50 protein-coding genes (2 of these 50 cut by a window edge) are annotated in these 57,671 nt (G+C 55.3%); 33 read left to right on the top strand and 17 right to left on the bottom strand.

All coding sequences use genetic code 11. From position 1 onward, the window contains the following. From iscR to sseB, 4 genes are all read left to right on the top strand, one after another. Positions 1-209 carry the 3' portion of a Fe-S cluster assembly transcriptional regulator IscR gene (gene iscR / locus ACXI0A_RS16445; protein ID WP_224930540.1) on the top strand. 289 nt of this gene lie to the left of the window's left edge, so only the last 209 of its 498 coding nucleotides appear in the window; its start codon lies beyond the left edge, outside the window; the stop codon is at positions 207-209. An 89-nt stretch (positions 210-298) separates the two neighbouring features. Continuing rightward, a complete protein-coding gene (locus ACXI0A_RS16440) occupies positions 299-1,468 on the top strand; it encodes an IscS subfamily cysteine desulfurase (protein ID WP_476147662.1) in 1,170 nt (389 codons plus the stop codon). 62 nt (positions 1,469-1,530) lie between these two features. Continuing rightward, a complete protein-coding gene (pepB, locus tag ACXI0A_RS16435; RefSeq protein WP_476147663.1) occupies positions 1,531-2,817 on the top strand; it encodes an aminopeptidase PepB in 1,287 nt (428 codons plus the stop codon). Between the two features lie 210 nt (positions 2,818-3,027). Next, positions 3,028-3,795: an enhanced serine sensitivity protein SseB gene (gene sseB, locus ACXI0A_RS16430; protein ID WP_476147664.1), complete on the top strand. Its 768-nt coding sequence runs from the start codon at positions 3,028-3,030 to the stop codon at positions 3,793-3,795. A 298-nt stretch (positions 3,796-4,093) separates the two neighbouring features. Here the strand turns inward: sseB and sseA are convergent, their stop codons facing one another. After that, on the bottom strand, positions 4,094-4,936 hold the full coding sequence (gene sseA, locus ACXI0A_RS16425) for a 3-mercaptopyruvate sulfurtransferase (protein WP_224930549.1): 843 nt from the start codon (positions 4,934-4,936) through the stop codon (positions 4,094-4,096). A gap of 153 nt (positions 4,937-5,089) precedes the next feature. Here sseA and ACXI0A_RS16420 point away from each other — a divergent pair, with 153 nt between their 5' ends. The 12 genes from ACXI0A_RS16420 (at position 5,090) to ACXI0A_RS16365 (ending at position 25,000) form a co-directional block, all read left to right on the top strand. Next, positions 5,090-9,976 carry an alpha-2-macroglobulin family protein gene (locus tag ACXI0A_RS16420; RefSeq protein WP_476147666.1) on the top strand — a complete coding sequence of 1,629 codons (4,887 nt, stop codon included), beginning with the start codon at positions 5,090-5,092 and terminating at the stop codon, positions 9,974-9,976. Between the two features lie 6 nt (positions 9,977-9,982). Further along, positions 9,983-12,301 carry a peptidoglycan glycosyltransferase PbpC gene (gene pbpC, locus ACXI0A_RS16415; RefSeq protein ID WP_476147668.1) on the top strand — a complete coding sequence of 773 codons (2,319 nt, stop codon included), beginning with the start codon at positions 9,983-9,985 and terminating at the stop codon, positions 12,299-12,301. 169 nt (positions 12,302-12,470) lie between these two features. After that, positions 12,471-12,902, top strand: coding sequence for a nucleoside-diphosphate kinase (ndk, locus tag ACXI0A_RS16410; RefSeq protein WP_007884899.1), 432 nt, complete (start codon positions 12,471-12,473; stop codon positions 12,900-12,902). 188 nt (positions 12,903-13,090) lie between these two features. Then, entirely contained in the window at positions 13,091-14,260 is a 1,170-nt protein-coding gene (rlmN, locus tag ACXI0A_RS16405) for a dual-specificity RNA methyltransferase RlmN (RefSeq protein ID WP_479485266.1), read from the top strand. Between the two features lie 76 nt (positions 14,261-14,336). Continuing rightward, positions 14,337-15,071 (top strand): type IV pilus biogenesis/stability protein PilW, encoded by a 735-nt coding sequence (gene pilW, locus ACXI0A_RS16400; protein WP_476147671.1) that lies wholly within the window; start codon positions 14,337-14,339, stop codon positions 15,069-15,071. Continuing rightward, entirely contained in the window at positions 15,061-16,071 is a 1,011-nt protein-coding gene (rodZ, locus tag ACXI0A_RS16395; RefSeq protein ID WP_224930564.1) for a cytoskeleton protein RodZ, read from the top strand. The genes pilW and rodZ overlap by 11 nt, the downstream gene beginning before the upstream one ends. Positions 16,072-16,109: 38 nt before the next feature. Next, positions 16,110-17,231 (top strand): flavodoxin-dependent (E)-4-hydroxy-3-methylbut-2-enyl-diphosphate synthase, encoded by a 1,122-nt coding sequence (gene ispG, locus ACXI0A_RS16390; RefSeq protein ID WP_224930567.1) that lies wholly within the window; start codon positions 16,110-16,112, stop codon positions 17,229-17,231. A 106-nt stretch (positions 17,232-17,337) separates the two neighbouring features. Further along, positions 17,338-18,612 carry a histidine--tRNA ligase gene (gene hisS, locus ACXI0A_RS16385; RefSeq protein ID WP_476147674.1) on the top strand — a complete coding sequence of 425 codons (1,275 nt, stop codon included), beginning with the start codon at positions 17,338-17,340 and terminating at the stop codon, positions 18,610-18,612. 39 nt (positions 18,613-18,651) lie between these two features. Further along, a complete protein-coding gene (locus ACXI0A_RS16380; protein ID WP_476147676.1) occupies positions 18,652-19,269 on the top strand; it encodes a tetratricopeptide repeat protein in 618 nt (205 codons plus the stop codon). 19 nt (positions 19,270-19,288) lie between these two features. After that, positions 19,289-20,470: an outer membrane protein assembly factor BamB gene (bamB, locus tag ACXI0A_RS16375; protein ID WP_038645419.1), complete on the top strand. Its 1,182-nt coding sequence runs from the start codon at positions 19,289-19,291 to the stop codon at positions 20,468-20,470. 177 nt (positions 20,471-20,647) lie between these two features. After that, entirely contained in the window at positions 20,648-22,141 is a 1,494-nt protein-coding gene (der, locus tag ACXI0A_RS16370) for a ribosome biogenesis GTPase Der (protein WP_224930572.1), read from the top strand. Positions 22,142-22,561: 420 nt separating this feature from the next. Further along, positions 22,562-25,000 carry a glucose/quinate/shikimate family membrane-bound PQQ-dependent dehydrogenase gene (locus tag ACXI0A_RS16365; RefSeq protein WP_224930575.1) on the top strand — a complete coding sequence of 813 codons (2,439 nt, stop codon included), beginning with the start codon at positions 22,562-22,564 and terminating at the stop codon, positions 24,998-25,000. An 89-nt stretch (positions 25,001-25,089) separates the two neighbouring features. Here the strand turns inward: ACXI0A_RS16365 and ACXI0A_RS16360 are convergent, their stop codons facing one another. The 4 genes from ACXI0A_RS16360 to xseA form a co-directional block, all read right to left on the bottom strand. Then, complete coding sequence (locus ACXI0A_RS16360) at positions 25,090-25,272, bottom strand: con-10 family general stress protein (RefSeq protein ID WP_045814915.1); 183 nt, start codon at positions 25,270-25,272, stop codon at positions 25,090-25,092. A 105-nt stretch (positions 25,273-25,377) separates the two neighbouring features. Beyond that, positions 25,378-25,704, bottom strand: coding sequence for a protealysin inhibitor emfourin (locus ACXI0A_RS16355; RefSeq protein ID WP_045831618.1), 327 nt, complete (start codon positions 25,702-25,704; stop codon positions 25,378-25,380). Continuing rightward, complete coding sequence (locus ACXI0A_RS16350; protein WP_476147680.1) at positions 25,701-26,714, bottom strand: M4 family metallopeptidase; 1,014 nt, start codon at positions 26,712-26,714, stop codon at positions 25,701-25,703. The genes ACXI0A_RS16355 and ACXI0A_RS16350 overlap by 4 nt, the downstream gene beginning before the upstream one ends. Positions 26,715-26,761: 47 nt before the next feature. Then, on the bottom strand, positions 26,762-28,135 hold the full coding sequence (xseA, locus tag ACXI0A_RS16345; protein WP_476147681.1) for an exodeoxyribonuclease VII large subunit: 1,374 nt from the start codon (positions 28,133-28,135) through the stop codon (positions 26,762-26,764). Positions 28,136-28,304: 169 nt separating this feature from the next. On the opposite strand from xseA, the gene guaB reads away from it, so the two are divergent. Continuing rightward, entirely contained in the window at positions 28,305-29,771 is a 1,467-nt protein-coding gene (guaB, locus tag ACXI0A_RS16340; RefSeq protein WP_224930584.1) for an IMP dehydrogenase, read from the top strand. A gap of 72 nt (positions 29,772-29,843) precedes the next feature. Further along, positions 29,844-31,424, top strand: a complete 1,581-nt coding sequence (gene guaA, locus ACXI0A_RS16335) for a glutamine-hydrolyzing GMP synthase (protein ID WP_476147684.1) — start codon at positions 29,844-29,846, stop codon at positions 31,422-31,424. A 51-nt stretch (positions 31,425-31,475) separates the two neighbouring features. On the opposite strand, the gene ACXI0A_RS16330 is transcribed toward guaA, so the two are convergent. Beyond that, positions 31,476-31,805, bottom strand: coding sequence for an addiction module antidote protein (locus ACXI0A_RS16330; protein ID WP_476147686.1), 330 nt, complete (start codon positions 31,803-31,805; stop codon positions 31,476-31,478). A gap of 4 nt (positions 31,806-31,809) precedes the next feature. Further along, on the bottom strand, positions 31,810-32,136 hold the full coding sequence (locus ACXI0A_RS16325; protein ID WP_476147688.1) for a type II toxin-antitoxin system RelE/ParE family toxin: 327 nt from the start codon (positions 32,134-32,136) through the stop codon (positions 31,810-31,812). A gap of 227 nt (positions 32,137-32,363) precedes the next feature. On the opposite strand from ACXI0A_RS16325, the gene ACXI0A_RS16320 reads away from it, so the two are divergent. Beyond that, positions 32,364-33,140, top strand: a complete 777-nt coding sequence (locus tag ACXI0A_RS16320; protein ID WP_476147690.1) for a DUF3750 domain-containing protein — start codon at positions 32,364-32,366, stop codon at positions 33,138-33,140. Positions 33,141-33,347: 207 nt separating this feature from the next. Here the strand turns inward: ACXI0A_RS16320 and ACXI0A_RS16315 are convergent, their stop codons facing one another. Then, positions 33,348-33,527: a DUF2158 domain-containing protein gene (locus ACXI0A_RS16315; RefSeq protein WP_476147692.1), complete on the bottom strand. Its 180-nt coding sequence runs from the start codon at positions 33,525-33,527 to the stop codon at positions 33,348-33,350. 272 nt (positions 33,528-33,799) lie between these two features. On the opposite strand from ACXI0A_RS16315, the gene ACXI0A_RS16310 reads away from it, so the two are divergent. Beyond that, a complete protein-coding gene (locus ACXI0A_RS16310) occupies positions 33,800-34,294 on the top strand; it encodes a helix-turn-helix transcriptional regulator (RefSeq protein WP_476147693.1) in 495 nt (164 codons plus the stop codon). 1 nt (position 34,295) lies between these two features. Here ACXI0A_RS16310 and mgtE read toward each other — a convergent pair whose 3' ends face one another. The 5 genes from mgtE to ppk1 form a co-directional block, all read right to left on the bottom strand. Further along, entirely contained in the window at positions 34,296-35,729 is a 1,434-nt protein-coding gene (gene mgtE, locus ACXI0A_RS16305; RefSeq protein ID WP_476147695.1) for a magnesium transporter, read from the bottom strand. A 126-nt stretch (positions 35,730-35,855) separates the two neighbouring features. Next, positions 35,856-36,044 carry a YfgG family protein gene (locus ACXI0A_RS16300; RefSeq protein WP_034825717.1) on the bottom strand — a complete coding sequence of 63 codons (189 nt, stop codon included), beginning with the start codon at positions 36,042-36,044 and terminating at the stop codon, positions 35,856-35,858. Positions 36,045-36,194: 150 nt separating this feature from the next. Further along, positions 36,195-36,794, bottom strand: a complete 600-nt coding sequence (gene tehB, locus ACXI0A_RS16295; RefSeq protein WP_476147697.1) for a tellurite resistance methyltransferase TehB — start codon at positions 36,792-36,794, stop codon at positions 36,195-36,197. Positions 36,795-36,821: 27 nt separating this feature from the next. Then, positions 36,822-38,345: an exopolyphosphatase gene (gene ppx / locus ACXI0A_RS16290; protein WP_476147699.1), complete on the bottom strand. Its 1,524-nt coding sequence runs from the start codon at positions 38,343-38,345 to the stop codon at positions 36,822-36,824. A gap of 5 nt (positions 38,346-38,350) precedes the next feature. Further along, a complete protein-coding gene (gene ppk1, locus ACXI0A_RS16285) occupies positions 38,351-40,411 on the bottom strand; it encodes a polyphosphate kinase 1 (RefSeq protein WP_224930608.1) in 2,061 nt (686 codons plus the stop codon). A 182-nt stretch (positions 40,412-40,593) separates the two neighbouring features. Between ppk1 and ACXI0A_RS16280 the strand changes: the two genes are divergently transcribed. From ACXI0A_RS16280 to pstB, 3 genes are read left to right on the top strand one after another with little or no spacing between them, the layout of a single operon-like run. Next, a complete protein-coding gene (locus tag ACXI0A_RS16280) occupies positions 40,594-42,687 on the top strand; it encodes an ABC transporter permease subunit (RefSeq protein WP_476147702.1) in 2,094 nt (697 codons plus the stop codon). Next, the gene (gene pstA, locus ACXI0A_RS16275; protein WP_224930614.1) at positions 42,684-44,282 is read left to right on the top strand and encodes a phosphate ABC transporter permease PstA; all 1,599 of its coding nucleotides are present in this window, start codon (positions 42,684-42,686) and stop codon (positions 44,280-44,282) included. Before ACXI0A_RS16280 ends, pstA begins: the two co-directional genes overlap by 4 nt. Before the next feature lie 11 nt (positions 44,283-44,293). Beyond that, a complete protein-coding gene (gene pstB / locus ACXI0A_RS16270; protein WP_200578183.1) occupies positions 44,294-45,061 on the top strand; it encodes a phosphate ABC transporter ATP-binding protein PstB in 768 nt (255 codons plus the stop codon). A gap of 135 nt (positions 45,062-45,196) precedes the next feature. Here the strand turns inward: pstB and purN are convergent, their stop codons facing one another. Both purN and purM read right to left on the bottom strand, forming a co-directional pair. Then, positions 45,197-45,835: a phosphoribosylglycinamide formyltransferase gene (gene purN, locus ACXI0A_RS16265; RefSeq protein WP_224930620.1), complete on the bottom strand. Its 639-nt coding sequence runs from the start codon at positions 45,833-45,835 to the stop codon at positions 45,197-45,199. Further along, positions 45,832-46,872: a phosphoribosylformylglycinamidine cyclo-ligase gene (gene purM, locus ACXI0A_RS16260; RefSeq protein WP_224930623.1), complete on the bottom strand. Its 1,041-nt coding sequence runs from the start codon at positions 46,870-46,872 to the stop codon at positions 45,832-45,834. Before purM ends, purN begins: the two co-directional genes overlap by 4 nt. 240 nt (positions 46,873-47,112) lie before the next feature. Here purM and upp point away from each other — a divergent pair, with 240 nt between their 5' ends. The 3 genes from upp (at position 47,113) to hda (ending at position 50,009) form a co-directional block, all read left to right on the top strand. Continuing rightward, entirely contained in the window at positions 47,113-47,739 is a 627-nt protein-coding gene (gene upp / locus ACXI0A_RS16255) for a uracil phosphoribosyltransferase (protein WP_100701256.1), read from the top strand. 191 nt (positions 47,740-47,930) lie between these two features. Beyond that, positions 47,931-49,214: a uracil permease gene (uraA, locus tag ACXI0A_RS16250; RefSeq protein ID WP_476151020.1), complete on the top strand. Its 1,284-nt coding sequence runs from the start codon at positions 47,931-47,933 to the stop codon at positions 49,212-49,214. Positions 49,215-49,307: 93 nt separating this feature from the next. Next, entirely contained in the window at positions 49,308-50,009 is a 702-nt protein-coding gene (gene hda / locus ACXI0A_RS16245; protein ID WP_034825971.1) for a DnaA inactivator Hda, read from the top strand. Here hda and arsC read toward each other — a convergent pair. Beyond that, a complete protein-coding gene (gene arsC, locus ACXI0A_RS16240; protein ID WP_476147706.1) occupies positions 50,006-50,353 on the bottom strand; it encodes an arsenate reductase (glutaredoxin) in 348 nt (115 codons plus the stop codon). The two genes, hda and arsC, sit on opposite strands and share 4 nt — an antisense overlap. A 7-nt stretch (positions 50,354-50,360) precedes the next feature. Further along, positions 50,361-51,824 (bottom strand): beta-barrel assembly-enhancing protease, encoded by a 1,464-nt coding sequence (bepA, locus tag ACXI0A_RS16235; protein WP_476147708.1) that lies wholly within the window; start codon positions 51,822-51,824, stop codon positions 50,361-50,363. Between the two features lie 639 nt (positions 51,825-52,463). On the opposite strand from bepA, the gene ACXI0A_RS16230 reads away from it, so the two are divergent. The 7 genes from ACXI0A_RS16230 to ACXI0A_RS16200 form a co-directional block, all read left to right on the top strand. Then, entirely contained in the window at positions 52,464-53,069 is a 606-nt protein-coding gene (locus ACXI0A_RS16230) for a DsrE family protein (protein ID WP_476147710.1), read from the top strand. A gap of 33 nt (positions 53,070-53,102) precedes the next feature. Next, positions 53,103-53,711: a DsrE family protein gene (locus ACXI0A_RS16225; protein ID WP_224930634.1), complete on the top strand. Its 609-nt coding sequence runs from the start codon at positions 53,103-53,105 to the stop codon at positions 53,709-53,711. A gap of 126 nt (positions 53,712-53,837) precedes the next feature. Beyond that, positions 53,838-54,854 (top strand): substrate-binding domain-containing protein, encoded by a 1,017-nt coding sequence (locus ACXI0A_RS16220; RefSeq protein ID WP_476147713.1) that lies wholly within the window; start codon positions 53,838-53,840, stop codon positions 54,852-54,854. A gap of 23 nt (positions 54,855-54,877) precedes the next feature. Beyond that, on the top strand, positions 54,878-55,882 hold the full coding sequence (locus ACXI0A_RS16215) for an ABC transporter substrate-binding protein (RefSeq protein ID WP_414004078.1): 1,005 nt from the start codon (positions 54,878-54,880) through the stop codon (positions 55,880-55,882). 2 nt (positions 55,883-55,884) lie between these two features. Beyond that, on the top strand, positions 55,885-56,742 hold the full coding sequence (locus tag ACXI0A_RS16210) for an ABC transporter permease subunit (protein WP_476147715.1): 858 nt from the start codon (positions 55,885-55,887) through the stop codon (positions 56,740-56,742). Beyond that, positions 56,739-57,551, top strand: a complete 813-nt coding sequence (locus tag ACXI0A_RS16205) for an ABC transporter permease (protein WP_224930645.1) — start codon at positions 56,739-56,741, stop codon at positions 57,549-57,551. The genes ACXI0A_RS16210 and ACXI0A_RS16205 overlap by 4 nt, the downstream gene beginning before the upstream one ends. Next, positions 57,548-57,671, top strand: the beginning of a protein-coding gene (locus ACXI0A_RS16200; protein ID WP_476147717.1) for an ATP-binding cassette domain-containing protein. 866 nt of this gene lie beyond the right edge of the window; the window shows 124 of its 990 coding nt (coding positions 1-124); it begins with the start codon at positions 57,548-57,550; the stop codon falls past the right edge of the window. Before ACXI0A_RS16205 ends, ACXI0A_RS16200 begins: the two co-directional genes overlap by 4 nt.

Below are 57,671 nucleotides of genomic sequence, written 5' to 3'. Positions count from 1 at the left end.
GCTGCCAGGGCGGCGAACGCTGCCTGACTCACGTCCTGTGGCGTGACCTGAGCGAACGCATCAGCGAATTCCTCAACAACATCACGCTGGCTGAACTGGTGAACAACCAGGAAATCCTTGATGTGGCAGATCGTCAGAACATGAACGATACTCGCCGCTTCCAGCAGCATCGTATGCAGGAAACCATCAACGTTAATCTGCGTGCTTAATCCGCTCTCCTTCAGCCCTTGCTGTTCACACAGCCGGGGCTGAATCGTGCTATAAAGACGTATGATTTTTTATACGGAGTTTTAGCGCAATGAAATTACCGATCTACCTGGATTACGCAGCGACAACGCCTGCCGATCCGCGTGTTGCCACCAAAATGATGCAGTTCCTGACTTTGGATGGCACCTTCGGTAACCCCGCTTCCCGTTCTCACCGTTTTGGCTGGCAGGCTGAAGAAGCCGTTGATGTGGCGCGCAATCAGATTGCAGAGCTGGTCAATGCCGATCCGCGTGAAATCGTTTTTACTTCCGGTGCCACCGAAGCTGATAACCTCGCCATTAAAGGCGCGGCACAGTTCCATCAGGCGCGCGGCAAACACGTTATTACCAGCCAAACTGAGCACAAAGCGGTGCTGGATAGCTGCCAGCAACTGGAGCGTGAAGGCTTCGACGTCACCTATCTGCAACCCGGCAGCGATGGCATTGTCACGCCTGCGATGCTGGAAGCCGCACTGCGCGACGATACCGTTCTGGTTTCCCTGATGCATGTGAACAACGAAACCGGCGTGATTCAGGATATCGCCGCGCTGGGTGCCTTGTGCCGCGCGCGTGACATCCTGTTCCATGTTGATGCCACCCAAAGCGTCGGCAAATTGCCGATTGATGTCGCGGTACTGCCGGTGGATCTGATGTCGTTTTCAGCGCATAAGATCTACGGTCCAAAAGGCATTGGTGCGCTGTGGGTGCGTCGTAAACCTAAATTACAGATCGACGCGCAGATGCACGGCGGCGGTCATGAACGCGGTATGCGCTCCGGGACCTTGCCAGTACATCAAATCGTGGGTATGGGCGAAGCGTATCGCGTTGCACGTGAAGAGATGAGCAGTGAAATGGCGCGTCTGGCGGCTATGCGCGCTCGTCTGTGGCACGGCATCAGCCAGTTAGAGAATGTGAATATCAACGGTTCGCTTGAGCAGGGCGCACCGAATATCCTCAACCTCAGTTTTGCTCAGGTTGATGGCGAATCGCTGATTATGGCGCTGAAAGATCTGGCGCTGTCGTCCGGTTCCGCCTGTACCTCGGCCAGTCTCGAACCCTCTTATGTATTGCGCGCCATGGGCGTTGAGCAGGAGCTGGCACACAGCTCGTTGCGCTTCTCGCTGGGACGCTTTACTACCGAAGAGGAAATTGACTACGCCATTGAGCTGGTCAATAAAGCGGTAAGCCGTTTACGGGCATTAACGCCCGCCACGTCCCGCTAATTCATGCACCCCTTGCGCCGGTTCTGGCGCAAGGTGACACCTAACGCAAACGGAGCCACGCGATGACAACACAACCGATGACAATTACGCTCAGCTCCCAGGCCGCCGATGCGCGCTGGGGTGAAAAAGCACTGCTGAGCAGCACTGAAAGTGGCATGACAATCCACCTGACTGGCGCCGATGCGCTGATGAGCATCCAGCGCGCGGGGCGTAAGCTGGACGGTCAGGGGATCCGCCATGTTGCTCTGAGCGGTGAAGAGTGGGATTTGGAGAAGTGCTGGGCATTCTGGCAAGGCTATCGCAGCCCGAAAGGCAAGCGCCAGGTAGAGTGGCCAGCATTGAGCGAAAACGATCAGACTGAATTTGATCGTCGTCTGAAGATCGTTGACTGGGTCCGCGACACCATCAACCTGCCAGCGGAAGATCTGAGTCCGGAGCAGTTGGCGCACAGTGCCATCGATCTGATCAATGAAGTGGGCGGCAATGCCGTCAGCTATCGCATTACCAAAGGCGAAGATCTGCGTGAGCAGGGTTACGCCGGCATTCACACCGTAGGCCGTGGTTCAACCCGCGCGCCGGTGCTGCTGGCGCTCGACTTCAACCCCACCGGCGACGAAAATGCCCCGGTTTACGCTTGTCTGGTTGGCAAAGGCATCACCTTTGACACCGGCGGCTATAGCCTGAAGCAGAGCGGCTTTATGGATTCGATGAAGTCCGACATGGGCGGCGCGGCCACCGTCACTGGCGCCTTAGCGCTGGCGATTTCACGCGGTCTGAACAAACGCGTGAAGCTGTACTTGTGCTGCGCAGACAACATGGTGAGCGGTAACGCATTCCGTCTCGGCGACATTATCCGTTACCGTAACGGTAAAACCGTGGAAGTGATGAACACCGATGCCGAAGGACGTCTGGTGCTGGCCGATGGCCTGATTGATGCCAGCGAGCAAAATCCTGAGTTGCTGATTGATGCAGCAACCCTGACCGGTGCAGCGAAAACGGCGCTGGGCAACGATTATCACGCCCTGTTTACCTTTGATGATGTGCTGGCGGAATCACTGCTGGGCAGCGCAACCGGTGAAAACGAAGCCTTCTGGCGTCTGCCGCTAGCGGAGTTTCACCGCAGCCATCTGCCGTCAAACTTTGCCGATTTGAACAATATTGCCAGCCCGGCGCATGCCGCAGGTGCCAGCAGCGCGGCGGCGTTCCTTTCTCACTTTGTGAGCAAGTATCAGCAAGGATGGCTGCACATCGACTGTTCTGCGACCTACCGCAAAAGTGCGGTGGATCAATGGTCAGCTGGTGCCACCGGTCTTGGCGTGCGCACCATCGCCAATCTGCTACTGAAATAAAACCGGTGCGCATGAATGCGCACCCTACGTCAGGTCGCACGTAGATGTTCACCTTTCGTCGGATCGCACATTGATGTGTACCCTACGTCAGGTCGCACGTAGATGTGCACCCTTCATCAGTATTGTGTAGGGTCGTCATTTATGGCGACCGAACAGCGCTTAAGCGGCAAACCTCATACATGAGCTTGCCGTTTTTTTGGAACTTGATAAATGAGCAATCGTCTTGAAGAGGTGCTGAAGCTGGCCGCCACTGAGCCTGCGCACCGTCCGGAGTTCTTTCAACTGCTGCTGGAATCTGACATTTGGGTGCCAGGGGAAAGTTCTGCAGAGCAGTTTGATGCCACCTCGCCTGTGGAGTTGCAGCATTGGGAAAAAGAGGGCGGCGGCAGTGTTATCCCGTTCTTCACCTCAGAAGAGGCGATGGCTGAAGCGATAAAAGAGCAGCAGCCTTACCTGCGCCTGCCAGCCCGTACACTGTTCGAAATGACCATGGGTGAGAGCTTGTTCCTCAATCCCAAATTACCGGCGGGTAAAGAGTTTTCGCCAGGTGAAATCGCCCATCTGATCGGTGAAGAGGGCAGTGCGCTCAGTCAGCAAACGGTGCTGGAGGGCGGTCAGGCGCTGCTGTTATCAGAAGTGGCTGAGCCACCAGCGCAGATGATTGATTCACTGACGCAACTGTTTGCCAAGTATAAGCAGGTGCGCCGTGCTTACATCGCCAGCATTCGTGAGAGTGCCATGGAAGAGCCGAATCTGCTGATCGGTATCGAAGCCGATAGCAATATCGATGAGATTATTCAGGCGGCAGGCAGCGTGGCAACCGATACGCTGGCGGATGACGCACCGATTGATATCTGCGAAGTGGTGGTCGATGAGAAAGGCGTCAGCCACTTCTTCACCGCGCATATTACGCCGTTTTATGAGCGTCGCTGGGGGAGTTTCCTGCGCGACTTCAAAGGCAGTCAGCGGATTATCTAAACATCGCTAGTAGCGGTGCAATTTATTGCGCATCTGACAGCCATCGTTCGGCTTAAGATACGCGCGATAAGTCGCGCCGCTACGAATCGCACTTAACTGATTGCGCCGCTACGGATCGCACTTAACTGGTTGCGCCGCTACGGATCGCACTTATCTGATCGCGCCGCTACAGATCGCACTTATCTGGTAGCGGCGCAATTTATTGCGCGGTAGTCAAATCATCATTGGCAGGCTCAGAAGTTTGTTCTGCAACCCCCCTTTATTGCCATGCTCAGCAGTTTAATCGGCTAGCTAAACTTTATTTCTCAATTGGTAAGTCGTCGCGGCTGCCCCATTCGCCCCAGGAGCCGTCATACAGCGTGACGTCACGCACGCCCAGCGACGTCAGCGCCAGAATCACCACCACCGCTGTGACACCCGAACCGCAGCTGGCAATAATCGGCTGATCCAGTTTGATACCGGCCTTCTCAAATAGATCGCGCAACTCTGCTGCCGGCTTCAGTTCGCCGTTCGCCACCAGATTGTTCCACGGCATATTCAGGCTATTTGGGATGTGCCCGCGCAGCAGGCCCGGACGCGGTTCATCCACTTCTGCGTTAAAGCGGTTAGCCGCTCGGGCATCAACGATCTGCGCGCCGCCCTCATGGCTGATCAGCAGCACATCGGTCAGGCGTTTCACCAGACCCTGGTCGTAATGGGCTTCAAACTCGCCTTCCGGCAGATTAACCGGGCCCGATGCTACATCAAATCCTGCCGCTTTCCAGCCCTGCAAACCGCCCGCCAGAATGGACACGTTCACACAGCCAAAGGCGCGGAGCATCCACCATGCGCGTGGCGCGGAGAACAGGTTACCTTCGTCGTACACCACCAGATGCTTATCCTGATTAACACCCAGTTCGCGCATCGCGACGGCAAAAGCTTCCGGGCGCGGCATCATATGCGGGTAAGCGCTGGTGTGATCGGATAAGGCTTCGATGTTGAAAAACGGTGCATCCGGCAAATGTCCCGCCAGATATTCGGCCTGAAGATCGCGAACCGCTTCCTGACCTGGCGGCAACATGCGCGCATCTAAAACCTGCAACGTTTCATCGGTGTAATGCTCTTTTAACCAATCGGCAGAGACAAACAGGGGAGCTGTCATCGCAACAACCTCTTCTCAATCATCGGAAAATGGAAAGAGCCAGTGTCCGGGAATGTGAACGCTATCTCAAGGGTATCGTTGCTAAAGTGAGTAGGTTGATGTGAAATTGCGCAGCACACTATTTTAACCTTTGGGGCTGGTGAGGGACTTACCATGGCAAAACGTGTTAATCGACTGCTGCTCAGCGTGCTGATCGGCGGAACACTATTGGGCGGCGCTTTGCTGCCTGCGCAGGCTGAGGATACGCCTGTGGTTCAAAATGCAGCGAAAACGATCTCGGTGATCGACCTTTCCGAGCTGCAACTGGATGGCGCATCAGCATTGGTGCTGAGTTTCAACACCGCGATCGATAGCAAACAGGATTTGAACGCGCGGGTCCATATCAGCGATGAGAAAAGCGGCAAGGTCGATGGCGGCTGGGAACTGGCGCAGAATGGCAAGGCGCTACGCTTCCGCCATCCTGAACCGTCGCGCAAATTAACGGTGACCGTCGATGCTGGCCTCAAGGCCGCCGATGGCAGTACCTTATCCAGTCCATTTAGCCAAACGCTCACCACCCGCGATATCCAGCCGATGGTGGGTTTCGCCAGCCGGGGATCACTGCTGCCGCTGCGCCTGACGCAGGGTTTACCGGTGCTGGCACTCAATGTGAACAACATTGATGTCGATTTCTTCCGGGTGAAAAGCGCCGCACTGGCCGATTTTCTCGCCCAGTGGAATTACGGTAATAACCTGTCGTACTGGGAATCACGCGATTTACTGAAAAATGCCGATCTTGTCTATAGCGGACGTTTTGATCTCAACCCGGCACGCAACACCCGTGAAAAGTTGCAGCTACCGCTTGGCGATGTCGACGCACTCAAGCAGCCCGGTGTCTATCTGGCCGTCATGAAACAGGCTGGCACCTATAACTACACGCAGCCAGCGACCTTGTTCACGCTCAGTGACATTGGTGTATCGCTGCACAGCTTCCCTGATCAACTGGAACTGTTTACGCAAAGTCTCGCCAATGGCGCACCGCTGGATGACGTTGATGTGCAACTGCTGGATGAGAAAGGCCAACAGCTGGCGAGTGGCACCAGTGACAGCAATGGCCATCTTCGCCTGCCCGCCAATGCCAAAGGCAAGTTGCTGCTGGCAACGCAGAAAGGGCAAACCTCACTCATCGATCTCAATCGTCCGGCGCTGGATCTCGCCGAATTCCCGATTGATGGCCCGCAGGGTTATGACAAACAATTGTTCCTGTTTGGTCCGCGCGATCTCTATCGCCCCGGAGAAACGGTGATCGTCAACGCGTTACTGCGTGATGCCGATGGCAAGCCGCTGCCGCCACAACCGGTGAAAGCCGAAGTGGTTCAGCCCAATGGTGAAGTCACCCAAACCTTCGTCTGGCAGCCGGAAAACGGTGTGTACCAGCAGCGCTTTGCACTGCCGGCTTCAGCCATGACCGGTGAATGGTCGCTGCGCATCAATAGTGGCGACAACCAGCCGCGTAGCTGGCCGTTCCATGTCGAGGATTTCCTCCCGGAACGTATGGCACTGGCATTGAGCAACAGCGAACAGCCGGTGGCACCGGACGCCTCGGTGACATTTGATGTAGAGGGCCGTTATCTGTATGGCGCACCGGCTGCCGGCAATGAGTTGCAGGGGCAACTGTTCCTGCGCCCGGCGCGTGAAGCCGTGGCAGCGCTGCCTGGCTATCAGTTCGGCGATGTCACAGAGGAACTGAAACGCAGTCTGGATGAAGTCGATGTGAAGCTGGATGAGAGCGGCAAGCTGCAGCTCAACGTAGAAAGCAGCTGGGCAGAAAGTCATTCACCACTCAATCTCATTCTGCAAGCCAGTCTGCTGGAAACTGGCGGCCGTCCGGTGACACGTCGTGCCACCCAATCGATCTGGCCCGCGCCTGCACTGCCGGGAATTCGTCCGCTGTTTAACAGTGAGTCGGTGTATGACTATCGCACCGATCGTTACCGCGATGAACCGACCGTGCCTGAAAACGGTCTGGCGGAATTTGATGTTGTTTATACCAATCCGCAAGGCGAAAAACTGGCGGCGCAGGATCTGGATGTGCGCCTTATCCATGAACGCCGTGACTACTTCTGGAGCTTCTCAGACAGCGAAGGGTGGCAGTCGCGCTATGACCAGAAGGATCTGCAGGAAGACGAGCAGCGCATCACTATTGCCGCGGGTGGCAGCCAGAAAATCAGCTTCCCGGTGGAGTGGGGCACTTATCGTCTGGAAGTGCATGCGGGCGAGAACATTGTCAGCAGCGTGCGCTTCAATGCGGGCTACTGGTGGCAGGACAACACCGACGGCACCGGCGCGCTCCGTCCCGATCAGGTCAAACTGAAAATCGATAAAAGCGCCTACCAACCAGGTGATACCGCAAAAGTGCAGGTGGAATCCCCGGCCGCCGGTAAAGGCTATCTGATGGTGGAATCCAGCAGCGGCACGCTGTGGTGGCAGCCCTTAGAAGTACCTGCCGGTGGCGCGACCATCGATGTGCCGATTAACGAAAGCTGGAAGCGTCACGATCTCTATATCAGCGCAATTGTGGTGCGTGATGGCGATAAAGCCAACGGCACCACACCAAAACGCGCAGTGGGTCTGCTGCATCTGCCGATGGCGACCGAAGCGCGACGTCTCAATCTGGCGATCGATGCGCCCGAAAAAATCCGCCCTGAGCAGACGGTAAAAGTGAAGGTGAAAGCCAGCCGTGAAGGCGGTGAGTTACCTCAACAGGTTCAGGTCTTGCTGTCAGCGGTGGACAGCGGCGTGTTGAGCATAACTGACTATAAAACGCCAAATCCGTGGGACGCGTTCTTTGGGCGCAAGCGCTATAACGCCGATCAATACGATGTGTACGGTCAGCTCATCGAAGGCGGTGGCAAGCTGGCGGCGCTGCGTTTCGGTGGTGACGGAGATGATGCCGATGCGCTGTCACGCGGCGGTAAGAAGCCGGTCACCGATGTGCAGATCGTCGCGCAACAGCTGCAGCCGGTCACGCTGGATGCCAACGGCGAAGGCACGATCGAGCTTCCGATTCCGGCCTTTAATGGCGAGTTACGCTTGATGGCGCAGGTGTGGAGCGCAGACAGCTTCGGCTCGGCAGATCGTAAAATGGTGGTGGCCGCACCACTCATCAGCGAACTGGCGACGCCGCGCTTTATGGCCAGCGGTGATCAGTCGACGCTGGCGCTGGATCTCACCAACCTGACCGATCAGCCGCAGACGTTGAAAGTCGATGTAACCACTCAGGGGCTGATCGCGCTGAACGGCACTGTCACTTCCAGCGTGCAACTGGCGAAGGGCGCGCGCACAACCCTGCAAATCCCGGTTAAAGCCCAGGGTGCCTTCGGTGAAGGTGCGGTGCAGGTCAGGGTCTCTGGCATGACTCTGCCCGGTGAAACCCTGGCGCCCAGCGAGCGTAAATGGACCATCGGCGTACGTCCGGCTTATCCAGCCCAAACCCTGAGTTTCGACAATGTGATGCAAACGGGCCAAAGCTGGCAGGTGGTGGCGAGTGCGTTTAGCGGCCTGCAAAAGGATACGCTGACCGGACAGCTGTCGCTCAGCAATCGGCCGCCGCTGAATATTGCCAGCTTTATCAGCCAGCTGTATGCCTATCCTTATGGTTGTCTGGAACAGACCGCCAGCGGCATCTGGCCATCGGTGTTCACCAACAAAGCGCAACTGGATGCGCTGGGTATTAAAACCAGCACCGACGAGGCGCGCCGGGCGTCAATCGCCACCGGTATTGCGCGTTTGGCAGGTATGCAGCGCGGCAATGGAAGCTTTGGCTTGTGGAGCAAAGAGAGTCAGGAGGAGTTCTGGTTGACGGCTTACGTCACTGATTTCCTGCTGCGCGCCAGTGAAGCGGGTTACAGCGTGCCGGAAGGAGTGATCAGTCGCGCCGATGAACGCTTGTTGCGCTATTTGCAAGACCCGGCACAGATCGAAACCAGCTGGAGCAGTGACGCGGATGGCCTGCGTTTCAGTGTGCAAGCTTACGCCGGGCTGGTGTTAGCGCGTCAGCAGCAGGCACCGCTTGGTGCGTTGCGTGCGCTGTATGAAAAGCGTGAGCAGGCGAAATCAGGGCTGGCGCTGGTGCAGCTGGGTGTGGCGCTGAAACTGATGGGCGATCAACAGCGCGCGCAGTTAGCGCTGGCGCAGGGCATCGGGCTGGAGCGCAAGCCCAACAGCTGGCTGGGGGATTACGGCAGCCCGGTACGAGACCGTGCGCTGATTCTTGCGCTAATCACAGAAAACCAATTGCTGCCCGATATGCAGGGGCCATTACTGATTGATCTGGCGAAAGCGGTGCATGGCCAGCGCTGGTTCTCGACACAGGAAAATAACGCGCTGTTCCTTGCCGCGCGCACCTTGCAACAGCACAAAGGTGAGAACTGGCAAGCCACATTGCAGGGCAGTAGCGAGCCGCTGAGCAGTAATCAGACACTCAACATGGGTATCAGTGAAGACCAGCTGCGACAGGGCTTGTCAGTGAAAAGCGACAATGCGTCGCCACTTTACGGCACGCTGAATGTGGTGGGTTATCCGCAAACGGCACCGTCGCCCATGAGCAACGTGCTGAAAATCAGCCGTGAATATTTCACCCTGGACGGTAAGCCTGCCGACCTCACCAACCTGAAAAGTGGCGAATTGCTGGTGGTGCGATTGAAAGTGGCGGCCAGCGAACGCGTTAGCGATGCGCTGGTGGTGGATTTGCTGCCGGCGGGACTGGAACTGGAAAACCAGAACCTGAGTGACAGCAGCGCCAGCCTGGGCGACAGCGCCGATGCACTGAAAGAGAGCATGATGGATATGCAACAAGCCAACATCAAACACATTGAGTTCCGTGATGACCGCTTCGTTGCTGCGCTGGCGCTGGATGGTTATACACCGGGCACGTTGCTGTATCTGGCACGCGCGGTGACGCCGGGCAGCTATCGTCTACCGCCTCCGCAGGTCGAGTCGATGTATGTGCCGGAGTGGCGCGCGATAGGCTCTACGCCAGAAAAACTGAATGTGCGTTAAGCGTTGATGAAAAAGGGTAATACCTTAAAGCGGTGGCGCTGGCTGCCGCTTTTTTTACTGCTGCTGTTAGCTGGCGTGTGGCTACTGGATCGACTTGATCCTTTGCCGTTACGGGAAGTGCAGCCCGCGCGGGTGGTGGTCGCTGAGGATGGCACGCCGCTATGGCGCTTTGCCGACAAGCAAGGCGTCTGGCGCTATCCGGTGACGCTTGAGGAGGTTTCGCCTGACTACATTCAGGCGCTGCTCACTTACGAAGATCGTTGGTTCTGGCGCCATCCCGGCATTAATCCGATGGCGATTGTACGTGCCATCGGGCAAAACCTGCTGCATCACGGCATCGTGTCAGGCGGCAGCACGCTAACGATGCAGGTAGCGCGACTGATCGATCCGCAACCGCGTACTTTGAGCGGCAAAATGATTCAGGCCTGGCGCGCGCTGCAACTGGAGTGGCACTTATCCAAGCGCGACATCCTTACGCTCTACCTCAATCGCGCACCCTTTGGCGGCACCGTGGAAGGCATCGGCGCAGCAAGCTGGATGTGGCTCGGTAAACCGCCGTCGCAGCTGACCAAAGGGGAAGCCGCGTTGCTCGCCGTGCTGCCGCAGGCACCCAGCCGACTTCGTCCGGATCGCTGGCCACAGCGTGCGGAAGCCGCCCGCAACAAAGTGCTGGATCGGCTGGCAGAGTATCAGGTGTGGTCGGCGCAGGATGTCGCGGATATCAAACAGGAAGCGGTGTGGTTGCCGCCGCGCCAGACCCCGCAAATGGCACCGCTGCTGGCACGCCGCCTGTTGGCGCTATCTCCCGACAACAAAATTACCTCGACGATTGATGTGTCGCTGCAGCGCGAGCTGGAGAGTCTGGCATCGTCGTTAAAAAACCAGCTGCCGCCGCGCACTTCACTGGCGTTGCTGGTGGTGGATCACAGCAATATGAAAGTACGTGGCTATGTCGGCTCAGTGTCATTCAATGACGACAGCCGTTTTGGTCATGTGGATATGATCTCCAGTGTGCGATCGCCCGGATCGGTGCTGAAACCTTTTGTTTATGGCATGGCGCTGGATGATGGTCTGATCCACGTTGAATCACTGCTGCAGGATGTGCCACGCCGTTTCGGTGATTATCGCCCCGGCAACTTTGACTCAGGCTTTCACGGCCCGGTGAGTGCCAGCGAGGCGCTGGAACGTTCACTGAATTTACCTGCAGTCCAGCTTCTGGACGCGCTTGGCCCGAAGACGGTCGCGGCGCGTTTGCGCAATGTCGGCCTGTACCTGCGCTTTCCGGCGGGAGCAGAGCCGAATCTGTCGCTGGTCCTTGGCGGTACGGGCGCGCGGCTGGATGATATCGTGGCGGCTTATAGCGCTTTTGCTCGTCAGGGAAATGCCGCCCAACTGCGCTGGCTGCCCAATCAGCCATTGCAAGAGCGGCCGCTGCTTTCGCCGGGCGCAGCCTGGATTGTGCGACGTATTCTGGCGGGCGAAGCGCTGCCATCCGCTGCCATTCCTGATATTGCGCCGCTGGCATGGAAAACTGGCACCAGTTATGGCTATCGCGATGCCTGGACCATCGGCATCACACCGCGCTATTTAATTGGCGTATGGGTTGGCAGGCCGGATGCCACGCCGGTTGCCGGTCAGTTTGGCTTTGCCTCCGCCGTGCCCGTGATGAACCAGGTTAATAACTTGCTGGCGGGGCATATGTCGGTGCGCGGTGCACCACGCGATCCACGTCCGGATTCAGTCAGCGCCATGAGTATTTGCTGGCCTGGAGGCCAACCTTTGCCGCTGGGTGACGAAAACTGCCGCCAGCGTCGTCAGAGCTGGATACTGAACCAAACGATGCCCCCGACGCTGCTGGCGCCCGGTCAGGAAGGTGTGAATGGTTTACGTCAACGTTATTGGATCAACCCTCAGGGCTTACGCGTGGCGGCAGATTGCCCCAATGCACAGAGCCAGGATCGTCTGATGTGGCCACTGCCGCTGGAACCCTGGCTGCCGATGGCGGAACGCCGCGAGCAGCGACTGCCGCCAATTGACCTTCATTGCCCGCCATTGAACCACAACAGCACGCCACCGTTGCTGATTACTGGCGTGATTAATGGTCAGCGCGTGCAGCCGTTACCGGGTAAGGTGGTATTGATGCTGCCTGTCGCGGTTCAGGGTGGGCAGGGTTCGCAGCGCTGGTGGTTTTTGAACGGGCAACCGATTGAACAGAAAGCGGGGCAAAGCAGTGCTGCGCTGGTGCTCAGCGAACCGGGCCAGTATCAACTGGTGGTGATGGATGAGGCGGGTAAACTGGCATCTGTCTCATTTATTCGTGGCTAGATGTTCGCGTATGCCAGATTTTGCGCGTGTTCGCCCCGACAAAAATCAATTATTTTCGATAATTCCACCAATAGGCAATAGGCAACGCCCGATGATGTCCCTATAATCGGCGCGTTTTCTTACCGGGAGCGAACTCCCGGTTTCTTCAGGATGCTAACTAGAGGTCATCATGGCAATCGAACGTACTTTCTCTATCGTTAAACCAAACGCCGTCGCTAAGAACGTGATTGGTGCTATTTACAACCGTTTCGAAAGCGCAGGCTTCAAAATCGTTGGCGCAAAAATGCTGCACCTGACCAAAGAGCAGGCTGAAGGCTTCTACGCTGAGCACAAAGGCCGTCCATTCTTCGATGGTCTGGTTGAGTTCATGACTTCTGGTCCAGTGGTTGTTTCTGTTCTGGAAGGCGAAAATGCCGTTCAGCGTCACCGCGATCTGATGGGTGCAACCAACCCAGACAACGCGCTGGCCGGTACTCTGCGTGCTGACTACGCTGACAGCTTCACTGAGAACGCCACCCACGGTTCTGACTCAGCTGAATCTGCTGCGCGCGAAATCGCTTACTTCTTCGCTGAGAACGAAGTCTGCCCACGCACTCGCTAAGTGCGTTGCTGCTGATGCGGATAAACGTCTTTACACCTTTTCAACATTGGTAAAGTCGTTCCCCCTGGCATCATGCAGCAGATGTAGTACAATAATGCGCCCTTGTTGAGCCTTGCTCAGCGAGGGCGTTATTTTTTTCCTATTCTTAACCAGAGCCGTAACGTGTAACAACGAGGCCAGAGAACATTATGTCCGAACAGATTGTGACGCCGTCGTCCGCTTCCCCCGTGGTTGTTTCCCCAAAAAAAGAAAAAATTAACCTGCTGGATCTTAACCGTCAGCAGATGCGTGAGTTCTTTCTCGAAATGGGCGAAAAGCCTTTCCGTGCCGATCAGGTCATGAAGTGGATGTACCACTACTGCAGCGATGACTTTGAGCAGATGACTGACATCAATAAAGTGCTGCGTGGCAAATTGATGGAACGCGCTGAAATTCGTGCGCCGGAAGTGGCGGAAGAGATGCGTTCCAGCGATGGCACCATCAAGTGGGCGATCCGCGTGGGCGATCAGTTGGTCGAAACCGTGTACATTCCGGAAGCCGACCGTGCAACGCTGTGTGTCTCCTCACAGGTAGGTTGTGCGCTGGAGTGCAAATTCTGTTCGACCGCGCAGCAAGGTTTTAACCGCAATCTGCGCGTCTCCGAAATCATCGGTCAGGTGTGGCGTGCAGCGAAAATCATCGGTGCAGCGAAAGTCACTGGTCAGCGTCCTATCACCAACGTGGTGATGATGGGCATGGGCGAACCATTGCTCAACCTGAACAACGTGGTGCCAGCGATGGACATCATGCTGGATGACTTCGGTTTTGGCTTATCAAAACGTCGCGTCACGCTGTCAACGTCTGGCGTAGTGCCGGCGCTGGATAAGCTGGGCGACATGATCGACGTGGCTTTGGCGATTTCGCTGCATGCACCAAACGATGCCATTCGTGACGAAATTGTGCCGATCAACAAAAAGTACAACATCGAAACTTTCCTCGCGGCGGTTAAACGCTACATCGGTAAGTCCAACGCCAATCAGGGCCGCGTGACCATTGAGTATGTGATGCTGTATCACATCAATGACAGCACCGACAATGCGCATGAGCTGGCTGCACTGCTGAAAGAGACGCCGTGCAAAATCAACCTGATCCCATGGAACCCGTTCCCGGGCGCGCCTTATGGCCGTAGCTCAAACAGCCGTATTGATCGCTTCTCCAAAGTGCTGATGGATTACGGGTTTACCACCATCGTGCGTAAAACGCGTGGCGACGATATTGATGCGGCTTGTGGTCAGTTAGCGGGTGATGTTATCGACCGTACCAAGCGTACCTTGCGTAAGAAAATGGCCGGTGAAACCATCTCTGTGAAGGCGCTCTGAAACACGGTGCCAGGTGATACCCACCTGGCGTAAGCCGTGTCAGTCTCTCCTCTCGATGTCAGAGGGAGAGACTGAAATGCATAAGGGATTATCGGCGGTGTTGTTGGCGGGTTTTGTTGTAACCGGGTGTGTCAATTCTCCGGCTCAGCAAGGCGCTGCGGACATCCGGCTACAGCTGGGGTTGCATTACCTTGCAGTGAAAGATTTTGAGGCAGCACAGCGTAATTTATTACGCGCTGAGCGTGCAGCACCGCAGGATTATCGTGTGCCACTGGCGCTTGCGCGGCTGGCACAGGCGCAGCAGAATAGCGCGCAGACACACTGGCACTACCAACGCGCCCAGCAGTTAGCGCCAGCGAATGGCTACATCGCTAACAATTACGGTGCGTTTCTTTGCGGTTTAAGGCAGTATGGCGAAGCGCATCAACAGTTTAAGCTGGCGATGGCTGCACAGGAAATTGAAGCCCGTCAGGATGCATTCCTGTTTTCGGGCTATTGTTACCTGCAGGCTGGAGAGAGTGCCTCAGCGCGCGAGTCATTAAGCAACGCGCTGATTGCCGCACCGGAGCAGGGCAGTCAACTGCTTACGGAAGTGGAAAAGCGGCTCAAACAGCAGGATCGCCTGGCGGTTCCGCTGCTATTAGAAGTGTACCACCAGCGTTTGCCGGCAACGGCAGAGAGCCAGTGGTTACAAATACGTTTCGCCGCGCAACAGGGAAACGCTGCTGACGTTACACGTTATGGCGACCGGTTGGCGCGAAGTTTTCCACAATCGATACAGTACCAGCGTTATTTAGCTAATGAATACTGAAGCCACTCAAGAGAATTCTGCAGTACATTCCACAGGTGAACGCCTGCGTCTGGCCCGTGAGCAGATGGGGCTGACTCAGCAAAATGTCGCTGAACGCCTGTGCCTTAAACTTTCTACCGTACGAGACATTGAAGAGGATAAGTCACCGGCTGATTTAGCCTCGACGTTCTTGCGCGGTTACATTCGATCTTATGCTCGTCTGGTGCATGTGCCGGAAGATGACCTGTTGCCGATGATGGCGAAGCAGGCTCCGGTGCGCGCGGCCAAAATTGAGCCAATGCAGAGCTTCTCGTTAGGTAAGCGCCGTAAAAAGCGTGATGGCTGGCTAATGATTTTCACCTGGTTGGTGATTTTTGTTGTCATCGGTCTGACCGGCGCGTGGTGGTGGCAAAACCATAAAGCCTCGCAGGCCGATCTGGTCTCAATGGCTGACCAGAATGGCAGCAGCAGCGATAACAGTCAGTCGATTCCGCTGGGTGAAAACAGCACTGACAGCGCGACTGACACTGATACCAATGCCGCCGGTACGCCGGTGGATAATGGTGCCGGTGCGGTAACAACGCCGAGTACCAGCAACAGCAATGCTGCTAACACTTCGGCGCCTGCGGCCAGCAGCGATAACGCTGTGGTTTCACCGAGCCAGGCACCGATCGATAACGCACCGCCAGCGGCGACCTCTCCGGCGCCGGCCAACAGCATTCCTGCTGGCCAAATGCCAACCGCCAATGCGGGCGTGAGCCAGCCAGCGGGCGACCCGAACACCGTGGTCATGAATTTCAAAGCCGATTGCTGGTTAGAAGTTACCGATGCTACCGGCAAGAAGCTGTTCAGCGGATTGCAACGTAGCGGCGGTAAGCTCAGCTTGTCCGGAACGCCTCCGTATCGTCTGAAAATTGGCGCTCCAACAGCAGTTGACGTGCAATATCAGAATCAGCCCGTTGATTTAAGTCGTTTTATCCGTAATAACCAGGTTGCCCGTCTGACGCTGGGTGCGCAATAACGCGCAGCGCGCTTTCCGGGTAATTGTGGAGAGAGAATATGCATAACGAAGCACCCATCATCCGTCGCAAATCAAAGCGGATTTACGTCGGCAAGGTGCCGGTTGGTGATGGCGCGCCCATTGCCGTTCAGTCAATGACCAACACCCGCACCACGGACGTTGAAGCCACGGTTAACCAGATTCGCCAGCTTGAGCGTGTCGGTGTGGACATCGTCCGTGTTTCCGTTCCTACTATGGATGCGGCTGAAGCGTTCAAACTGATTAAGCAACAGGTCAATGTGCCGCTGGTCGCGGATATTCATTTTGACTATCGCATCGCACTGAAAGTCGCCGAATATGGCGTGGATTGCCTGCGCATCAACCCAGGCAACATCGGCAACAACGAGCGTATCCGCCAGGTGGTGGATTGTGCCCGCCACTACAATATTCCCATCCGTATCGGTGTTAACGCCGGTTCTCTGGAAAAAGATCTGCAGGAAAAATACGGAGAGCCAACGCCGCAGGCGCTGCTCGAATCCGCTATGCGCCATGTTGATCACCTCGATCGTCTCAACTTTGATCAGTTCAAAGTGAGTGTGAAAGCTTCTGACGTGTTCCTTGCCGTTGAATCTTATCGCTTGCTGGCCAAGGCTATCGATCAACCCCTGCACCTCGGCATCACCGAAGCTGGCGGTTTGCGCGCGGGTTCCGTGAAATCAGCCATTGGTCTCGGACTGTTACTGGCCGAAGGGATTGGTGACACACTGCGTATTTCACTGGCCGCTGACCCGGTTGAAGAAGTGAAAGTTGGTTACGACATCCTGAAATCTCTGCGCATTCGTGCTCGCGGTATTAACTTTATCGCCTGCCCAACCTGTTCACGTCAGGAATTTGATGTGATCGGTACGGTGAATGCGCTGGAAGAGCGCCTTGAAGACATCATCACGCCAATGGATATCTCGATTATCGGCTGTGTGGTGAACGGTCCAGGCGAAGCGACCGTCTCTACGTTGGGCGTGACCGGTGGTAGCCGCAAAAGTGGCTTCTACGAGGATGGGGTGCGTCAGCGCGACCGTCTCGATAACGATGACATGATCGACCAGCTGGAAGCGCGCATTCGCGCTAAGGCCAGCATGCTGGATGAAAGCCGCCGCATTAATGTGCAGCAGCTGGAAAAATAAGGGAAGGTATGCGCCCGTCGCGTACCCGTTTTTGAATGAACCTGTGCGGTTTCATCCTCATAAGGTATGATGCCGGACAGGTTTTTTTGTATTAAGAGATTCTAACGTGGCGAAGAATATTCAAGCGATCCGTGGGATGAACGATTACCTGCCGGCGGATACCGCGATTTGGCAGCGTATTGAGGGCACCCTGAAGCAGGTGCTGGCCAGTTATGGCTTTAGCGAAATCCGTTTGCCGATTGTAGAGCAGACCCCGCTGTTTAAACGCGCTATCGGTGAAGTCACCGATGTGGTTGAAAAAGAGATGTACACCTTTGACGACCGCAACGGTGAAAGTCTGACCCTGCGTCCGGAAGGCACCGCGGGCTGCGTGCGCGCCGGTATTGAGCATGGTCTGCTGTACAATCAGGAACAGCGTTTGTGGTACATCGGTCCGATGTTCCGCTATGAGCGTCCACAGAAAGGTCGTTACCGCCAGTTCCATCAGATTGGGGCGGAAGTCTTTGGTCTGCAAGGCCCGGATATCGATGCCGAACTGATTATGATGACCGCGCGCTGGTGGAAAGCGTTAGGTATCTCAGAACACGTTAGTCTCGAACTCAACTCTATTGGATCACTGGAAGCTCGCGCGAATTACCGCGACGCGCTGGTGGCCTTCCTTGAGCAGCATAAAGACAAGCTGGATGAAGATTGCAAACGTCGTATGTACAGCAATCCGCTGCGCGTACTCGACAGCAAAAACGCTGATATCCAGCTGTTGCTGAACGATGCGCCGACGCTGAATGAATATCTCGATGAAGATTCACGCGCGCACTTCGACGGGCTGTGCAGCCTGCTGAATGACGCGGGTATCGCATACACCGTGAATCAGCGTCTGGTGCGTGGTCTCGATTACTACAACCGCACCGTGTTTGAGTGGGTGACCAACAGCTTAGGTTCACAGGGCACCGTGTGCGCCGGTGGACGCTATGATGGCCTGGTTGAGCAGCTGGGTGGTCGCGCTACGCCAGCGGTCGGTTTTGCCATGGGTCTTGAGCGTTTGGTATTGCTGGTTCAAGCGGTTAATCCAGAATTTGAACCGACGCGTATTGTTGATGTCTATGTTATCGCTTCGGGGCAGGGCGTTCAGTCCGCTGCGATGCAACTGGCGGAAAAACTGCGTGATGCAGACCCGGCGCTGAAGCTGATGACCAACTTCGGTGGCGGTAACTTCAAGAAGCAGTTTGGCCGTGCAGACAAGTGGGGCGCACGCATTGCGCTGGTGCTGGGCGAAGACGAAGTGAAAGCCGGTCAGGTAGTGATTAAAAACCTGAGCACTGGCGATCAACAAACCGTTGCCCAAAGCGAAGCCGCTGCGACATTGCGCACGCTGCTGCAGTAAACGCAGCACTGCAACAGCCATTTAAAGGAGAGGGATTGCGTGGAAGTTTACAGCAACGAAAACGAACAGGTTGACGCACTGCGTCAGTTCTTTGCGAACAATGGCAAAGCACTGGCTGTGGGTGTGATCATCGGCATCGCTGCGTTGGGTGGCTGGCGTTTCTGGTCCACCCATCAGGATGGTGCGGATAAAGCCGCATCGGCGCAGTATCAACAACTGACCACTGCGATGCAGGCTGACAAGCCGCAGACGCTGGAAGCGGTTGCCGCTTTTGCCAATGAAAACAACAACACCTATGGTGCACTGGCTTCGCTGGATCTGGCGAAACAGTACGTTGAAGCGAATCAGTTAGATAAAGCCATCACGCTGCTTCAGAGCGGGCTGAAAGATACCAAAGATGCCAACCTGCAGGCGGTGATTAACCTGCGTCTGGCGCGCATTCAATTGCAGCAAAATCAGGCCGATGCCGCACTTTCTACTCTTAACAATGTTAAGGGTGATGGCTGGACAGCCATTATTGCGGACATTCGTGGCGAAGCACTGCTAAGCAAAGGCGACAAGCAGGGCGCACGTGATGCCTGGAGCAAAGGTGCTGAATCGCAGGCCTCTCCTGCGCTGAAGCAAATGCTGCAAATGAAGATGAATAACTTAAGTTAAGCCAGTCAAGAGAGCGCACATGGAATTACGTAAATACCTGCTGCCAGGGCTGATTTCAGTCACTCTGCTCAGCGGTTGCTCGCTGTTCAGCGGCGAAGAAGATGTAGTAAAAATGGCTCCGCTGCCGAAAGTGGAAAACCAGTTTACGCCACAGACTGCCTGGAGCACCTCTGTGGGTGACGGCGTTGGCGATTTCTATTCCAATCTGCATCCGGCCTGGCAGGATGGCACCGTCTATGCTGCCGACCGCTTTGGTGTGGTAAAAGCACTGGATGCCAGCAACGGTAAAGAGAAATGGAAAGTCGATCTTTCTGAGAAAACCGGTTTCTTCTCGAAAAACATCTCCGCGCTGCTCTCTGGCGGTATTACTGCCACCAGCGATCGCATTTACATTGGTAGCGAGCGCGGTCAGGTATTTGCCTTGAACAACAGCGATGGCAGCATCGCCTGGCAGACCAAAGTCGCTGGTGAAGCGCTGTCACGTCCGGTTGTCAGCGATGGCCTGGTGCTGATTCACACCAGCAACGGTATGTTGCAGGGACTGGATCAGAGCACTGGCGCGATCAAGTGGAGCGTCAACCTCGACATGCCTGCACTGTCACTGCGCGGTGAATCTGCACCGACCGTGGCATTCGGTGGTGCGATTGTTGGTGGTGACAATGGCCGCGTGAGCGCGGTGATCATGAACCAGGGTCAGTTGATTTGGCAGCAGCGTATTTCGCAGCCAAGCGGCGCCACAGAAATTGATCGTCTGAGCGATGTGGATACCACGCCTGTTGTCGTTAACGGCGTCATTTACGCGCTGGCTTACAACGGTAATCTGACCGCGCTGGAACTGCGTTCTGGCCAGATTTTGTGGAAACGCGAAATCGGCGGCGTGAAAGACATGGTGGTGGATGCCGGTCGTATCTACCTGGTTGATCAGGATGACCGCGTGATTGCGCTTAATGCCGACGGTGGCGTGGCCATCTGGCGTCAAAGCGATCTGCTGCACCGCAACCTGACTTCACCTGCGCTGTTCAACGGTTATCTGGTAGTCGGCGATAGCGAAGGCTACGTGCACTGGATTAACACCCTGGACGGGCGCTTTGTAGCGCAGCAGAAACTGGACAGCGATGGCTTCCAGACTGACCCGGTGGTTGCCGGTGACAAGCTGCTGATCCAGGCGAAAGGCGGCGAAGTTTACGCCATCACGCGTTAAAGTTTGGCTCTGCGGGAACCTGTTTCCTGCTCGCTTATACGGCTCCTGATTCGTCAGGGGCCGTTTCGTTTTCTGTCAGGCATGGTATTCTTTGCGCCTTCAGCCTGACGCCTTCCGGCAAATGTCGTTATAATCACGCCATTCGGGCGATTTATTTTCAAAACTGAGGCAAGTGTTATGGTACCTGTGGTCGCGCTGGTTGGGCGTCCCAATGTGGGAAAATCTACGCTATTTAACCGCTTAACGCGCACACGTGATGCGCTGGTAGCGGATTTTCCTGGACTGACTCGCGATCGCAAATATGGTCGCGCCGAAGTGGAAGGGCGCGAATTCATTGTTATTGATACCGGCGGTATCGATGGCACCGAGGAAGGCGTCGAGAACCGCATGGCGGAACAGTCGCTGTTAGCGATTGAAGAAGCGGATGTGGTGCTGTTTTTGGTGGATGCGCGTGCGGGTGTGATGCCGGCCGATCAGCAGATCGCCAATCACCTGCGTTCGCGTGAAAAAGCCACTTTCCTGGTCGCGAACAAAACTGACGGTCTGGATCCTGATGCGGCAGTGCTGGATTTCTATGCGCTGGGCTTGGGTGAAATCCATCCGATTGCGGCTTCACACGGTCGCGGTGTGAACAACCTGCTGGAAGCCGCGCTGCTGCCGTGGATGGACGAAAAGGTTCCAGACGTTGAGCTGACGGAAGAAGAAGAGAACGCCGCTTACTGGGCTGCGTTAGAAGAAGAAGAGGACGAGAAGGCGCTGGCGGAAGAGGAAGAAGAAAACTTCGACCCCACCACATTGCCGATCAAGCTGGCTATTGTTGGCCGTCCTAACGTTGGCAAGTCAACGCTGACTAACCGCATTCTTGGCGAAGATCGCGTTGTGGTCTTTGACATGCCGGGCACCACGCGCGACAGCATCTACATTCCGATGGAACGCGATGAGCGCGAATACGTGCTGATTGATACTGCCGGTGTTCGTAAGCGCGGCAAGGTCACCGAAACCGTTGAGAAATTCTCCGTCATCAAAACGCTGCAGGCCATTGAAGATGCCAACGTGGTGATGCTGGTGATTGATGCACGTGAAGGCATCTCCGATCAGGATCTGTCGCTGCTGGGCTTTATCCTGAACAGTGGCCGCTCACTGGTGATTGTGGTCAACAAGTGGGATGGCATGACGCAGGAAGCGCGTGATGAAGTCAAAGAGATGCTGGACTTCCGTCTGGGCTTCATCGACTTTGCGCGCATTCATTTTATCTCGGCACTGCACGGCAGCGGCGTAGGTAACCTGTTCGAATCCGTGACCGAAGCTTACGACTGCTCGACCAAACGTGTCGGCACCGCGATGTTAACGCGTGTGATGACCATGGCGGCAGATGACCATCAGCCACCGCTGGTGCGCGGCCGTCGCGTGAAGCTGAAATATGCCCATGCCGGTGGTTACAACCCGCCGATCGTGGTGATTCACGGTAACCAGGTGAAGGATCTGCCCGATTCTTACAAACGTTACCTGATGAACTACTTCCGCCGTTCACTGAATGTCATGGGTACGCCGATTCGTATTCAGTTCAAAGAAGGCGACAACCCGTACGCGGGCAAGCGCAACCTGCTGACACCGACGCAGCAGCGTAAACGCCAGCGACTGATGTCGCATCTGAAGAAGAACAAGCGTTAATCTGCTGAGGGCCCTGATGGGGCCCTTTTTTTCGCCCCCACCGCACGATACCTGCTACCTATCCCACTCTGACCTCTTCTCAACATCAAAAATTACACTTTGATTCAGCCTCATATTTATTAATAACTTATGACTGGTTTTGTAGCAAAAATGCTATTGCCCAGTAACTCCTTCGTTATGGATGTTCACTTTCTAATGAACCAGGTGGTACAATCCTGCCGCCTTGTAGCGAGAATCACTCTCACTTGCGATGTGTCCTTGCTCACAAGCGCCGAATTACGGGCATTGCACCCGTACCAATAGATATAAAATAAAGCGTAACGGATTGGTTCCTGTCCCCCATCGTTGGCAGGAGCATTGTCACCGGCTACAACCTGTTAGCCGGCACCAGCGCGTTATTTTTTCAGGAGAGTTTTTGTTATGGCAGAAAATTCCGCTCGTCCCTCTAAAGGGCTGAGTATCTGGTCTGTATTGTTCGGGCTGGTCCTGCTGGCTGTCGGTCTGTTCTTCGCGATCGGCGGTGGCAAGTTGGTCGCTCTGGGCGGCAGCTGGTACTTCCTCATTTCCGGTATTGTGATGTTGCTGTCGGCGATTCAGTTCTTCCGTCGCAAATCATCCGCCGTGACCCTGTTCATTCTGGTCTTCGTAGGCACCCTGATTTGGGCGCTGTTCGATGCGGGCTTCCACTTCTGGCAGTTAGTTTCCCGCCTGATGGTGCCTGCAGGCCTGATGCTGCTGGCGTTCCTGACCTGGCCTGCGCTGCGTAAGCGTGAAGGCAAAAGCTCTCTGGCCAAAGTGTCCTATGTGCTCTCAGCGGTCATCGCTGTTGGCATGGTGGCAACTTTCGTGCAGATGTTCCAGCCGCACCCAACCGTCGCTTTCGACGGCAAACAGCTGCCGCTGATTCCGGTCGACAAGTCTAAGCCACAGCAGGACTGGAGCAGCTACGGCCGCACCCCTGAAGGTGACCGTTTCGCAGCGATCGATCAGATCACCCGTGACAACGTCAAAGACTTGCAGGTTGCGTGGACCTTCCACACTGGCGATACCCCAATCAGCCCAACCGGTAACGGTGCGGAAGATCAGGAAACACCACTGCAGGTTGGCAACACTCTGTACCTTTGCACCCCGCACAACAACGTGATCGCGGTTGCAGCCGATACCGGTAAGCAGATCTGGAAGCGTGAAATTAACGCACAGGCAGAAGTGTGGAACCGCTGCCGTGGTCTGGCGTATTTCGATGCGACCAAGCCGGTGCAGCAGCCAAGCCAGCCTGGCTCAACGCCGGTTCCTGCGCCAGCTCTGGCCGCAGGTGATACCTGTCAGCGTCGTATTCTGATGAACACCATCGATGCGCGTCTGATTGCCATCAACGCTGATAACGGTGAGTTCTGTGAAGACTTCGGCGACCACGGTGTGGTTGACCTGAAAAAAGGTCTTGGCGCTGCGCCAGATCCACAGTATCAGCTGACTTCTGCACCACAGCTTGCAGGCACCACCGTGGTAGTTGGCGGCCGTGTGGCGGATAACGTCCAGACCGATATGCCTGGCGGCGTACTGCGTGGCTTTGACGTGATCACCGGTCAGATGCGTTGGGCGTTTGACCCAGGCAACGATGACCCGAATGCCATCCTGATGCCGGGCAAAGACTACACCCGTAGTACCCCGAACTCATGGGCACCAATGTCATACGATCCGGCAATGAACACCGTGTTCCTGCCGATGGGTAGCTCTTCGGTTGACCTGTATGGTGCTGAACGTACCAAACTGGATCACACCTATGGCGCATCAATCCTTGCACTGGATGCGACAACCGGTAAGCAGAAATGGGTTTACCAGACCGTGCATAACGATCTGTGGGACTTCGACCTGCCAATGCAGCCGAGCCTGGTTGACTTCCCAATGAAGGATGGTACCACCAAGCCTGCTGTCGTGATCGGTGCGAAAACCGGCATGATTTGGGTGCTGGATCGCCTGACCGGTAAGCCTTTAACGAAAGTTGAAGAGCAGCCAATGCCGCAGGGTCACATCCCAAGAGAGCAGTACACCCAAACGCAGCCGCACTCAGTGGAAATGCCTAATATCGGCAACCAGAAACTGACCGAGTCTGACATGTGGGGCGCTACGCCGTTTGACCAGTTAGTGTGCCGTATTGCCTTCAAAGGCATGCGTTACGATGGCCTGTTCACCGTACCGGACACCGATAAGTCACTCAGCTTCCCTGGCTCACTGGGTGGTATGAACTGGGGCAGCATCTCGTTCGACCCGAACAACCAGTACATGTTCGTTAACGACATGCGTCTGGGCCTGTGGGTGCAGATGATTCCTCAGGACACCAGCAAAGACGCAGCCAGCAATGGTGGTGAAGCGATCAACACCGGTATGGGCGCAGTACCGCTGAAAGGCACCCCGTATGCAGTGAACAAAAACCGCTTCATGTCTCCACTGGGTATTCCTTGCCAGGCACCACCGTTTGGTACGCTGTCAGCTATCGATATGAAAACCCGTCAGATCGTATGGCAGGTTCCGGTCGGTACCGTGCAGGATACTGGTCCATTTGGTATTAAGATGCGTGCACAGATGCCAATCGGTATGCCAACGCTGGGTGGCACCTTAGCGACTCAGGGTGGCCTGGTGTTCATCGCCGGTACGCAGGATTACTATCTGCGCGCCTTCGATAGCTCAACCGGTAAAGAAGTGTGGAAAGCACGCCTGCCAGTCGGCAGCCAGGGCGGTCCAATCAGCTACGTTTCGCCGAAGAATGGCAAACAGTACATCCTGATCTCCGCGGGTGGCGCACGTCAGTCACCAGACCGTGGTGACTACGTGATTGCTTACGCGCTGCCAGACAGCAAGTAAGTTGCCGTAATGAGAAAGGCCGACATCATGATGTCGGCCTTTTTTTTATTAACCATCCGTGGCGCACAACGTCCCTAAAGGTACCTTATTCACTGCTGCTTGGAGGGGCGACGGCTTTTTTGTCCTCCTTTTCTTCCAGCTTCCCTGGCTCTTTCAGGATCGTTTCTGAAATTGCCCCCACTGACTTTGCCGCCAGCACTACCTGCTTCCCTGGCGCGCTCCGGGTCCTCTGCAAAGTTCCCGGCACCACCTCTTTGCTTCTTTTGTGTCATAGCAGAGACCTCATCTAAGGGTGTTTTCTTCGACGTGGACTAGCTAGCCACATTAATGATTATAGTCAGTAAGTTAGAGCTTGCTTTGGGAGATCTCCGAGTTCTTCACTGGCCGTCGCGCCAAAGTGCCTCTAATTCAGGCGATGCCGCTGTTTCAGGAATCAAAATCACGATGGAGCCTGCTTCATGATGCGTGGCATAGGTGATTTGAATACGAAAATAGCGCTGGTCGCCGCGACCAAGATTCGCCGCCTGATCTTCCGGTTCGCCCAGTGGCAGCGCTTGCTCCAGCACGTTACACACCCGCTGTTTTTGCGGTTCTGGCAGTTGCGCCAGGGCAAAGCGGCGTTCGCCACGCAGATTGGGGATAAAAGCAATGCCGCCTTCACGCGCCAGTTCAATGATGGCGTCATCAGTCAGTTGAATATTCACGTTACGCCTACCTGTTGCCAGGCGGATTGAATCGCCTCCGCCACCGAACGATTAAACCTTTTTCCAGCGTGCTGCACGGTAAAGCCGGCAAAGGTACTAAAATCGGCATCCTGCGGCAGTGTCTTGTCACAAAGGGTGTCATACCAGGCGTGGCCCGCTAACTCCCAGGCAAAGCCGCCTAACGCCTTCGCGGCGAGATAAAACGCGCGATTGGGAATGCCAGAGTTGAGATGGACACCGCCGTTGTCATCGCGGGTTTCAATGTAGTGATCCATATCAGCGGGCTGGGGATCTTTACCGAGTTTCGGATCGTCGTAGGCGGTGCCGGGTGCGGACATGGAGCGGAGTCCTCGGCCTTTAATCCCAGCGGCTAACAACCCCTCACCGATCAACCAGTCAGCCTGATCCGCCGTTTGCTGCAGGTGGAACTGCTTCACCAGCGAGCCAAACACATCAGACATCGATTCATTCAACGCACCAGACTGCTGGAAGTAAACCAGTCCTGCCTCGTTCTCGGTCACGCCGTGGGTGAGTTCATGCGCCACCACATCGAGTGCGATGGTAAAGCGGTTAAAGATCTCACCATCGCCGTCACCAAACACCATCTGCTGACCGTTCCAGAAGGCGTTTTGATACTCCTTGCCGTAATGCACGGAGCCATCCAATTTCAGGCCTTTGTTATCCAGTGAATTGCGCTTGAAGATTTGCCAGTAGAAATCGTAGGTGATGCCGAGATAATTCCAGGCCTCTTCAGCCGCAACGTCGCCATTGCCCGGCTGGCCTTCATCGCGGATTAAGGTGCCGGGCAGATTTTGCGTATTTTCAGCATCATAGATGGCACGCAGCACGGTGCCGGGCTGTGAGGTGGCCGCGCTGGCCGCTTTATGGTTGTGTTCGGCCATCAATTGCTGAACATGAGTTAGGGTGCGGCGAGCAGACTCTTGTGGCGCACCCGAGCAGTGGTCAATGATATTGCGAAGAATATACGGAGGAATAACGCTGTAGGTCATAGGAACTCCTGGCCGTGAGGGAACATGCCAGAAGTATAGTTTTTCAGCTAGGAACGTGCTTTGCGACTGCGTGATTTCTGTGGCTCAAGGGCGGTCACCTGGCTTTCCACCCAGCCATCATCCAGACGGGTGCGCAGTAAATCGCCTTTATGCAATTGTTGGGTTTTCTTCACCAGCTGGCCTTGGGTATCCGTTGTCACGCTAAAACCGCGAGCCAGAGTCGCCAGCGGACTGACGCCCTCGAGTTGTGCCGCCAGATTGCCAAAGCGCTGACGATTGTGATTCAGCTGCTTCTCCATGCCCTGCTGCAGGCGATACCGCCACTGCTGCATCTGCTGCTGCGCACGCAGAATACGCCCCTGCGGCTGCTGATTATTGAGGCGCTGTAACACGCGATCCTGCTGGCGATTGGCCATGCGCAGGCGCTGATCCATCGCTTCGCCCAGGCGGCGCTGCAACTGGAACAGCGTGGTTTGCTGACGTGCCAGGCGCAGCTGCGGGTGCTGCTGCTGTAAGCGGTGCTGAATGCGGGTGAAGCGACGCTGCTGCTCAGCAATGTAGAAATCCATCGCCATTTCCATACGCTGCTGCTGCGACTGCAAACGGCGCAATAGCTCTATCTGATTGCGGCTGACGATTTCCGCCGCTGCAGAAGGGGTAGGGGCGCGCAGGTCGGCAACAAAGTCGGCGATGGTGACGTCTGTTTCGTGACCCACGGCACTGACGATCGGCAGGCGGCTGGCAAAGATAGCGCGCGCCACGCGCTCGTCGTTGAAGCTCCACAAATCCTCCAGCGAGCCGCCGCCACGGCCGACGATCAGCACATCACATTCATCACGCTGGTTCGCCAGTTCAATGGCGCGCACGATGGCTGCGGGCGCATCGACACCTTGCACTGGCGTGGGATAGATAATCACGGGCAGCGACGGATCGCGGCGATGCAGTACGCGCAGCACATCATGCAGCGCGGCGCCGGTCGCGGAGGTGATCACGCCTACCTGACGCGCCGGATCGGGCAGCGATTGCTTAAATTGCTGATCAAATAACCCTTCGGCCGCCAGTCGTGCTTTAAGCTGTTCGAACTGCTGCTGCAACAAGCCTTCGCCAGCCGGATGCATGCTTTCAATAATCAGCTGATAGTCGCCACGCGGCTCATACAGCGTAATGCTGGCGCGAACTAAAACCTGCTGACCATGCTGTGGACGAAAAGTAACGCGACGGTTGCTGTTGCGGAACATCGCGCAGCGAACTTGTGCGCCATCATCCTTTAACGTGAAGTACCAGTGACCGGAAGAGGGCTGAGTAAAATTTGAAATTTCAGCGCTGAGCCACACCAGGCCCATCTCATTTTCCAGCAGTTGGCGCACCGTGGTATTCAGGCGGCTGACAGTAAAAATATTGGCGGTTGGCGGTAGCGACATGTGATGTAGATCAAACTTTAAATCAGAGGGTTAATCAACCGATACTACATTGCTCACCCGGAGGATCAAGACTTTTTCCTAAAAAACACTGGAGGCAATCGATTTCGGCCTGTATAATGCCGCGGCAATATTTTATCTGTTTTAATCGCCCCCAGGTGGAGATATTGCAATGCTAAGAATCACTAAAGAAGCCCTCACTTTCGACGACGTTCTGCTCGTTCCAGCTCACTCCACTGTGCTACCAAACACCGCTGATCTCAGCACCCAACTGACGAAAAACATCCGTCTGAACATCCCTATGCTGTCTGCTGCAATGGATACCGTGACCGAAGCCGGTCTGGCGATTGCACTGGCACAGGAAGGCGGTCTGGGCTTTATCCACAAAAACATGTCGATTGAGCGCCAGGCGGATGAAGTTCGCAAGGTTAAAAAACACGAAAGTGGCGTAGTGACCGATCCGCAAACTGTACTGCCTACCACCGCACTGGCGGCAGTGAAAGAGCTGACCGAGCGCAACGGCTTTGCGGGTTATCCGGTTGTAAACACCGACAACGAACTGGTCGGTATCATTACCGGTCGTGACGTGCGTTTTGTGACTGACCTGAGCCTGCCAGTTTCCGCAGTGATGACGCCGAAAGAGCGTCTGGTCACCGTGAAAGAGGGTGAAGCACGCGACATCGTTCTGCAGAAAATGCACGAAAAACGTGTTGAGAAAGCGCTGGTTGTTGACGATAGCTTCCACCTGCTGGGCATGATTACTGTTAAAGATTTCCAGAAAGCAGAACGTAAACCTAACGCTTGTAAAGATGCGGAAGGCCGTCTGCGCGTAGGTGCTGCGGTTGGCGCGGGTGCAGGTAACGAAGAGCGTGTTGATGCGTTAGTGGCTGCCGGTGTTGACGTGCTGCTGATTGACTCTTCACACGGTCACTCTGAAGGAGTTTTGCAACGTATCCGTGAAACCCGTGCTAAATACCCGAATCTCGACATCATCGGTGGCAACGTGGCAACCGGTGCAGGTGCATTGGCACTGGCCGAAGCGGGCGTGAGTGCGGTTAAAGTCGGTATTGGTCCTGGTTCAATCTGTACCACGCGCATCGTGACTGGCGTGGGTGTTCCACAGATCACTGCGGTTTCTGATGCGGTTGCTGCGCTGGAAGGCACCGGCATCCCGGTTGTGGCTGATGGTGGTATTCGCTTCTCTGGCGATATCGCCAAAGCGATCGCGGCGGGCGCTGCGGCTGTGATGGTCGGTTCTATGCTGGCAGGTACTGAAGAGTCTCCTGGCGAGATCGAGCTGTATCAGGGCCGTTCGTTCAAATCTTACCGCGGTATGGGTTCACTGGGCGCGATGTCTAAAGGCTCTTCTGACCGTTACTTCCAGACTGATAACGCCGCTGACAAACTGGTACCAGAAGGTATCGAAGGTCGCGTCGCGTACAAAGGCCGTCTGAAAGAGATCGTGCACCAGCAAATGGGCGGTCTGCGCTCTTGCATGGGCCTGACCGGTTGCCCAACAATCGACGACCTGCGCACTAAAGCGGAGTTCGTGCGCATCAGTGGCGCAGGCATCAATGAAAGCCACGTGCACGACGTGACCATCACCAAAGAGTCACCGAACTACCGCATGGGTTCATAATCCCGTAAGATTCAACGCCCGGCACCTGCCGGGCGCTTTTATTATTAAGTCCATCCCAATGGAAACGCCTCAATGACGACTGAAAATATTCATAAACATCGCATTTTGATCCTCGATTTTGGTTCTCAGTATACGCAACTGGTCGCGCGCCGCGTGCGTGAGCTGGGCGTCTACTGCGAACTCTGGGCGTGGGATGTCACCGAAGAGCAGATTCGTGGTTTCAACCCAAATGGCATCATTTTGTCAGGTGGCCCGGAAAGCACCACTGAGCACAACAGCCCGCGCGCACCGGATTACGTGTTTAACGCTGGCGTGCCGGTGTTGGGCGTGTGCTATGGCATGCAGACCATGGCGATGCAGCTGGGCGGCAAAGTTGAAGGCTCTAACGAGCGTGAATTTGGTTATGCGCAGGTCGAAGTGCTGACGCAGAGCGCGCTGGTCCGTGACATCGAAGATGCCATCAGCGCTGCCGGCAAACCGTTGCTCGACGTGTGGATGAGCCACGGCGATAAAGTTACCGCTATCCCGGCTGGTTTTGAAACCGTTGCCAGCACCGAAACCTGTCCGTTCGCCATCATGGCCAATGAAGAGAAGAAATTCTACGGCGTGCAGTTCCACCCGGAAGTGACGCATACCCGCCAGGGCCTGCGCATGCTGGAGCGTTTTATTCGCGACATCTGCGGCTGTGAAGCACTGTGGACCCCGGCCAAGATCATCGAAGATGCGGTAGAGCGTCTGCGTGAGCAGGTTGGCGAAGACAAAGTGATCCTCGGCCTGTCAGGTGGCGTGGATTCATCTGTGACCGCTATGCTGCTGCACCGCGCCATCGGCGACCGCCTGACCTGCGTATTCGTGGATAACGGCTTGCTGCGTCTCAATGAGGCCGAGCAGGTCATGGACATGTTTGGCGACCACTTTGGTCTCAACATCGTTCACGTTGCCGCTGAAGCCCGTTTCCTTGATGCACTGGCTGGCGAGAACGATCCAGAAGCCAAGCGTAAGATCATCGGCCGCGTGTTCGTTGAAGTATTTGACCAGGAAGCATTGCGCCTGGAAGACGTGAAGTGGCTGGCGCAAGGCACCATCTATCCTGACGTGATCGAGTCTGCGGCTTCTGCCACCGGTAAAGCGCACGTGATCAAGTCGCACCACAACGTGGGCGGCTTGCCGAAAGAGATGAAGATGGGTCTGGTTGAGCCGCTGAAAGAGCTGTTCAAAGACGAAGTGCGTAAGATCGGTCTGGAACTCGGCCTGCCATACGACATGCTGTATCGTCACCCGTTCCCAGGTCCAGGTTTGGGCGTGCGTGTTCTGGGCGAAGTGAAGAAAGAGTACTGCGACCTGCTGCGTCGTGCCGATGCAATCTTCATCGAAGAACTGCATAAAGCTGACCTGTACAACAAAGTCAGCCAGGCCTTCACCGTGTTCCTGCCAGTGCGCTCTGTCGGCGTGATGGGCGACGGTCGTAAATACGATTGGGTTGTTTCACTGCGTGCAGTAGAGACCATCGACTTCATGACCGCGCACTGGGCACACCTGCCGTACGATTTCCTCGGCCGCGTCTCTAACCGCATCATCAACGAAGTGAACGGCATCTCTCGCGTGGTTTACGATATCTCTGGTAAGCCACCGGCCACGATTGAGTGGGAATGATTTCCGCTGATTGAATTGCCTATCAAGCCCGCTTAAATGCGGGCTTTTTCTTTAGAGGTGAGGGATAAGCCTAACGCCCGCCGCACGAGTAATCTCTGTTAGGGTAGTGAGCGTTGGATTTCCTTTTTCTGAGAGCGTTTTGTACAACTGCTGGCGCGACAACCCGGACTTGCGAGAGATTTCGCTAATGCCACCTCGGGCTTCAACAACCCGGCGAAGGGCGATCAGAAAGGCAGCTATTCCACCTTTTTCGTAGATATCTTCCAATGCTGTTTGCAGGTAGATTTCAGCATATTCAGGGTTTTCTCGCAGCTCTGCTACCATCGCATCGTCATGACTGACTGCTTTTTTCTTTGGTACAGATTGAGTGATGATAGTCATGCTGTTACCTCGTTTGATATTCACGCCAAAATTTTACAGCTTTCGCTAAGTCTTGTTTTTGGGACGGTTTATCTCCCCCAACAAGAAGTAAAATTATCCTATCTCCATCGAGTGCGTAGTAGACGCGATAACCGGGGCCATAATCGATTTTTAATTCCCAAACACCCTCTCTTTCAAATGGGTAGTCACCAAAGTTTCCGCTCTCAGCGCGATCCACTCGAGTATCTATCTTTGATGCGGCGCGAGGATCTTTTTTCCTTAATTTGAATATCCATTCGGTATAGGGAACTTTGCCATCAGCATCCTGATAACGTTGAGTGGTATACAGCATAGCGTCCTCGCAAGCATTCAATCCAGCAAAAAATGTCTTTTAAAAGCGACATTGATGCAACGCGAGGGTCAGCGAAGAATGTGCATCTGCGAGATACACTCCATTCTTTTGTGGCCAACCAACATCAGTTTTCAGAACGATTTGCCCTATCGCATAGTTAGTGAATACAAACTCACCTCTATCAATGCATGATGGCAGGTGAAATATTACTCATCAGGATGCCGTCGATGCTGCCACTGAAAGCCTTTCTCATCTCTTTCCTCTGTATTGTGCTGCTATCACTGGCAGCGAGTCTGGCGCAGGCCACGCGCACCGGTGAGTTAACCAGTGAGCGCGGTGGTTGGGCGACGGCGAGGCGAGATTCGGCCGGGTTAGCGCCGGATCCGCATCAATATGCCAATCTGGCGATCGTTCAGGTCTATGCCGCGCCCACTTATGGCTGGAAGGGCGCTGTCGCGGTGCATCCTTGGATCATTTTCAAACGCGCGGGTGAGACCCAGTACAACCGTTATGAAGTGATCAGCTGGGGCAGTGGCGACAAGGTACGCCGCAACTCAAATTTGCCAGATGGCTACTGGTACGGCGCTAAGCCGCACTTGCTGGTAGAGCATCGTGGCAAAGAGGCCGAAGCGATGATTCCGCAGATCGAAGCGGCGATAAAATCCTATCCGTGGCCAACGACCTATCGCGCGTGGCCGGGGCCGAATAGCAACACCTTTATGGCGCACATCGGTCGTGAAGTGCCTGCGTTGAAGCTGGATCTGCCTGCCAATGCTTTAGGCAAAGATTATCGCTCACTGCTTCATCCAATTGGATTACCGCCGTCGGGTCGCGGTGTGCAGGTGTCAATTTTAGGTGTGCTGGGCGTAACGGTTGGCGCAGAAGAGGGCCTTGAAGTGAATGTGCTTGGGCTGAATCTTGGGCTTGATTTCACGCCACTCAAGTTGCGTTTGCCATTTATTGGCGGGATTGGACGAGACAATTTGCAGAAGGACAATCCGTGATAGTCCCTTTCGCGCAATAAATTGCGCCGCTACGGCTTGGTGTGCTCTGAGATTGTCTAATCCAGACCGCACGATTTGCAGAAGGACAATCCGTGATAGTCCCTTTGGCGCAATTAATTGCGCCGCTACGGCTTGGTGCGCTCTGAGATTGTCTAATCCAGACCGCACGATTTGTAGCGGCGCGATTGATCGCGCAACCGAAGAGCATCAGCACACGCCGAAATCGCCTTCTTCGTGATACAAATTCACGCTATCTGCTCTGACTTCGATCTCTCGCTTGATGGGATCGTCAATACGCGCACACCATAGCAACTCACCTTCAACCCGTGTGACCTGCATCTTTGGGCCACCAGTTTTCGACTGCACAAAATCATCAATTTTAAACATGCTGTTTCTTCCTCAGGTCAGTGATAGCGCTAAGTGTATATGCGCTTGAACCAAGGCGCGCTTGATTTTGTGCGCTGGAATCCAACCTCAAATGAAATTCGGGATCACAGGACACTTATTGTTTTTTCTTGCCTTAAATGCTGCTGACATAGCATCAAAATATTCGTACTGGTTGTCAGTTGACAACCAAAAATTCAGAGTATAAGTTGGCATGCAATGTCAGAAAGGAAACGACACCCACACAAAGAAATTGAAATTTTTAAGGATCAAAAATGGAATTTGAATTCACGTTACGTTTTCAGTTGAGTGAAGCTGTTACAGATGATGAGGCCCTGGAGCGACTCGGCGCTGCCGGTTGCACTGATGCGCTGGTGGGCACCGGCGTGGCAGGTAAATTGAGTCTGATGTACTGCCGGGAAGCGGAGAATGCGCAGCAAGCGATTCGCGATGCTTTAGCCGAAGTCACCCAGGCTTTACCCGATGCTGAACTGATTGAAGCGGCCCCCGATCTGGTCGGCCTCACGGATATCGCTGAGTTGATTGGCGTGTCACGTCAAAATATGCGTAAGTTAATGCTCACTCACAGCCCGCAGTTCCCACGCCCGATTCATGATGGTAAAACCGCGCTGTGGCATCTTGTCGATGTGGTGGAGTGGTTAAATCAACGCGGCTCGTCGCGCGTAACGCCGGGCATCAGCGAACTGGCACGCGCAACGTTACAACTCAATTTGCAGCAAGCGCTGCAACGTTACGCGCACTGTCTGTGATTTAATGGTGCAACAAAAATACCGTCGCCAATCCAAGGAAAATAAAGAAACCGCCGGTGTCGGTGATGGCGGTGATCAGCACGCTGGAGCCTACCGCCGGGTCGCGTTTCATCTTGGTCATGATCAACGGAATCAGTACGCCCATCAGCGCAGCGAGCAGCAGGTTAAGCACCATCGCCAGCATCATGACGCCACCGAGTTGCATATTGTCGTACATTAACCAGGTGATGCTGCCCATGATTCCGCCCCAGAACAGCCCGTTGATCAGGGCAACGCCGAGTTCGCGTACCACCAGGAAAGAGAAGTTACCGGGCTCCACCTGATGCAGCGCCAGAGCGCGCACAATCATGGTGATGGTTTGATTGCCGGTATTACCGCCAATCCCGGCCACAATCGGCATCAGCGCCGCCAGCGCCACCAGTTGAGAAATGGTCTCTTCAAACAGGCCAATCACGCGAGAAGCGATAAATGCGGTACACAGATTGATGGCAAGCCACGCCCAGCGCTTGCCCACCGCTTTACGCACCGGCGCGAACACGTCCTCGCCCTGGCTGATACCCCCCATCTTACGAATGTTGCTTTCGTTCTCTTCGTTCACCAGATCGATCACATCTTCCACGGTGATACGGCCTATCAACTTGCCATTAGCATCAATAACGGCGGCAGAGATCAGGTTATAACGTTCAAAAGCACTGGCCGCTTCTTCGGCTTTGTCGTCGAGCTGAAAGGTGGTCGGGCGCGCATTCATCACATCAGAAACCAGCGTCTTCGGCTTGTTGAGCAGAATGTCGGTGAGTGTTAACTCACCCAGCAACTGATTCTGCTCGTCGGTGATGAATATTTTATCGGTGCCGCCCGGCATGCTTTTGCGCTTGCGCAGAAAGCGCTGCACCGTCGCGAGAGTCACGTCAGATCGGACGGTCAGGATATTGAAATCCATCACCTGACCCACGCGGTCGCGATCAAGCTCGATCACTTCCAGCAGGCGTGCACGCAGGTTAGGTTCCAGCGTGGTGAGTAAACGTCCGGTTAAATCGCGCGGCAGATAGCGCGCCAGATATACCTGATCGTCGATGTCCAGCGGCTCAATAGCGTGCAGAATCTCGCGATCAGTCATACCTTCCGTCAGGCTGGCCCAGACGGTTTCTGAGGCTTCGACCAGCACGCGACCGCGCTGCTCGGAGGGCACAAGGCGCCACAATGCCAGACGCTCTTGTTCGGGTAGCGCTTCGAGGATATCCGCTAAGTCAGCCGCATGCAGCAGCTGCAGCTCTTCTTCCAGCTGATGACGCCAGTCGGTGATCTCCCGCAGCTCAGCGGCATTGAGATCGATAGATTTATCCAGCAGCACATCAACGAGATCGTCTTCGCTGAGGAGAAGATGCAAGATGTGCTGGCGGATTTCAGTTAATTGTTGTGCATACGGAGCAGACATAACGCGTCCCTTGTGTCTGTAAAGTCAGGTCAAAGTGTAGCGCGTTGCGGGTAATCAGGGCGTATTTAGCAGCATTGTCACAAACGGGCAATGTGAAGCGGCAAGCAACGATGACCCGCAAGTTCCTTAGCGCGAATCGCTGGTGCTCAGTGTGGTGACCGGCTCAGGTGCGGCTTTTTTTTGCTGATGATGCTCAATGGCACCGGGGATGATGAAAATCAGACGGCCAACCAAAATAAAGAAACTGATCAGCAAAATAATGCGAGTCATGGTACCGGTTTTGGGACGTCTTCGTGCTGGGATGGCGCTGTTCACGCGGGGTGGTTCCTGTAAATGCCCGATTGGGCGGTGGCAACATTTAGTCACAGTTAGATCGTCAGGTCAATCGCTGTGTGAAAAATGAGCAGTAACGGTTAAGGGGGCGTTGATCAAAATCAGATTAGGCCGCATCACGCGGCCTCGTCATCAATAGCTGGCTTTTTGCGCCAGCAGGGTGGCGAAACGGTATTTAATGCGATCCCCGTTTTCATCCCGGCGATGCAGTTCACCGATATCCTCGTTGTACTTCACGATGTGCCAGTTGCGGTAGTAATTGCTCAACTCGCCGGATTTGAAGGTGAACGGGAAATTCTGTGAGTTGGGATAATCATCCGTGCTCATCGCCGCCACAATCAGGTTATAGCCATATTTCAGCGTACTGGCCTGCATATCGGCAATCAACTGCGGGATGGATTCCGGTTGCAGGAACATCATCACCACCGTGGAAAGCACAAACTGATAGCCGCCGTTAAAACGCACCTGATTGAGATCGCACAGTTCAGTGCGAATGTTCTCCAGATTCTCTTCCTGAATGATGCTGTTCAGACGCTCAAGGCTGACGGGATTACTATCCCAGGCCGTTACGTCAAAACCATGCTGATTCAGGAGCAGGCTGTTACGGCCCTGGCCGCAGCCAAGATCGAGCGCTTTGCCCACGGTCAGTTTTGGCCGCGCGGCCAACACTTCGGAGTGGGGCAGCGTCAGGCCATATTTCTCCGCGAAATAGTTGTCGGGACGTGTCGTCATAGTGATACAGCGGGCCAGCAGCCCGCGTTACTCCTCTTCCAGCGTCAGTTTCCAGCCGGTGACATCATTCCAGTAGGCCTGTTCGCGCTCCAGATCCAGCTGCACCAGGGTGTTCTGGCTCAGATAGCCGACAGGGAACGTCAGCGTCCAGTTGCTATCATCGGCAGTCAGCTTGAGTGAATCGGGTTTAGTCGTGGCCTGGCGCTGATTGTTCAGCAACGTGCCCAGACGCAACAGGAACACCATCGGCAGAAACTGTTTCTTTTTAAACAAGGTGAAACGTGGCATCTCATCCTGCTTCACCGCTTTACGATGGTAGCGTACCAGCGTGGCCAACAGCATCTGTTGATCCTGGTTAAAGCCCGGCATGTTGGAGTTCTGCAAGATGTAAGCCGAATGGCGCTGCATACCGCTGTGATTGATGGTCAATCCCACTTCATGCAGCAGCGCCGCCCATTTCAACAGCGCGGAAAGCTGCGGATTGGCCTGCTTAGGATTTTGATCCAGCCACTGCAGATACAGTTGTTCCGTTGTCTCCAGCACGCGGCGCGCCTGATCGCTATCAATGGCGTAGTGGTTCGCCAGACTCTGCGCGGTGCGGCTGCGAATGTCCTGATGGCGGAAACGACCTTCCATTTCATACAGCACACCTTCACGCAGTGCACCGTCGGACAGACGCAGCTCACGAATCGCCAGCGCATCAAAGGCGCCACACAGAATCGCTAAGCCGGGCACAAACACCGCTTTACGCTCTTCCGACAAACCCGGCAGGCTCAACGCATTGAAAGACTTGTGCTTCAACACCTCGGCCACCAGCATTTCCAGTGTTTCCGGGGTGATCAGCTTCTCTTTCTCGCCCATTGCCAGCAGCACTTCGCAGGCGGCTTTAATCGAACCCGATGCGCCCAGCGCATACTGCCAGCCGTGCAGACGATACTGCCAGGCCATGGTTTCCAGCTTCTGTGCTGCAGACAGACGCGCGCGACGGAAATTATCTGGTGAGATTTCCCCTTTCGGGAAGTAGAGATGAGCAAAGCTGACGCAACCCATGCGGCGGCTTTCCACCAGCTGCGGTTCAAAATCTTCACCGATCACCAGCTCCGTCGAACCGCCGCCGATATCGATCACCAGCTTGCGGCCTTTCTCCGGCTGCGTATGTTCCACGCCCATGAAGATCAAACGGGCTTCTTCATTGCCTGAAATGACTTCAATCGGATACGGGATCACCTCCGCTGCGCGCTGCAGAAACTCTTCGGCGTTGGTGGCGATACGCAGCGTATGCGTACCGACAATGGTGACGTTTGCCGGGCTGAATCCCTGTAAACGCTCAGCAAACAGCGCCAGGCAGCTCAGGCCACGCTCCATCGCTTCTTCATTCAGGCGATTCTGCGCATCCAACCCATCGGCCAGATGCACGCGCTGTTTCAGCCGCCCGAGCACCTGCATGGCACCATCGACCACACGGGCAATCACCATGTGGAAGCTGTTAGAGCCCAAATCGATGGCCGCAAATTCCTGCGGTTTCGGCGTACTTTTATGGGAAATTGGCATAGGCGTTATTCGGGTTGTTCCAGTTTCTTGATGTAATCGTAAATGGCCAGCTGCGACCGCACCTTCTTGCGATTGCCGCGCGGAACATAACGGTTACTCAACTCTTTGTCCACGATGCGGGCTTTCACCGTATCACTCAACAGAATGGCGATAATATCCAGTATGCGCTGCTTCACGCGAGGATCGAGGATCGCCACGGCCACCTCAATACGGTGATCGATGTTACGCGTCATCCAGTCTGCGGAGGAGAGATAGACTTTTTTGTCGCCGCCGCTCTCAAAAATATAGACGCGGTCGTGCTCAAGATAACGGTCAACGATGCTGGTGATGCGAATATTTTCGCTGATGCCCGGTAAATCAGGGATCAGAGAGCACATGCCGCGCACCAGTAAATTGATCTTCACGCCTGCGGATGATGCGGCATACAGACGATCAACCAAACCGTTATCCACCAGATTGTTAATTTTCAGCGTAATGCCAGCCGGTTTTTTCTGCTGGGCATTGGCAATCTCGGCATCAATCAGCTTGTACAGCATGTCACGTGAGTTCTGCGGCGATACCAGCAGGTGCTCGAATGTGACCGGGCGATACGGGTTCTCAATAAAGTTAAACACGCGGCGCACTTCATTGGTGATACGCGCATCAGCGGTCAGCAATGAATAGTCAGTATAAATGCGGGCGGTTTTTTCGTTGAAGTTACCGGTACCGATATGCGCATAACGCACAATCTCATCGCCTTCACGACGTGAAATCAGGAACAGCTTGGCGTGAATTTTCAGACCTGGGGCAGAGAAAATCACGTGCACGCCCGCTTCGGTCAGACGCTTCGCCCAGCGAATGTTAGCTTCTTCATCGAAACGCGCCTGCAGCTCAACCACCACGGTGACTTTTTTACCGTTGTACGCTGCGTGGATCATCGCATCCATGATGCGTGAGTTCTTAGCCACACGATAAATGTTGATCTTGATTGCCAGCACATTCGGGTCGAATGAGGCCTGACGCAGCAGTTCCAGTACGTGCTCAAAGGTGTGATACGGATAGTAGAGCAGCACATCACGATTACGGATGGCATCGAAACCGTTACGGAAGCCGTCGAAGCCGATGTGGCGAATTTGCGGCAGCGGACGGTTTTCCAGATTGGCTTTACCGACGTTCGGGAAGCCAATGAAGTCTTTAAAGTTGTGGTAGCGGCCACCTGGCACAATCGAATCGTCGTTCGAGATTGCCAGCTTATGGCGCAGCATTTCCACCATCGCATCCGGCATGTCACGCTGATACACAAAGCGCACCGGTTCGGCATTGAGACGCTGCTTCAGGCTGGAGGACATCAATTCCAGCAGGCTCGATTCCATCTCGGTCACCAGATCGTACTCGGCATCGCGCGTCATTTTCATCGAATAGGCATTCAGCGCATCGTAATCGAAGAAGCCTTTGAAAATTTCATCGAGGCAGTAACGCAGGATGTTATCCAGCAGGATCATCGGCTTGCGACGACGCGGTGACTCGGCCGGTAAATTGACGAAGCGCGGAACTTTGTCTGACGGGATCTCCAGCAGCGCGTAACGAATATCGTCGCCGCGGATAATCTCGACCGCCAGATAGGTGTAGTCGTCTTTGAGGAACTCAATCAGATCGGTGTCGTGGTTGATCAGAATCGGCGTGACGTGCTGGCGTAATTGATGTTTGAAGTAATAGCGCAGCCAATCTTGCTGATTCGGCGACAGCTGGCGTTCGTTAATCAGGAAGATCTGATTACGCGCCATCTCCAGCAGCAGGTCGTTGTACAGCGCATCGAATTCCTGATCCGATTTCTGCACCCGCAGCTGAATTTTTTTCAGTATATGACGAAGGGACGTTGGCGTGCCTTGTTCCTCACCGATCAGAATGCGACGTTTCAGATCGGCGAAGCGCACTTTGTAGAACTCTTCGAGATTGTTGGAATAGATTCCCAGGAAGCGCATGCGCTCAATCAGCGGGTTAGTCTTGTCCGCTGCTTCCTGTAAAACACGTTCGTTGAAGCTTAACCAGCTTATTTCTTTTTCTATATACAGCTTTTCCTGACCCATTCTGACTCCGTGATGCTGTTGCTGGACGGATTGTCCGGCGGGAAAATCGCAAAAATGCGCCTCCGCTCAGTGTCCATCACCATTATGGCGAGAGTATGGCAAGCTTGTCCAACACCAAAGGTTGTCTTATCAATCAGCTACGGGCAACATAGCGACGTGTTTTCACCTGTAATCTGGCCTGCATGAGCATAAACCGTATCCCTGTCCATTTCAGCGACCGCCGTCGCCGTGCCGTCGATCAGTTTGTTCGTCGCGTGGTGACGGGTTGCGGCGTGGGCATTTTACTGCTGATGCTGCTGTTATTCTTCTGGCTGATCTGGGTGGTGTTACCCCTGTTCAGTGCGCCAGGCATGCAAGCCACCACCAATATCCAACTTTGGGATAAAGCCCCGGTGCTGGCGATGGGCAGCGATGGGCATCTCGGCTGGCGTATCAGCCGCAACGAGGCGCGCTTTATTCCGCTCGATGGACAGCCCGCCGCCGATGCGCTGGTGCTGCAACAGCATCCTGATGCGGCGGTCAACAGCAGCAATAGCAGCAGCGTGCTACTCAATATGCAGGGCGGACTGCTACTGATGCAGCCGCTGATCCACGAAAATCACGGTCAATGGTTCTTCCCGTTTGGCGATCGTCCGCTGCGTCTGGCGCAGGGCGCGGTTACCACCATGGCGCTTACCTCGCTGAGCGATCACCAGTGGCGGATTGCCGCCCAAACGCCGGCAGGCATCAGCGTGATGACGCTGGAGAACCAGCAAACCGTCAATCAGATTTTGTTGCCACAGCAGCAAGCCGAACATTTGCTGTTATCGCCCGACGGCACGCTGCTCTACGCCAGCGAAGGGCGCTTGCTGCGCGTATGGCAAATCACCCCAGAGGGCGCACAACTGCGTGAAACGCAGACCCTCAACCAGCGTCCGCAAAGCCTGCATATTCTCACTGGCGGCCGTACGCTACTTATTCAGGATGAGCAGGGGGTAAAGCAATGGTTTGCCATCGCCGGGGATAAAGGACCGCGACTACAGGAAATTCATACCTTTAATCACAGCCAGGATGCATTAAAGGTTGTACCTGAGGCCCAGCGCCGTGTGTTTGCCACCTTTAATGCTGCGGGTGAGGTCAAACTGTTCGCCAGTAAACAGCAGGGCCCGATTTTGACGCGTCAGCTGGCACCGGGTATTCAGGCGCTGGCGTTTGCTCCGCGCGGCGATGCGCTAATTATTGAACGCGATGGGCAATGGCAACAGTTTGCACTGGATAATCCGTGGCCCGATTTCACCTGGCGCAATTTGTGGCAAAAAATCTGGTATGAAAACTATCCGCAGCCGGATTGGGTATGGCAATCCACCGCCGCTGGCGACAGCTATCAGGCCAAGTTCAGCCTGATACCCATGGTGCTGGGCACGTTAAAAGCCGCCTCGTTAGCATTACTGTTCGCCACGCCGCTGGCCCTGGCGGCAGCAATGTACACCGCATGGTTTATGTCGCCAGGATTACGCCGCTGGGTGAAACCGGGCATTGAAATGATGGGCGCTTTGCCGAGCGTGGTGATTGGATTGATTGCCGGCGTCTGGCTGGCACCGCACGTGAGTACCGCGCTGGTCGGCGTTTTGCTGTTGCCGCTGGTGCTGGCGGTGACTCTACTGCTGTGCGGCGTTCTCAGTCCGCATTTGCCGCAGCGTTGGCGACGCCCTGGCTTTGAAGTGATTTTGCTGCTGCCGGTATTGCTGGCCGTCACCCTGTTAACGCTGTGGCTGCCTACGCAGTTGTGGCCGGATATCGGCGAACGCCTGGCACATTATGAACAACGCAACTTATTGGTTGCGGCGCTGGCGATGGGCTTTGCGCTGGTGCCCCTGATCTTCACGCTGTCTGAAGATGCCTTATTCAGCGTGCCGGGCGCGCTGGGGCAGGGTTCACTGGCGCTGGGCGCCACGCCGTGGCAAACCCTGACGCGCGTGGTATTGCCGGGCGCTTCAGCGGGGATATTTGCCGCTTTGATGATTGGCTTTGGCCGCGCAGTGGGTGAAACCATGATTGTGCTGATGGCCACCGGCAACACGCCAGTGAGTGAAGGCGGCTTATTTGCCGGGCTACGCGCGCTTTCGGCTAACATCGCCATCGAGATGCCTGAAGCAGCGGCGGGCAGCGCGCATTACCGTATTCTGTTCCTGAGTGCGCTGTTGTTACTGATATTCACACTGGTGATCAACACCGTAGCTGAGCTGATCCGTCAACGTTTACGCCAGCGTTATAGCCAGCATGAGGGGCAGGGATGAAAGCGATGCGTCAAAACGATCGCTGGCGCTGGCTGACCGCCGGTGCGGTGGCCGTGTGCTTACTGGCGTTTACCTTGCTGATTGGCCTGCTGGGATGGCAGGGCGTGCGTGCGTTCTGGCCACAGCCAGTGGATCAATACCTGTTCCAGCCGCCGGAAGGTGCTGCGGTGATGGTGCTGGGTGAAACCCTGCACAAACAGCCGCAGGGCGAGCAGTGGCGCTATGTGGTGAAAACCGGTAATCGTGACTTTGCCGCACCGGATTTCCGCGTGCTGTACAGCCAGGGCGCGGCGAAAACGCGTCGCCCAGCAGATGCGATGGTGTTACAGCGCCGCAGCGGCGGCAATGCTTACGGCTGGCTGATTGAGTTGCGGGAAGATAATGAGGTGCTGACCGCGCGCGATCGCGACGCACTGCTGCATCAGCGGCTGGTGCAGGTCCATGAGCAGCTGCGTCAGGCCAGCCATATTCGTCGTGTGCAAATGGCGCGCCTCAATGCACAGCTGGAAAGCCTGCAGCAGCAAGCTGATGAGCAACGGCAACACGGTACTTTCACGCTGCAGGATCAATCGGAATTCGATGCCAATAGTGTGGCGTTGCAGCGGCGCTTTAGTGCGTTAGCCCAGCAGCTGACGCATCTGCAACATGAGAGCGAGCGTGACACTTTGGTGCTGCGCGATGTACAGGGACAGGATCACATCATCCCGCTGGCGCAGGTGGTGGATGCCTGGTATCCAAACGCGATGTCGTTTGGGCAGAAGTTGCAGCACTTCTTCAGTCAAATCTGGCAATTTGTCAGCGATTCCCCGACATCAGGCGGCGGCGAGAGCGGGGCGTTCCCGGCGATTTTTGGCACGGTGCTGATGGTGTTGCTGATGTCGATCATTGTGATGCCGCTGGGTGTGGTGGCGGCAGTGTGGCTGCACGAATATGCCGGACGTAATGCCTTAACCCGTCTGGTGCGCATTGCGGTGGTGAATCTCGCTGGCGTGCCATCCATTGTGTATGGCGTGTTTGGTCTGGGCTTCTTTGTCTGGTTGATTGGCGGCACTATCGATCAACTGTTCTTCTCGCGCTCGCTGCCTAATCCCACCTTTGGCACGCCCGGACTGTTATGGGCCGCGTTAACGCTGGCGCTGCTGACACTGCCGGTGGTGATTGTCGCTACCGAAGAGGGGCTGTCACGCATCCCGGATAATCTGCGTCAGGGCTCATTGGCGCTGGGTGCCACACAAGCGGAAACGCTGTGGCGCGTGGTGTTACCGCTGGCGGTTCCCGCTATGCTCACCGGTCTGATTCTGGCCGTGGCGCGTGCGGCGGGGGAAACGGCTCCGCTGATGCTGGTGGGTGTGGTGAAAATGGCCCCGGAACTGCCGGTGGATGCGGTATTCCCGTATCTGCATCTGGATCGCAAATTCATGCACCTCGGTTTTCAGATTTACGATCTGGCTTTCCAGAGCCCGAATATCGACGCTGACCGACCGCTGCTCTACGCCACCGCCTTGCTGCTGGTGGTAATTATTCTGTCGCTCAATCTGCTGGCGATGGCGCTACGCCATCGTCTGCGCGAGCGTTACCGCCTAATGACGCACTAAAAGGTTTTTAGATGACGCCCGATTACGACATCGCGTTAACCGTTAATCAGCTGTCGCTGTGGTACGGTGAGCGCCAGGCGCTGAACAGTATCGATCTGCGCATCCCGAAAAATCGCATCACCGCGCTGATTGGTCCGTCGGGCTGTGGCAAATCGACGCTGCTGCGTTGCTTTAATCGCATGAATGATGTGATTGATCGTTGCCGCATTGAGGGTGAGATTCTGCTCGATCAGCACGCGGTGATGCAGGCTAATCAGGATCTGCCCGCGCTGCGTCGCCGAATTGGCATGGTGTTTCAGCGTCCAAATCCATTCCCAAAATCTATCTATGAAAACGTGGTGTATGGTTTGCGGCTGCAAGGGGTGCGCGATCGTCGTGTGCTGAATGAAGCATGCGAACGCGCGCTGCGTGCGGCGGCGCTGTGGAGTGAGGTGAAGGATCATCTGGCGCAGAATGCGTTGACGCTCTCCAGCGGTCAGCAGCAGCGTCTGGTGATTGCGCGCGCCATCGCGATTGAACCGGAAGTGTTGCTGCTGGATGAGCCGACGTCGGCACTCGATCCGATTTCTACGCTGGTGATTGAAGAGCTGATGACCACGTTAAAGCAGCATTTCACGCTGGTGCTGGTGACGCACAACATGCAGCAGGCGGCGCGCGTGTCAGATTACACGGCGTTTATGCATAACGGGCAACTGGTGGAGTTTGATGAAACCGATCGGATCTTCACTTCGCCAAAAGCGCGCAAAACCGAAGATTACATTACGGGCAGATTTGGTTAAGGGCGAGCATGATATCGGTCGCCATAAATGGCGCCCCTACGAATTTCAGCGCAAGTTGTAGGTAACGCATTCATGCGTACCGAGACCCATGTTCAGCGTAAATTGTAGGGTGCGCATTCATGCGCACCGAGGAATTTATTCGTGCGCGTAACCCTGAGGCGGCAATGGTTGCCCATCCAGCCAGGCTTTTCCTTCACGCATCTGCAAGCGCCCATCGACAAACCAGCCTATCACCAGCGGATAGATCGCATGTTCCTGATGCTGCACGCGTGAGGTGATCTCTTCTTCATCATCTTCAGCAAATACCGGCACGCGGGCCTGCAAAATCACCGGTCCGCCGTCCAGCTCATCTGTCACAAAATGTACCGATGTGCCGTGTTCCTCATCGCCATTTTCTAGCGCCTGACGATGGGTATGCAGTCCGGGATATTTCGGCAGCAGCGACGGATGGATGTTGATCAAGCGATCGTGATAGTGCGCGACAAACGCCTGGCTGAGAATGCGCATGTAACCGGCCAGCACCACTAAATCCGGCGCATAGGCATCGATTTCCTGCATCAGCTGGCGATCAAAGGCATCGCGGTCGGCAAAATCACTGGCGGCAAGGCTATGACCCGGTACGCTGGCTTCCTGCGCACGCGTCAAACCCAACGCTGAGGCTTTGTTACTGAAAACGGCAGCGACGCTGCCGTTGATACGCCCGCTTTCGCAGGCGTCGAGGATGGACTGAAGATTGCTTCCGTTGCCGGAGATCAGCACAACCAGTTTTTTCATGGATTAATAACCACTCGCTCTTCTGAGTCAGAGGCTTTAATCACACCGATTTTCCACGCCTGCTCACCAGCGTCGGTCATCAGCTGTACCGCTTTATCGGCATCGGCCGGGCTCAGCGCGATGATCATGCCCACGCCGCAGTTAAAGGTACGGTACATTTCGTGACGGCTGACGTTACCAGCCTGCTGCAGCCAGCTGAACACAGACGGCCACTGCCAGCTTTTCTCATCAATAACGGCCTGAGTATTGTCTGGCAGCACGCGTGGGATGTTTTCCCAGAAGCCGCCACCGGTCAGGTGAGAAATCGCGTGCACATCCACCTGCTCGATCAGGCTAAGGATGTTTTTCACGTAAATGCGGGTCGGTGCCAACAGGTGGTCAGCCAATGGCTTGCCATCCAGCTGTTTGGTTTCTGGGTTGGTCTGGCTGACTTCCAGAATCTTACGCACCAGAGAATAACCGTTCGAATGCGGGCCGCTTGAACCCAGCGCGACCAGAACGTCGCCGTCCTGTACTTTCGAACCGTCAATAATTTCTGATTTTTCCACCACGCCGACGCAGAAACCCGCCACGTCGTAGTCTTCACCGTGGTACATGCCTGGCATCTCAGCGGTTTCACCGCCGACCAGCGCACAACCCGACTGCAGGCAACCTTCGGCGATACCGGTGATCACCGCTGAAGCGGTATCCACGTCCAGTTTGCCGGTCGCGTAGTAGTCGAGGAAGAACAGCGGCTCAGCGCCTTGCACAATCAGGTCGTTGACACACATCGCAACCAGATCGATACCGATGCTGTCATGACGTTTGAGATCCATCGCCAGACGCAGCTTGGTGCCGACGCCATCGGTTCCGGAGACCAGCACAGGCTCGCGGTATTTCTGCGGCAGCGCACAGAGCGCGCCAAAGCCACCCAATCCACCCATCACTTCCGGGCGGCGAGTTTTCTTTACTACGCCTTTAATACGGTCAACCAGATCGTTACCAGCATCGATATCAACACCGGCGTCTTTGTAGCTGAGAGAGGTTTTGTCGGTCACTGCGGAATCCCCACGCGAATTGCGGTTGGTGGCAAAAATTAAGCGCGCTAATTCTACCAGTGCAGGCAAACGTTTGCGAGTCCCATCTCACGCCGCTTTGCACAGCGCTGATTTTTCGCCAATCATTATGATCACGCGGATCTCGCTAAGCCCTTGACCAATGACAAGTGGCGCGGCGGCAAAAAGGCGGTATAATCCGGCGATTTTTTTTTAGCTCAACTCAATTCCGGGAGAACAATCATGAAGATCGTGGAAGTCAAACACCCGCTGGTCAAACATAAACTGGGCCTGATGCGTGAGCATGATATCAGCACCAAACGCTTCCGCGAGCTGGCCTCGGAAGTGGGCAGTCTGCTGACCTATGAAGCCACCGCCGATCTGGCAACGGAGCGCGTCACCATCGAAGGCTGGAACGGCCCGGTTGACGTTGACCAAATCAAAGGCAAAAAAATCACCGTGGTGCCGATTTTGCGTGCGGGCCTCGGCATGATGGAAGGTGTGCTGGAACACGTACCCAGTGCGCGCATCAGCGTAGTCGGTATCTACCGTGATGAAGAGACGCTGGAGCCAGTGCCGTATTTCCAGAAGCTGGTATCCAATATCGAAGAGCGTCTGGCTTTAGTTGTAGATCCAATGCTGGCAACCGGTGGTTCGATGATCGCCACTATCGACCTGCTGAAGAAAGCCGGCTGCAACAGCATTAAAGTGCTGGTGCTGGTGGCAGCCCCGGAAGGGATTGCCGCGCTGGAGAAAGCACATCCGGACGTTGAGCTGTACACCGCGTCAATCGATCAGGGATTGAACGAGAAGGGTTACATCATTCCAGGCTTGGGTGATGCAGGCGACAAGATTTTCGGAACGAAATAAATAAAGCATCCAGCCGGCCAGAGAGTCGGCTTTTTTTTGGCAAAAACACAACAATCATCCCCAAGTCATTCGAGCCATGGCAAGGCGGCAATCGAGGTCATCCCGATGAGTTTACTCCAGTAAGTGATTCGGGTTAACGAGAGCAGCCAACGCAGCCATGGTTTGAAGGACGCAGGGGAAGGGGATAAATGATGACTCGTAGGGCTATCGGGGTAGACGAACGTCCACCGCTGCTGCAAACCATTCCACTCAGCTTACAACACCTGTTCGCCATGTTTGGCGCCACGGTGCTGGTGCCGATTCTGTTCCACATCAACCCGGCCACCGTTTTGCTGTTCAACGGCGTCGGTACGCTGCTGTATCTGTTTATCTGTAAAGGCAAAATCCCGGCGTATCTGGGTTCGAGCTTTGCCTTTATTTCACCGGTACTGCTTTTATTGCCGCTGGGTTATGAAGTGGCGCTGGGCGGCTTTATCCTGTGTGGTTTCCTGTTCTGCGTGGTGGCGCTGATTGTCAAAAAAGCCGGCACCGGCTGGCTTGACGTGATGTTCCCACCGGCCGCGATGGGCGCAATTGTTGCCGTTATCGGCCTTGAGCTGGCAGGTGTCGCTGCCAATATGGCGGGTCTGCTGCCGGCAGATGGCACCTCACCTGATAGCAAAACCATCATTATCTCGATGGTGACGCTCGGTGTGACCGTGTTTGGTTCGGTGCTGTTCCGCGGCTTCCTTGCCATTATCCCGATTCTGATCGGCGTGCTGGCGGGCTACGCGCTCTCATCCTTTATGGGCATCGTAAACTGGCAATCCGTTGCCGATGCGCCGTGGTTCGCGTTGCCTACCTTCTACAAGCCGCGCTTCGAATGGGCAGCGATGCTGACCATCCTGCCTGCAGCGCTGGTGGTGATTGCTGAGCACGTCGGCCATTTGGTGGTGACGGCGAATATCGTGAAGAAAGATCTGATTCGCGATCCTGGCCTGCATCGCTCAATGTTTGCTAACGGCTTGTCCACCATGATCTCCGGTTTCTTCGGCTCAACGCCAAACACCACTTACGGTGAGAACATCGGCGTGATGGCGATTACCCGCGTATACAGCACCTGGGTGATTGGCGGGGCGGCGATCTTCGCGATTCTGCTCTCGTGCGTAGGTAAACTGGCGGCAGCGATTCAGGCGATCCCGGTACCGGTAATGGGTGGCGTTTCTCTGCTGCTGTACGGGGTGATCGGTGCATCCGGTATTCGCGTATTGATTGAATCTAAAGTGGATTACAACAAAGCGCAGAACCTGATCCTGACTTCGGTGATCCTGATCATCGGCGTCAGTGGTGCCAAAGTGCACATCGGCGCCGCTGAGCTGAAAGGTATGGCGCTGGCAACCATCGTCGGCGTAGCACTGGCACTGATTTTCCGCGTAATCAACCTGTTACGTCCGGAAGAAGTGGTGCTGGATGCCGAAGAAAAGCGCGAAGCCTGATGCGCTTTGCCGGGCAGGGAAGCCCGGTTCATCTCTTGCAAAGATCGTGATAAACTTGCGCCGTTTTCTGCCTGCTCATCCGTTGAGGTACTTCTGAACACGCCGGCACAGCTTTCACTGCCACTCTATTTACCCGATGATGAAACCTTTGCCAGTTTCTGGCCGGGGGAAAATCCGTCTTTGCTGGCGGCGCTGCAAGGCGCACTTTCTCAGCAGCACGGCAGCTATCTCTATTTCTGGTCACGCGAAGGCGGCGGCCGCAGCCACTTATTGCACGCCGCCTGCGCGGAAATGTCTGCGCGTGGTGAAGCGGTAGGTTATGTTCCGCTGGATAAACGCACCTGGTTCGTGCCGGAAGTATTGGATGGTATGGAGAATCTGGCGCTGGTGTGTATCGATAATATCGAATGCATTGCCGGAGACGCAGAGTGGGAGATGGCGATCTTCGATCTCTACAACCGTATCCTGGAAATCGGCAAAACGCGTTTGCTGATCACCGGCGATCGTCCGCCGCGTCAGCTCAATCTCGCACTGCCGGATCTTGCCTCACGGCTCGACTGGGGCCAGATTTATCGCTTACAGCCGCTCTCTGACGAAGACAAATTACAGGCGATGCAGTTGCGGGCCGGACTGCGCGGTTTCGAGTTACCGGAAGATGTCGGGCGCTTCTTGCTGAAACGCCTCGATCGTGAAATGCGTACGCTGTTTGACACGCTCGATCGGCTCGATCGCGCCTCAATCAGCGCGCAACGCAAACTCACCATTCCTTTTGTGAAAGAAGCGCTGGGGCTTTAAACGATCTCCAGCACCGCTTCCGGTGGACGTCCAATACGCGCCCGGTCACCGTTGATCACGATGGGGCGTTCGATCAGTTTTGGATGCGCCACCATTGCCTGCAGCAATTGATCTTCACTCAGCTCACTGTCCGCCAGATTCAATTCTTTATACAGATCCTCTTTTCGGCGCATCAGTTCGCGTGCACTGCTCATGCCAAGTTGTTGAAGCAATGTTTTCAGCGCCTGCTCGTCAGGCGGTGTTTCAAGATAGAGCACCACTTCAGGATCTATGCCTTTTTCCTGCAACAGCGCCATGGTTTCGCGACTCTTGCTGCAACGCGGGTTGTGATAAATGCTCACCATGATTTTTTTATCCTTTCTGATACTGACGGAACCGCTTTTGCAATTCCCGGAACTGGTCGATGCGGGCATCGTAACGCGCCTGTTTCAGGCTACCGAGCGGCACCTGCGCGCTGGCACTGCTTAAGGTGGTGATCGCCTGATCGAGCTGCCCATTCAGCGCTAAACCTTCCGCACGTGCCGACAATTCTTCATCTCGTAACCCTTGCGCCGCGGAAGCCTGCGCCAGCAAATCCCAGGCATTGACATCATCCGGGTGTGCAAAGGTATAGCGATTCAGAATGCGGCTGGCGTTCGCCGGCTGTTTGGCTTCCACATAAGCGTTAGCAAGGTTGAGCTGCAACACCGGACTGATGCTGCTGCCTTTGGCGCTGGACAGCATGCTGATGGCCTGCTGCGGCTGACTCAGACCAATATCTATATCCGTCATGATATCAAGGAACCAAATATTATCCGGCTGTTTGGCTAGCATCGGTGCGATGATCTTTTTCGCGTTGTCGAAGCTTTTCGCCTGCAGGAATTGCACCGCTTTACCGTATTGCGAGGCCATCTGCTCACGCGAATTGCCTTTGGCGTATTCATTTAACAGGTCATCGGTCAGCTGATTGCGGCCAGTGGCGTACATGCCCAACGAACGCACCTTCGCCATATAGAACCCTTCCGATGACTGCACTACCACCGGGCGCATCTGGTTAGCACGATTTCGGGCATCGGCTAAACGGCTATCCGGCAAGGGGTGCGTCAGCAAAATTTCCGGCGGTTTGGAGGAGAAGCGGCTTTGATCGGCGAGCTTTTGCAGGAAACTCGGCATTGCCTGCGGATCGAAACCGGCGCGTTGCAGCACCTGAATACCGATGCGGTCGGCTTCCTGCTCGTTGGCCTGAGTGAAGCTGATCATGCCCTGCTGCGTGCCCGCCAAAGTACCGGTTAACGCCGCCATCCCGGCCTGCGGGCTGGCAATGGCTAACAGAATCGAACCCAATGCACCGACCCACGTGAGCGGCGCATTGCGTTTCTGCTCTTCCATGGCTCGTGCCAGGTGACGTTGCGTGACGTGAGAGATTTCGTGCGCCATCACCGATGCCAGTTGGCTTTCATTGTCGGTGTAGCGGAACAGCGACGAGTGCAGCACCACATTGCCGCCAAAGAAGGCGAAGGCGTTGAGTTCGTCATTCTGAATCAAAAAGAAATGAAACGGCGTGCGCACCGAGTTGGCGTGGGCGACCAGGCGTTGGCCGAGCTCATTGATGTATTGATTGAGAAGCGGATCGTTAATCAGCGGCGCACTGGCGCGCAGTTGGCGCACATAGAAGTCGCCAATTTGTAATTCCTGATTAATAGAAAGCGTCGAACCCGCCGTGGTTCCCATATCGGGCAGATTATCACTCACGTCAGCGCGCACCGAGAGCGCGGGCGTCAGCAGCAGCGTAGGAATAAGGGCCGCCAGCACTGATTTCTTCAACCGGTTAAACATGCCTTGATCCTGTAAAAGTCACCTGCAATTGGACAGGTAAGTCGTTCAAATGTTCTGCGCGTACTTTCCTTTGACGCAGCGGTTCTATCTTAACCAGCGGGCGGTAACAAGCAAATGAAGAAGCGACACAGGCTTAAAATGAAAAAATGGTTACCGCAGGCGTTAATTGCAGCAAAAAATTGAATAGCCCGCCATGACCAGGTTAGCGCTTTTACAGGCCAGGAAGTTAAAGTTACGTAAAGTTGCTCAAAATAATTGAATCTGGCATGAACTTTTCCAGGTTTACTCTGAAAAACACGCGCTAAAACAGTGAGCTGTCCTGTTTTAACCATCAGTGATTTTAATGGTGAATTTTAAACATCCGCTGAAATTTTAGTTAAGTATGGTCATATTTTCATCGCTACCCGCTTTATAAAACCTCAACAGAGGGTAATCGATTCATGCCAGTTATTTTTTTAGTCCTGCCTTCCTCTCAATCAAAAGCATTATTCAATTAGCCTGACTAATTATTATTTCCGCAATGAAAACCCCGTACAGCCCGAAACTACAGGACTTTTGCCATGCTCACGCTGTGGTATAGATAAGGCACTTTATTCAAACGAACTGTGAATTCGCGCAGTGCATGCCGGAGAGTTTTTTATGCGTTCTGTTGTCTCTTACGCCCTGATTGCCATTGTGGGCGGGATTGTTGGCGCCACCGTCAGCAAAAGTGATGATATTTATCAGCGTGTGGTGAGCCATTTTTCTGCCGAACCGACCGATCCGGACGGTTTCTGGAGCACGCCCGCCGTCGAAGGCTACGGCAAAATCCATTACGAATCTGATGCCGCGTTTAAACCGGTAGCGGGACTGAGCAACAAAGTAGTGTTTCAAATCACCAAAAGTGAAGGAGACATGAAGCGCCCTAACTTAGGGCTGGAACGTGTGGCTCGCGTGGTGAACCTCTACATTGCTTCAGGGGTGTCCGCAGACCAGCTGCACTTTGTGGTGTCCGTGACCGGCGATGCGACGCCCGCCATGCTGGATAACGCGCATTTCCAACAGTTCTATAAGGCCGACAACCCTAATTTGGCGCTGATTGGCGAGCTCAACAAATTAGGCGTCAAAGTGTCGGTGTGCGATCAGTCAGTGGCGTTCCATCACTTCCCGAAAGAGTGGATCGATCAATCGGTTATTCATGCGTTATCCAGCCCGACCACCGTGTCGACGCTGGAAAATCAGGGTTATGCCTTCCTGCAAATGTAATTGGGCTTAGGCTCTTCTATCGAGGAAAGTGAAATGCGTCCAGCGTCTTATATTGTTATCGCCGCACTGGCAGGTTTTGTGGGTGGTAATGTATTACAGCTTCCGGAACTGGTGGATAAGGTCAGCAGCAAGTTTACTGACAACAAAAGCGAGCCAGCGGACTTCTGGAGCACGCCAGCCATCGCGGGCTACGGCAAAATCCATTTTGTGAATACGCCAGATTACAACCCCGCGAATACGCCAGGCCTGAGCAATAAGATCGTTTTTCAGATCAACCGCACGGAAGGGGATGTTCGTCAACCTAACCTCGGACTGGAACGTGTGGCACGTGTCACTAACCTCTATTACGCTGCCGGTGTACCGCTGAATCAGCTGAATTTTGTCGTGTCGATCAACAGCGACGCAGTGCCCGCTGCGCTCAATAACGAACAATTCCGCAAAGCTTACGGCAGCGATAACCCGAACCTGAAGTTGATTGATGAATTGAAGCAGGCAGGTGTGAAGGTGACAATCTGCGACCAGTCGGTGGCCTTCCATCAGCTACAGAGAGACTGGATAGATACCCGCGTGACGCATACCCTCTCCAGCGGCACCACGGTTGCCTCGCTGCAAAACGAAGGTTACGCCTTCCTCATGTTGTAATTCCTTTCTGACAGCAGTTCGCGCTGCTGTCATTTTTCCGTCATATCCCCGCGATGTTGCTGTCACAGTTCGCCGCTACTTTAAGCGCCAATGAGATCGATCTCATTGCTCATTTACGAGGCGAACATGTCCGATTTAATCAGTGTGGCAAAGCTGGCTGGCGTATCACGCGCTACCGCCGCGCGCGCATTTTCTGATCCCCATCTGCTACGGCCGGACACGCTGGAAAAGGTGCTGGCGGCATCAGAACAACTCGGATTTCGTCCCAATCACATTGCACGTCAGCTGCGTACGCAAAGTTCCACCACGCTCGGTGTGCTGCTGCCTTCACTGCTTAACCCGATCTTCTCACGGCAGTTACAGGCAATGGAGCGTCAGGCGCGCGCGGCGGGTTATGGCTTATTGGTGGCGACCAGTGACTATCAGCCAGAACGTGAAGCGGCAATTGTTGAACATATGCTGCGTCAGCGCGTCGCTGGCCTGGTGCTGACCGTTGCCGATGCGGATAACAGCGCGGTACTGACCACGCTGCACGAAGCCAGTATGCCTTTTGTCCTCGCGCACAACGTTCCGCAACAGAGCCACTGGCCAGCCATCTGCGTGGATAACCAGCAGGCGATGCGGGAAGCCACCGAGCAACTGCTGTCTCTTGGCCATCGCCATATCGGCATGATCGCCGGTCCGATGCTGCAATCTGACCGCGCTCGCCTGCGTTATCAGGGCTACTGCGATGCGATGCAGGCCGCAGGGCTGAACGCGCTGCCGGTGATTGAAATGGCCAGCCATACCCATTCTGATTTCGCGCTGCTGCAACCGCAGTTGCAAGGCGTAGCACCGCTGACGGCGGTGATATGTACCAATGATTTGCTCGCCATCAGCCTGATTGGTGCTGCGGCGCGTGCCGGTGTACGCATCCCGCAGCAGCTCTCGGTGATGGGCTTTGATGGCATCGATATTGGCGAGCAGATTGCGCCATCGCTGGCGAGCGTCTCGCAGCCAGCGGATATGCTCGGTGCCTGTGCCATCGATATGTTGTTACAACAAGCCAGCCGCGGCACTCGCGTACTGGCCCACCGGTTGCGGAGCGGTGAAAGCATCGCCGCGCCAGCTACCGTTTTGACTGCCACCACCAGGGAACCATAACCACCATGAAATTCCATAAAAAAATGAAAATTCTTGCAGGAGCGATCGCGCTGACCGCCGGTTCGCTGTTCAGTACTTTCACTCAGGCCGCAGACACCGCGATCTGCTACAACTGTCCGCCCGAGTGGGCTGACTGGGGCACACAGCTCAAAGCCATTGCCAAAGACACCGGCATCACCGTGCCACAAGACAACAAAAATTCCGGCCAGGCGCTGGCGCAAATGGTGGCGGAGAAAGGTAATCCAGTTGCAGATGTGGTCTATTACGGCGTCAGTTTCGGCATCCAGGCAGACAGCGCGGGCGTCATCACCGGCTACAAGCCGCAGCACTGGGATGATATCCCCGCAGGAATGAAAGATCCCAACGGCAAGTGGGTCGCACTGCACTCTGGCACCATGGGCTTTATGGTGAATGTGGATGCTCTCGGCGGCGCGCCGATCCCGCAATCCTGGGATGACCTGCTGAAGCCTGAGTACAAAGGCATGATTGGCTATCTCGACCCGGCCAGTGCCTTTGTCGGTTATGTGGCTGCTGTGGCAGTTAACCAGGCGAAAGGCGGCAACATGCAGGACTTCACACCTGCGCTGAACTGGTTCAAGAAGTTGCAGGCCAACCAGCCAATCGTACCGAAGCAAACTGCCTACGCGCGTCTGCTCTCTGGCGAAATCCCGATTCTGCTCGACTACGACTTCAACGCTTATCGCGCCAAATATAAAGATCACGCCAACGTCGCGTTTGTGATCCCGAAAGAGGGCACGGTGACCGTTCCTTACGTCATCAGTCTGGTGAAGAACGCGCCACACGAAGCCAACGGCAAGAAAGTGATCGACTATGTGCTGTCTGACAAAGGTCAGGCGATCTGGGCGAACGCCTTCCTGCGCCCGGTGCGTACTTCAGCGATGTCACCCGAAGCGAAAAAATTCTTCCTGCCGGATAGCGATTACGCTCGTGCACAAACCGTCGACTATCAGCAGATGGCCGATGCACAGAAAGCGTTCTCTGCTAAGTACCTGAGCGAGATTCATTAATCATGTCGATCTCCGACACCCTGGCGGCTTCACGCCGCCAGGCTCGCAGCTTGCCGGGCAGCAAATGGTTATGGCTGGCGTTGCCCGCGCTGCTGTTCTTCAGCGCCTTCTGGCTGCTGCCGTTTGCGCGCTTGCTGCAAATCGGTATGCAGAACGATCGCACCACCCAGCACAGCGGCTACTGGACGGTGATCACTCAGCCAAACTATCTGTTTAGCTTGTTGAATACCGTTGTGCTGTCCCTGGCCGTGACGGTAGTGACGTTGGCGATTGCCGCCATCGTTGGTTGTTTTCTGGCGCGACAGCGTTTTGCTGGGCGCGGCACATTATTAGCCTTATTAACCTTCCCGCTGGCCTTTCCTGGCGTTGTGGTGGGTTTCCTGGTGGTGATGCTGGCGGGTCGTCAGGGCTTGCTGGCACAAATCAGCATGAGCCTGCTGCACGAACGCTGGACGCTGGCTTACTCACTCACCGGACTGTTTATTGGTTATCTCTATTTCTCGCTGCCGCGCGCCATCGTCACGCTGGTGGCCGCCAGTGAAAAGCTCGATCGCTCGCTGGAAGAGGCGGCACGTTCACTCGGTGCCAGCCAGTGGCGAATTACCTGGGATGTGATTGTGCCCGGACTGCAACCGGCGTTGCTCTCTACCGGCGCGCTCTGTTTCGCCACTAGCATGGGCGCATTCGGCACTGCTTTCACTCTGGGTACGAATCTGGCAGTACTGCCGCTGACCATTTATGGCGAATTCACCAACTACGCCAACTTTGCCACGGCGGCGGCGCTGTCGGTGGTGATGGGCGCGGTGGCCTGGCTGGCGCTGATGCTGGCGCGCCGTCTGGCACATAAGGGGGCAGTATGAATCGTCGCGGCTTGTTTAGCCTGCAACTGCTGGTCACCACGCTGACTGCGCTGTTTATGATCGTGCCGGTGGTGCTGTCGATGCTGGCAGGTGTCACTAACAACTATTTTATCGGCCTGCGCAGCGGCTTGACCCTGAAGTGGGTTGAGCAGGTGTGGGAGATGTATGCCGACACGTTTTGGCTGTCGCTGCTGATTGCGCTGTTCTGCTTACTGGTCACGCTAGCGATTGGCGTACCTGCCGCGTGGGGCTTGTTAAAAGCGCCTGGACGCTGGGCGGCACGTATTGAAGAGTGCCTGATGTTGCCGGTGGCGTTGCCCGGTTTAGCCACCGCGCTCGGTATCATTCTGCTGTACGGCCAGTTCTCCGGCCTGCGTGACAGCTGGGTGTTTATTCTGATTGGTCACGTGCTGTTTACGCTGCCGTTTATGATGCGCCCGGTGCTGGCAGTGATGCAGGCGGTGGATATGCCGCGCCTGGAAGAGGCCTCTGCCAGTCTCGGAGCCAGCCTGTGGCAGCGCTTCTTTACCGTGGTGGTACCTAACTGCCGCAACGGCATACTTGCTGGGGCCTTTATGGTGATCACTCTGTCGGTCGGCGAGTTCAACATTACCTGGATGTTGCATACGCCACTGACCAAAACCTTGCCGGTCGGCCTTGCGGACAGTTACGCCTCGATGCGACTGGAAGTGGGTTCCGCCTACACGCTGATTTTCATTTTGATGATTTTACCGCTGCTGCTGATGCTAAATGCGGTCAATCACTGGCTTAACCGCGCGGTCTCGCGCCAAAACAAGGAGGCGGCATGAATCCTGCGGCCGTTACCGTGACGCTGCGCGGTTGCTCGCGTCATTTCAATCAACAATTAGCACTGCATCCGCTCGATTTGACCGTCAATCCCGGTGAAACCCTGGTGCTGCTCGGCCCTT

Source organism: Pantoea sp. C1E2 (assembly GCF_056491465.1).
This window is presented reverse-complemented; position numbering and strand designations above follow the sequence as displayed.

Excerpts from the sequence above, each read along its gene's own strand:
- ACXI0A_RS16215 (WP_414004078.1), top strand. The coding sequence starts at position 54,878 with ATGAAAATTCTTGCAGGAGCGATCGCGCTGACCGCCGGTTCGCTGTTC.
- ispG (WP_224930567.1), top strand. The coding sequence starts at position 16,110 with ATGCATAACGAAGCACCCATCATCCGTCGCAAATCAAAGCGGATTTAC.
- arsC (WP_476147706.1), bottom strand. The coding sequence starts at position 50,353 with ATGGTGAGCATTTATCACAACCCGCGTTGCAGCAAGAGTCGCGAAACC.
- ACXI0A_RS16350 (WP_476147680.1), bottom strand. The coding sequence starts at position 26,714 with ATGACCTACAGCGTTATTCCTCCGTATATTCTTCGCAATATCATTGAC.
- ACXI0A_RS16330 (WP_476147686.1), bottom strand. The coding sequence starts at position 31,805 with ATGACTATCATCACTCAATCTGTACCAAAGAAAAAAGCAGTCAGTCAT.
- pepB (WP_476147663.1), top strand. The coding sequence starts at position 1,531 with ATGACAACACAACCGATGACAATTACGCTCAGCTCCCAGGCCGCCGAT.
- ppx (WP_476147699.1), bottom strand. The coding sequence starts at position 38,345 with ATGCCAATTTCCCATAAAAGTACGCCGAAACCGCAGGAATTTGCGGCC.
- ACXI0A_RS16365 (WP_224930575.1), top strand. The coding sequence starts at position 22,562 with ATGGCAGAAAATTCCGCTCGTCCCTCTAAAGGGCTGAGTATCTGGTCT.
- tehB (WP_476147697.1), bottom strand. The coding sequence starts at position 36,794 with ATGACGACACGTCCCGACAACTATTTCGCGGAGAAATATGGCCTGACG.
- guaA (WP_476147684.1), top strand. The coding sequence starts at position 29,844 with ATGACGACTGAAAATATTCATAAACATCGCATTTTGATCCTCGATTTT.
- pstB (WP_200578183.1), top strand. The coding sequence starts at position 44,294 with ATGACGCCCGATTACGACATCGCGTTAACCGTTAATCAGCTGTCGCTG.
- ACXI0A_RS16210 (WP_476147715.1), top strand. The coding sequence starts at position 55,885 with ATGTCGATCTCCGACACCCTGGCGGCTTCACGCCGCCAGGCTCGCAGC.
- xseA (WP_476147681.1), bottom strand. The coding sequence starts at position 28,135 with ATGTCGCTACCGCCAACCGCCAATATTTTTACTGTCAGCCGCCTGAAT.
- ACXI0A_RS16360 (WP_045814915.1), bottom strand. The coding sequence starts at position 25,272 with ATGACACAAAAGAAGCAAAGAGGTGGTGCCGGGAACTTTGCAGAGGAC.
- ACXI0A_RS16440 (WP_476147662.1), top strand. The coding sequence starts at position 299 with ATGAAATTACCGATCTACCTGGATTACGCAGCGACAACGCCTGCCGAT.
- ACXI0A_RS16225 (WP_224930634.1), top strand. The coding sequence starts at position 53,103 with ATGCGTCCAGCGTCTTATATTGTTATCGCCGCACTGGCAGGTTTTGTG.
- der (WP_224930572.1), top strand. The coding sequence starts at position 20,648 with ATGGTACCTGTGGTCGCGCTGGTTGGGCGTCCCAATGTGGGAAAATCT.
- pilW (WP_476147671.1), top strand. The coding sequence starts at position 14,337 with ATGCATAAGGGATTATCGGCGGTGTTGTTGGCGGGTTTTGTTGTAACC.
- sseB (WP_476147664.1), top strand. The coding sequence starts at position 3,028 with ATGAGCAATCGTCTTGAAGAGGTGCTGAAGCTGGCCGCCACTGAGCCT.
- ndk (WP_007884899.1), top strand. The coding sequence starts at position 12,471 with ATGGCAATCGAACGTACTTTCTCTATCGTTAAACCAAACGCCGTCGCT.
- upp (WP_100701256.1), top strand. The coding sequence starts at position 47,113 with ATGAAGATCGTGGAAGTCAAACACCCGCTGGTCAAACATAAACTGGGC.
- ACXI0A_RS16205 (WP_224930645.1), top strand. The coding sequence starts at position 56,739 with ATGAATCGTCGCGGCTTGTTTAGCCTGCAACTGCTGGTCACCACGCTG.
- ACXI0A_RS16315 (WP_476147692.1), bottom strand. The coding sequence starts at position 33,527 with ATGTTTAAAATTGATGATTTTGTGCAGTCGAAAACTGGTGGCCCAAAG.
- ACXI0A_RS16420 (WP_476147666.1), top strand. The coding sequence starts at position 5,090 with ATGGCAAAACGTGTTAATCGACTGCTGCTCAGCGTGCTGATCGGCGGA.
- ACXI0A_RS16280 (WP_476147702.1), top strand. The coding sequence starts at position 40,594 with ATGAGCATAAACCGTATCCCTGTCCATTTCAGCGACCGCCGTCGCCGT.
- bamB (WP_038645419.1), top strand. The coding sequence starts at position 19,289 with ATGGAATTACGTAAATACCTGCTGCCAGGGCTGATTTCAGTCACTCTG.
- ppk1 (WP_224930608.1), bottom strand. The coding sequence starts at position 40,411 with ATGGGTCAGGAAAAGCTGTATATAGAAAAAGAAATAAGCTGGTTAAGC.
- ACXI0A_RS16230 (WP_476147710.1), top strand. The coding sequence starts at position 52,464 with ATGCGTTCTGTTGTCTCTTACGCCCTGATTGCCATTGTGGGCGGGATT.
- ACXI0A_RS16310 (WP_476147693.1), top strand. The coding sequence starts at position 33,800 with ATGGAATTTGAATTCACGTTACGTTTTCAGTTGAGTGAAGCTGTTACA.
- pbpC (WP_476147668.1), top strand. The coding sequence starts at position 9,983 with ATGAAAAAGGGTAATACCTTAAAGCGGTGGCGCTGGCTGCCGCTTTTT.
- rodZ (WP_224930564.1), top strand. The coding sequence starts at position 15,061 with ATGAATACTGAAGCCACTCAAGAGAATTCTGCAGTACATTCCACAGGT.
- pstA (WP_224930614.1), top strand. The coding sequence starts at position 42,684 with ATGAAAGCGATGCGTCAAAACGATCGCTGGCGCTGGCTGACCGCCGGT.
- guaB (WP_224930584.1), top strand. The coding sequence starts at position 28,305 with ATGCTAAGAATCACTAAAGAAGCCCTCACTTTCGACGACGTTCTGCTC.
- bepA (WP_476147708.1), bottom strand. The coding sequence starts at position 51,824 with ATGTTTAACCGGTTGAAGAAATCAGTGCTGGCGGCCCTTATTCCTACG.
- ACXI0A_RS16325 (WP_476147688.1), bottom strand. The coding sequence starts at position 32,136 with ATGCTGTATACCACTCAACGTTATCAGGATGCTGATGGCAAAGTTCCC.
- ACXI0A_RS16220 (WP_476147713.1), top strand. The coding sequence starts at position 53,838 with ATGTCCGATTTAATCAGTGTGGCAAAGCTGGCTGGCGTATCACGCGCT.
- purN (WP_224930620.1), bottom strand. The coding sequence starts at position 45,835 with ATGAAAAAACTGGTTGTGCTGATCTCCGGCAACGGAAGCAATCTTCAG.
- ACXI0A_RS16320 (WP_476147690.1), top strand. The coding sequence starts at position 32,364 with ATGCTGCCACTGAAAGCCTTTCTCATCTCTTTCCTCTGTATTGTGCTG.
- sseA (WP_224930549.1), bottom strand. The coding sequence starts at position 4,936 with ATGACAGCTCCCCTGTTTGTCTCTGCCGATTGGTTAAAAGAGCATTAC.
- rlmN (WP_479485266.1), top strand. The coding sequence starts at position 13,091 with ATGTCCGAACAGATTGTGACGCCGTCGTCCGCTTCCCCCGTGGTTGTT.
- uraA (WP_476151020.1), top strand. The coding sequence starts at position 47,931 with ATGACTCGTAGGGCTATCGGGGTAGACGAACGTCCACCGCTGCTGCAA.
- mgtE (WP_476147695.1), bottom strand. The coding sequence starts at position 35,729 with ATGTCTGCTCCGTATGCACAACAATTAACTGAAATCCGCCAGCACATC.